We start from the raw sequence: 40,709 nt of genomic DNA, 5'->3' as shown, positions 1-40,709 counted from the left end.
GGCTGGCGGTGAGCCCCTGCATCATCACCGAGGCGGCCGTGCGATCGTCGATCGCGTCGGGGACCGGCACGAGCGAGGCCGCCGGGATCGCGATCCGCTGCGCATAGCTTCCCGGCGCATAGACCCACGCCACGCGCTGGCCGGGCGAGACGCCCTCGACGCCGTCGCCCACCGCCAGGACCCTGCCGGCGCCTTCGACGCCGAGGACCTTGGGGTTGGGCATATCGGTCCAGGCCATGCCCTGCCGGACGCCGATGTCCATGAAGTTGACGCCCGCGAAGGCGATCTCGACCAGCGCCTGGCCCGGACCCGCCACCGGGTCCGGGCGCTCGACATGCTCCAACATCTCGCGGCCGCCCGTGCCGTTCATCACAATGGCTTTCATCGACCTGCTCCTTATTTGAATGGCCGTTCCATAATTGGTCAAAAAAGAGGACGCCTAGCGCAGCGCCCTGAGCGCCATGTCGGCGAGGCCGGTCAAAGCGGCGCTGTCGGCGCCGCCACGCCCGGCGACGCGGATGCCGGCGATATTCGAGATCAGAAACTCGGCGGCCGCCTCAGGGTCGAGCTCGGACGCCACGTCACCGTCCCGCTGCGCGTCGCGGACTCGGGCGGCGATCGCATCGCCAAGGGCCTTTGCCAACGGCGCGTGGACCTCGGCGAGATCGGGGCGGGAAACGCCGAACTCACAGATCGAGCCGACGCCCAGGCAAGGCTGATCCGCCGTCTCGACGACCCGACGCAGCGTTGCGTCGATCCCGTCGATGGCCCGAACGCCGCTCCGGAGCGCCTCGAAATGGGCGGCGCATTCGCCCAACCCGTAGCGGCGCACCGCCGAGCGGTAGAGCCGCCACTTGTCGCCGAAGGTGTCGTAGAGACTCTGGCGTCCGATCCCCATGGCGCCCACGAGCATCTCCGCCGAGGCGCCCTCGAACCCGTGCTCGCGGAAGACGCCGATCGCGCCATCGAGCGCCGCGTCCGCATCGAACTCCCGTGGTCTTGCCATGGAAGCTAGGTAGGCATTCTGGAACAATCATTCAAGATCGTTGTGGGTGCAGGCTCCCGGGCTTGGCGGCGCGAGTGGGGCTGATGAGGCGGTTACAGGGCTTCGTGGATGGCCTGGCACAGGGCCGTCGCATGCGGGTTGCCCGCGATGCCCTCGGCCATCTGATTGATCACATAGCCGACCGAGACCTCCGTGACGGGGTCAGCGGATCCGAACGATCCGCCCCAGCCCGGATGGCCAAAGGCGCTCTTGGAGGGACCGTACATTCCGTTCGGATTGCCGGTGAAGCCGTTGGACCACAGCGGGGCGAAGCCTTGCAGCAGATCGACGCGGGTCGTCTGCGTGGTCGACATGGCGGTGATCGTCTCGGCCGAGACGAGACGGACGCCACCGATCTCGCCGCCGTAGGCGAGGGCGCCGTACAGTTTCGCCAGCGCGAGCGCTGTCGCGTGGCCGTTGCCGGCCGGTATCTGCGCGGCGCGCCACGCCCGGCTGTTGGGCAGGGTGGGGGACATCAAGGGATTGGTCATGGCCGCCACAGCCTCCTTCGGCGCGCCTTCCAGCGCGACATCCCCGCCGCTCGGCGGCGCGATGAGGGGCGCGACCCGATCTTCGAGCGCCTCCGGCAGACCAACGTAGAGGTCGATGGACAGGGGCTCCGCCAGCTCCTGCGCGATGAAGGCGCCGACCGGCCGCCCGCTCACGCGCCGGATGACCTCCCCGACCATGAACCCGACCGTCATGGCGTGATACGAATTCACCGTCCCCGGCGCCCATATTGGCGCCTGCGCAGCCAGTCGCCGGGTGACCAGGTCCCAGTCGTAGAAGTCTTCTAGGGCGGTGGGCTCGGCAAAGCCGGGAAGGCCCGCCTGGTGGGACATCAGCTGCGAGACCGTGATCTGCGCCTTTCCGTTCTGGGCGAACTCCGGCCAGTAGGCGGCGACGGGCGCGTCGTAGCGGACCAGGCCCCGGTCCACGAGCAGGCCCATGGCGATCCCGGTCACCCCCTTGGTCGCCGACCAGATGTTCACCAGCGTGTCCGGCGTCCACGGGACGCGCCGCGTCAGATCGCGATGGCCGCCAGACAGGCTGAGGATCAGTTCGCCATGCCGGTAGGCCGCCAGGGAGGCGCCCACGGCCGGCACAGCTTCATCCCGCCCGAACTGCGCGTGGAACAGGTCGCGGACCCGCTCGAAGCCGGGCGCGACGAAATCGGGAGGCTCGCGGGTCATGGGTGCTCCTGGTCAGGTTTCGTCGGCGTGGCCGCCAGGCCGAACGCCAGCAAGTTGCAGATCTCATCGGCAAACCGGCGCGGGGGCCGAGGGTCATCCGTCCGGACCCACTTCGGCAGCCAGCCAAACGTGCCGGCGAACACGTGCGTGGTGTTCCTCGGATCACAGGGCCGGCAGGAGCCGTCGGCCATGCCTTCCCGAAAGAAGCGCGCCGACAGCTTGTTCATCCCGACCGCCCGGTTCCGGAAGGCCTCCCGCCGGTCGTCCGGAAGGTCCTCCAACCCGGGTTGCGCCATCAGGGGCGACACCGGCCCGAGAATGGCCTGGGTGAAGAGGTGCGTGATCAGGAGGCCACGCTCCAAGCCGTTGCGGCCGTGTTCCCGTCCGGCGGCGCCGATCCGCTCGTAGATGTCGAACGCCCGCTCGTAGCAACGGACGACCAGGTCGGGCTTGTCCTTCACGTAGTGATAGACCGCGCCCTTGGTCGCGCCGAGCTCCCCGGCGATCTCGTCAATGGAGGTCGCCTCGATGCCGTCCCGGTTGAACCGGCGGGAGGCCTGGGCCAGCAACTGGTCCTGCTTCAGCTCCGCCGCTCGCTTGCGGTCGAAGGCGTTGAACCGTTGCGGCAGGAACGCGTCGGCATCAAGCGGACAATCGAATGCGACCGGGCCCGCGGCCACGCCCTGCTCGACCAGGGCGAGCACGGCGTCGCGCAGGTGGATCCGGTAGGTCCGGCTGGCGCCGCCGCCCCAGAGCGGGGACAGGCGGGCGAAATTGATCATGCCGATCAGAGACTGGGCCGCGATCTCATTATCGCAAACGCGGACCGAGCCGTCCGCGACGCCCTCGCGGACAAAGCCGATCAAGGCTGTGGTGTTGCGGTCATCCGCGGCCCGGACCATGGACGCGAGCGGCTCGCCGAGCGCGTTGATGTCGTTCAGGACGGCGACCTGGGGGCGCTCCGGCGCGAAGGCGCAGCGGACGAAGGCCAGGATCCGCGCCAGCCCGCTGGCCTCCTGGCTGGCGGTGGCGAGGTCATCGGCCGTCAGGTCGCAGGATTTCGAATAGCACTGGAAGACCAGTTCGGCGCGGTCGTTGACGTAGTAGTAGACCGCGGCCCGCGTCAGGCCGACCGCCTCCGCCACGTCCGCCAGCGAGGTGCCGGCGATGCCGCGGGCGTTGAACAGCGTCGCGGCGCCCGCGAGCAGGGCTTCACGCTTGCTCTGCCGTTTGTGGTGCGCCTTGTCAGCCCGCGCCGGCGACGTCGCTTTGGTCATCGCACCTCTTCCCATGCGCAGCGAATGCGACCTGTCGATATCAGATGTCAACATACTCTTGCGTCAAATTTTCATTGACGGTGACAAACCGACATGGTGTCTTCCTGACATACGGTAGCGTCAAATTATTGTTTGGGATCCGAGCGGGGCCGACGGCACGTCCCGCAAGGACTCCGGAGACGCTCCCAGACAACAGGCGGCGGTCAAAGCCGCCAAAAAGGGGGAAGCGACATGACGTCCGGCACGGGCTCGAAATCCATTTCCATTGAGACGCTCGGCCGGCGCACAGCCGCCTTGGCCACGGCGTCCGCGCTTGTGCTGGCGGCAACGCCCCATGCGGTCCGGGCCGCGGACGCAGCGCCCGCCGCCGGCGACACGGCCCAGGTCACCGAGATCGTGGTCACGGCGCAGAAACGCGAGGAGAAGGTCAACAGCGTGCCGATGTCGATCACCGCGGTGACGGGCGCGCAGCTCGCCGCCGCAGGGGTGACCCAGGTCCGCGACCTGGTGAAGCTGACGGCGGGCTTCAGCTTCGCCGACTCCTATGTGGGGTCTCCGATCTACACCCTTCGGGGGGTGGGCTTCAGCGACATCAGCCTCGGCGGCCGCCCGACCGTGAGCATCTATTCCGACGAAGCCCCGATCCCCTTCGCCATCGAGACTCGCGGCGCGAACTTCGACCTCGATCGAGTCGAGGTGCTGAAGGGACCGCAAGGCACCCTGTTCGGCCAGAACGCCACGGGCGGCGCCATCAACTTCATCGCGGCCAAGCCCACCGCCGACTTCAAGGCCCGCGCTGAAGCCACCTACGGCAACTTCAACACGCTGAATGGATCCGGCTTCGTGAGCGGCCCGATCAGTGACACGCTCGACGTCCGGTTGGCGGTCGAACACGACAGCGCCGACGGCTGGCAGAAGAGCTACACCACCGGGGCCAAGAACGGCGCGGTGGATTTCTCCGAGGCTCGGGCGATCCTCGCCTGGACGCCGACCAGCCGTCTCAAGGCGGAGCTCACGGTCAGCGGCTATCTCGACAAGTCCGATGTCCAGGCTGGACAGGCGATCGCCATCACCCCCTCGGTTCCGGCGGCAGCGGCATTCGTGCCCGGCTTGCTCACCTATCCGCTGGCCCCGAACAACGCCCGCGCGGCGGACTTCAATCCGGGCCCGAGCTACGCCCGCGACAACGCCTTCATCCAGGCGGTCGGCCGGATCGACTACACCCTGGCCAATGACGTGACCCTGACCTCGCTGACGGCCTACAGCCATTATCGCGAGGACCAGCTGCAGGACATCGACGGCACGACCCTGTCGAACCTGAACCAGCAGACGAACGGCAAGATCGAGTCGATCTCGGAAGAACTCCGGGCAAGCGGCGCCCTGTTCAGCCGGGGGCATTTCACGGTCGGCCTCAACTATGCCGACGACAATGTGCGGGAGCTGAACCACGACGTCCTGGCCCAGAGCACCCAGGCCTTCCTGTTCGTGCCCCTGGGCGGACCGCTGTTCACCGACTTCAACGATTCCAACAACCAACGGGTCAAGACCTCCGCGGTCTTCGGCAACCTCGACTACGATGTGACCGACACGGTGAACGTCTATGGCGGGGCGCGGTACACGCAGACCCGCAACCGGTTTAACGGCTGTTCCTCAGATTCCGGCGACGGCGTCGCGGCCGCTGACTTCACCATTTTCCAGAACTTCGTTCGCGGGCATCTCGGGTTGCCGGCCCATGCGCCGATTCGCGCCGGCGGCTGCGTCACAGGTGACGCAGCCCAGCTTCCCGGCCTGGTCGTCAGCTCCCTGGACGAGAACAATCTGTCCTGGCGGTTCGGGGCGCAGTGGAAGGCCGCGGACCGCACTCTGTTCTACGCCAACGTCAGCAAGGGCTTCAAAGCCGGCGGCTATCCCTCCCTCGGCGCCACTGCGGCGACGCAATATCTGCCCGCGCGGCAGGAATCCGTCGTCGCCTATGAAGGCGGATTCAAATCGACCCTGCTGGAGAACACGCTGCAGCTGAACGGCGCTGTCTTCTACTACGACTACCGCGACAAGCAGGTTCTTGGGCGAGTGCTCGATCCGGTGTTCGGCCCGCTCCTGAAGCTGGTCAACATTCCAAAGTCGGAGATTACCGGCGCAGAACTCCAGGCGACCTGGGTCCCGATCCGCGGCCTGAACATCACGGCCGGCGGCTCCTACATCGACTCCCAGGTCCGGGGCAGCTTCATCAACTACGACCCCAATGGCGCCTTGGTGGACTTCAAGGGCGAAGCCTTTCCGAACACGCCGAAATGGCAACTCGTCTCCGACGCCAACTACCGCTGGCCAGTATCAGGGAACCTCGACGCCTTCGTCGGCGGCGGCGTGACCTACCAGAGCGAAACCAACAGCCAGCTGGGCAATCTCCCCCTGCTCAACGTGAAGGGCTACACGCTCGTCGACCTGCGGGCCGGCGTGGAGTCGCAGGACCGCCGGTGGAAAGTCTCGGCCTGGGGTCGCAACGTGGGGAACACCTTCTACGCGACGACGATCAACCGGGATCTCGACACCACCGTGCGGTTCGCCGGCATGCCGGCGACCTATGGCCTGACGCTCAGCTATCGGGTTCCGTAGGCTGACGTTTCAGGGACGGGTTCGAGCTACATCGCCTCCTATTCGAGCCTGGACGTTGTAGACCCTCGACGATCAGCCCGCGTTGGGCTCGTAGTTGACCGCCCCTCCCCCATTGCGGTCGAAGCGCATCGCCCCGTCGCGGTACGCATTTGAGCTTGCGTACGCCGGCGTCGGTTGCCGACCGCGGGTCAGCGGGCGGCCAGCGACCCCCGCAGGAACGTCACCGCCTGGGACACCGGGCCTTGGGCGGCTGGCGTTTCCGCCAGGGCGTTGAGCATGACGAAGTCGTGGACCGTGCCGCCGTAGCGCGTCGCGGTGACCCGAACGCCCGCTTGGGTCAGCTTGCGCGCGTAGGCCTCGCCCTCGTCGCGCAGGACGTCGTTCTCATCCGTGATCACCAGCGCCGGCGGCAGGCCCTTGAGCTCGTCGAGCGTCGCGTTCAGGGGCGAGACGTGGCGATCTTTTCGCGCGGCGCGGTCGGGAAGATAGGCGTCCCAGAACCAGACCATGGCCTTGGTCGTGAGCCAGGGGCCATCCGCGAATTCCCGATAGGAGCGTTGGCTGAGGCTGGCGTCGGTGACCGGGTAGAACAGCACCTGGGCGGCAATCGCCGGACCGCGGCGCTCCTTGGCCATCAAGCTGACCACGGCCGCCATGTTGCCGCCGACGCTGTCGCCGGCGATCGCCAGCCGTGTCGGATCGACGCCGAATTCGCCGGCATGGGCGGCGACATAGGTGGTGACCGCATAGTCCTGCTCGATGGCGACCGGGTAGCGGGCCTCCGGCGAGCGGTCGTAGTCGACGAAGACCACCACGGCGTTCGCGCCCACGGCCAGTTCTCGCACCAAACGGTCGTGGGTCGCCGCGTCGCCCAGCACCCAGCCGCCGCCGTGGAAGTAGACGACCACCGGCAGCGCGCCCTCGACGCCCTCCGGCCGCAGCACACGGATCCGCGTCTGTCCGGTGGGGCCGATCGGCAGCACCTTGTCCTCGATCCGAGCGGCCCGCTTCGCGATCGGCGACGACTGGGCGCCGAGCAAGACGTTGCGGGCGTCGGCGGGGGTGTGGGTGTAGATCGGGGGGCTGCCCGCCAGGCTGTCGATGAAGGCCTGCGTGGTCGGCTCCAGGACCGGAGCTGCGAAGGCTGAGCCGGCGGTGGCGACAGAAAGGGCCGCAGCTGCGGCCGTGGCGCGGAGTTTGGTCATCGGAGTGATCTCTATCTGAAATTAGAACTTACACGATTTCCTCGTGCACGATCTATCTGGGTGCGGCTCCGCGGCAATCAAGGCGCTTGCGGTTAAATCGTGCACGATTATCTCTGTTTGCGAACCACCTGGAGCCACCGATGCCGAAGACCAAGAGCCTCGACGGGCTGAAGCTGGACGACTTTCTCTGCTTCGCCGTCTATGCGGCCGGCCACGCCTTCAATCGCGTCTACAAGCCGTTGCTCGACGACCTCGGCCTGACCTATCCGCAGTATCTCGTGATGACCGCGCTGTGGGAAAAGGACGACCAGACCGTCGGCGACCTCGGCGACCAGCTGTCGCTAGAGTACAGCACGCTGACGCCACTGCTGAAGCGCCTGGAGGGTCTCGGCCTGGTGAGCCGTCGCCGCGATCTCGCGGATGAGCGCCAGGTTCGGGTGCGGCTGACCGCCCAGGGCGCGGCGCTGCAGCAGAGGGCGTCCCGCCTTCCGTCCTGCATCCAGGAGGCCTCGGGGCTGAGCGACGCGGAACTCGAGAGCCTGAAGGACGATATTGTCCGGCTGCGCGAGTCCCTCGAACGCTATGCGGCGTCCCAAACCGGCGGCTAACCGGCGCGCTCTCAGGCGGCGTTTCGTGCGCTACGACGGATCGCCTGCGGGGGCTGGCCGAGGGTCCTCAGGAAGGCCCGCCGCATGCGCTCCCGGTCGCCAAAGCCGGTCTCGTCGGCGATGACGTCCATGGAGTGGCGCCCCTGCTCCATCATCAGGCGCGCGGCCTCCACGCGGATGTTCTCGACGGCCTTCGCCGGGGACTGGCCGGTCTCGTCCTTGAACGCCCGGCTGAATTGGCGCGGGCTGAGCCGGGCGGCGGCCGCGAGCTCGTCCACCGACAACTCGCTTCGCAGGTTCGCCGCCGCGTGCTCGAGCGCCTTCTGGATCCGGTCGGACCTCGGCGCCAATTCCAGCAGCGCCGAGAACTGCGACTGGCCGCCCGCCCGCCGGTGATAGACGACGAGCTTGCGCGCGACCGAACGGGCCACCTCTGGCCCATGATCCCCTTCGACCATGGCTAGCGCCAGATCGATGCCCGCAGTCATGCCGGCCGAGGTCCACACCGGTCCGTCGACGATGTAGATGCGATCCTCCTCCACCTGCAAGCCGGGAAAGCGGGCCTGGAGTTCCCTGGCGAACAGCCAATGGGTTGTCACCTTGCGCCCTTCGAGCACGCCGGCTTCGGCTAGGACGAAGGCGCCGGTGCAGGGCGCCGCGACGCGGCGAGACCTCTCCATCGATCGCCGCACGAACTCGAGCAGCCCCGTCGACACGGGCTCCACCACGTTGCTGGCGCCAATGATCAGGGTGTCGAAGCGCGTTCGCGCGAACGTTTGCGTTTCCACCGAGAAGCCCGCGGACGAGTGCACCAATCCGCCTGTCTCCGACAGGAGGGTGACGGCGTAGGCGGGGCTATCGAGGACCACGTTGGCCATCTCGAAGACGGAGATCGCGGCGAAGCTCATCACCTGGAAGTTCGGGAAGACAACGAAGCCGATCTGCTGCACAGGCGTGTCCTCTATGGCCTAAATCGCTGCATATATGACATTTGAGACACGCGCCAGACCCTTCATGTTCAGGGCCTGCACGCAGATCGCGGGCGCACTTTTTGAGGAGAAGAAAATGAGCGGCGCATCCAAAGGGACGGCCCTCGTCACCGGCGCATCCTCGGGGATCGGCGCCATCTACGCCGACCGCCTGGCGGCGCGCGGCTACGACCTGATCCTGGTGGCTCGCAACCACGAACGGCTCGCCGTGCTGGCCGAACATCTTTGCGTCCAATACGGCCGCTAGGTCGAGGTGATCGTGGCGGATCTCGCGGGCGACGGCCTGGCGAAGGTCGAGGCGGTCCTCAAGCAGAACGCCGGCATCAACCTCTTCGTCAACAACGCGGGCATCGGCGCTGCGGCCCCCCTGCTGGCCTCCGACGTCGACAAGATGGACGAGCTGATCGCCATCAACGTCCGCGCGCCCATGCGGCTGGCCTATGCGGCGGTCCCCGCCTTCGTCGAGCGCGGCGGCGGCGCGATCATCAATATCGGGTCGATCGTCGGCATCGCCCCGGAAATCCTCAATGGCGTCTACGGGGGCACCAAGGCGTTCGTGCTGGCGCTCTCGCTGTCGCTGCACAAGGAACTCGCGGACAAGAAGGTGCGGGTCCAGGCGGTCCTCCCGGGCGCGACGGCGACGGAACTCTGGGAGCGCGCCGGCCTGCCGATCTCGAACCTGCCGGCCGAGATCGTGATGAACGCCGAGGACGTGGTCGATGCGGCGCTAGCGGGCTTCGACCAGGGCGAACTCGTCACCATCCCGTCGCTGCCGGACGCTGCCGATTGGGACGACTACGAGGCGGCGCGCCAGAAGCTGATGCCCAACCTGTCGCGGAACACGCCGGCCGCGAGGTATCGGCAGACGGCGGCAGCCTAGCGACGTTCGCGGCAGGCGCGCACCCCCGCGCGCCCGCCGCGGTTCGGCTCACCAGAGGGCTCGGATGTCCGGGCCCGCAGCTCCGGAGTTGGCCATGCGCAAAACGCTCTACCTCGCCGCCCTCGCCGTGGCGGCCTTGTCCGCCGGGTCCGTCTCGGCGGCGCCCGCCCACCCTGCGGAACCGCTGTCGCCGGCCACCCTGAGCACCATCCGATCGAACTTCGGCAGGCTCATCGCGCTGGCTAACCGTCACGACATCAAGGCCCTGCACCAGATGTTCTGGCAATCGCCGTCCGCCCTGCTGGTCGCGAAGAGCGCGATCCCATCGGAGGGCCAATGGGCCGGCTTCTGGGGCAACGCGGCGATCGACCAGAAGCTGCACGATATCGCGGCCTCCGGGCCGGTCGTGCTTCAGCCGGACTTCTCGAAGCTCAAGGTCGTAGGCCTGACGCCGGAGACCGCGGAATCCTATGCGCCGGCGACCATCACCGTTTCCTATGCCGGACAGGACGGGACCCCGAAGCCGTTCCTGCTGATCCTCAATTGGATCAAGGTCGGTCCGGACTGGAAGGTGGCCACCGAGATCATCCTTCCCGTTCCGCCGGCGCCGCCGGCGCCCGCCGCCAACCGGTGATCGGGCTCAGGGCGTCGAGCCAAGGAGAGGCCTCATGCTGATCAACCGACGTGTCCTGTCGGCGACCTTGCTCGCCGGCGCTGCCGCTTCGCTCGCCGCCCCGGTCGGCGCCGTCGCGGCGTCCCCGCCGCCGAAGGCCCGCAACGTCGTGCTTGTGCATGGGCTGTTCGCCGACGGCTCATGCTGGTCCGAGGTGATCGCGCGGTTGCAGGCGGCGGGGCTCAACGCGACTTCCGTCCAGAACCCGCTGACGACGCTTCCCGACGCGGTGGCCGCGGCCGAGCGGGTGCTGGCGCGGCAGGACGGACCGACGGTTCTGGTGGGGCATTCCTTCTCCGGGATGATCGTCACCGAGGCCGGCCTGCACCCCAACGTCTCGGCCTTGGTCTATGTGGCGGCGCGGGCGCCGGACGCGGCCGAGGACTACGCGGCCTTGGCCAAGACCTTTCCCACGCCGCCGGCCACCGCCGGGATCGTATTCGATGGCGATGAAGGTCGCCTCACCGAGGTCGCGTTCCTGCGCGATTTCGCAGGTGACGTGCCGGCCGCCAAGGCGAGGGTGCTCTACGCCGTACAGCAGCCCTTCAACAGGGCACTCCTGACCGGCAGGACCACGCGCGCGGCCTGGCGCTCGAAGCCGAGCTTCTACGCTGTCTCGACGGAGGATCGGACCATCAATCCGGATCTCGAACGGTTCATGGCCAGTCGGATGGGGGCCAGGACGATCGAGGTGAAGGCCAGCCATCTGTCGATGATCTCGCATCCCGCGGACATCACGACCCTGATCCTGGAGGCGGCGCGCGCCCAGGGCGCGCGCTCGGACGGCCCTGGGTCGAACCCGCAACCTCGGAAGGATGACCTGCTATGACACATCAAGGCTACAGCCAGCAGACGGTCTCCATCGAGCACGTCACGATCCGCTCCAGCCACGCGTTCGACCGCGTCAGGACCAGCCTGGAGGGGCTGCTGCCGCGGATCGACGATGGGATCTTCACGCTCCTGCGCTATGGCGAAGCCGAGCGCGCCTTGCGAGAGCTTGAGGCCGCGGCGCCCCTGTTGATCTTCGGCTTCCGGGATCACGGCGCCCTGGTCGCCGTGGCCGGCCTTCGGCGCCGCGCGTTGCTATATGACATCGGCAATCCGCTCACCGCGTCGCGGATGACCCGACACCAGATCTCGGCCGGCCTCTACGCGCCCATCCGCGTGCTCCTGCGCGAGGACAGCGAAGCGGGCGTCGCCTTCGAGTATGACCGGCCGGCTTCTGTCTTTGGCCAATTCCGCGACGAGGCGGTCGATCTTGTAGCACAGCAGCTCGATCGCGACTTGCAGGCGGCGCTGGAGAAAGCCGCGTCCTAGATGGCGATCGAGCCTCGGTCCATGGGGCCATCGCGGACGGACCGTCGAAGGCCGTCTGTCGTTGCAAGGCGAAGGGATAAAGCGATGACATCGGCGGACCAGGACGGCGTGTTTCATATTGGCGGGGACCTCCCCGTCCACCGCATGGGCTTCGGCGCCATGCAACTGACCGGGCCGGGTGTCTGGGGACCGCCCCTCGATCCGGACAATGCGCGCGCGGTGCTGCGCCGCGCAGTGGAGCGGGGCGTCGACTTCATCGACACCGCCGACGTCTACGGCCCCGGCGACAATGAGCGCCTGATCCGCGAGGCGCTCAGCCCCTATTCGCCGGGCCTGGTGATCGCCACCAAGGGCGGCCTGTTGCGCAGCGGTCCGGCGACCCGCGAGAACCCCGGCATGTCGATGAACGGAACGGAGGCCCACATCCGTGCGGCGGTGGAGGGCAGCCTGCGCGACCTGGGCGTCGAACGGATCGACCTCTACCAGCTGCACCGCGTGGATCCCGCGACGCCGATCGAGGAGACGATGAGCGTTTTCCGCACGCTGCGGGATGAGGGGAAAATCCGCCACGTCGGCCTGTCCCAGGTCAGCGTCGAGGAAATCGAGCGCGCCCGTGCCGTCGTCGAGATCGCCACGGTGCAGAACATCTACAACCTTGCCGTCCGGAACTACGCGGACGTCCTGGTCCATTGCGAGGCGAACGGCATCGCCTTCATTCCCTTCTGGCCGCTGCATATCGAGAGCGTGGCGGGGTCGGAAGTCCTGGCGAGGATCGCACGAGAGGCAGACGCGTCGCCCCGGCAGGTGGCGCTTGCGTGGCTTCTCCAGACATCCCCCGCGACGATCCTGATCCCCGGTACCGCCTCGGTGGCGCACCTGGAGGAGAATCTCGCAGCCTGCGAGGTGGTTCTGACCGACCGACATATGCGGGACCTCTGGGCGCTCGGCGGCCGGCGGGAGACCTAGCTGATGCGGAACGGCGAATGTCTGCAAGACGAGTCAGAAGCGGGCGTTCGTTGGCGGCGGGCCAACTTCCGCTAACCCCCCGATTTCGCCCGTTGGCTCAGCGCCGGAAGCTCGCCGTTGGCAGACTCATCGCGACTGCGCCGAATCCGGACGTTCCCAACGGGAGAGATGAGTCAGGAGCCGGCATTACAGGCCGACGGACCCGGACTCGAACCCTTCGCGCCCAACTGCGGTTACATGCGTCGATTTCGACCCGGTCCACGCCCGCCACCAATTGGCCAACGTAGCCCTGGCGGAACTCTTCCATGTCCACCCGTCTCGGCATGGCGGCCTGGGCTAGGTGCCATTTATCGCTTCGGCCTCCGCCGTCAGCCGGTCGCAGGTGGCGAAGTCGCGGCGCCGGAAGGCCGCCGCGGCCGCCTTGCGCAGAAGGCTGTGCGCCGCGGCCGGCTGTCGCGCCTGCAGGCGCCGCGCCCAAAGCTCGGCCGTCTCGGCCCCAACCTTGATCTCGTCGCCGCGGGCGGCGATCAGCCGGGCTGCCTCCGGCAGCGCCGGCCAGCCGACCAGAAACGCCAAGGCCTTTTCGACATCCGCATGGGCCGCCGCGTAGGCAAAGGCCCGGCTCTCGGCTTCGACATCCTCGAAGTCGGGGAGCCGCTGGGTGAACGCCCGCGCGCGTTCCGCCGACAGCGTCCGTTCGAACGAGCTCCAGCGCGCGTCCTGGGCGGCCTCGCCCTGGCCGGACTGCTCGAGGTAGTCAATCCAGGCGCTCTCCCAGCCGAAGTCCGGCGCGATCGGCTGGCCGCGGGCGGCCAGCCCGGCGGCCTGGGCGGCGCTCAGCAGGCGGCCGGCCTCCTCCACGTCACCCGCGGCGAGCAGCCGCTGCGCCACCTCGGCGGCCGCCGAAGGGTCGCGGAGGGCGTTGGGCGAGAAAGTGGCGCGGTAGGCCGCGGCGTCCCCCACCGCGTCGGCCAGCGCGCGGGTGAGCTCACCCCACCCCGGCACGGCGCCTACGCGCACCGGCAACAGGGCCAGCGCAGCCTTGAGCACCGGGCGCGGCGCGGTCGCGGTCAGCCGCGGCAGCCAGTCGATCCAGCTGTTCGGATCGCGGGCGAGCGCTTCCACGAGGGTCGAGGCGACCTGCATTGGGTCGAACCCGACCGCCAGCTCGCCGATATCCCCAGCGCCGCGCGCGAAGATCTCCGCCAGCGCCCCGTCCCGATCGCGGACGCGCAGGCCCAGCCGGCGGGCTAGCTCCATGAAGGCCCACATCCGATCCAGCGCCAAGGTCGGATCAAGTGCGGCCAGCCGCTCGGCGATCAGGCTTCGCAGGATATCCAGGTCGCCGACAAAGCTGGCGCGCTTGCGCCAGGAGACCTTCGAGCGGCTGGCCTCAAGCGAGGCAACTCGCCGGTCGATCTCCAGAACGAGGTGGTCCGCCCCCTGTTCGGCGGCAAGTTCCATGCGCAGCCGACGCTTCAGATCCGGGCGGCTGGCCGCGGCCTGCACCAGGATTTCGGCCAGCCGCTCGGCGCCGAGGTTTGTGAGGTTCTCGACGTTGACGCGCTTGAGGCTCGCGACCGTGGGAGTCTTCATGGCTTCCGGATCGACCAGGCTGCCCCCCACGTCAAATCGCGTATCTGGCTCTCCGCTCGAGAGTGCGCCCGCGACCGTGGACGTCCGGGGCTCGACTTAGTCGACGCGATGATGGTCGAGCTTGGCGGAGATCATCGCAAACAGCTGCACAGGGTCCCGGTCAAGGGCCCGCGCCAGGCGATGGAATTCGACTAAGTCGAGGCGCCGCTGAGAGCCCTCGATCAGCGAGACGTGGCTTTGGTCCCTCGAAATCCTGAGCGCCAGATCCTGCTGGGTTAGGCCGGCGTCGAGGCGGGCCTGCCGCAACACGTCGACGACGGCCCGATTTGCGCCCGTGAAAATCGTCTTCGGCATTCGCGGCCCGCCGGTGCGCAAGGGGCCGAAGAACTAAATGCGCCTTTTCCATATGACGATTTTCCATAATGATCGCCGAGGGCGAGGGCCGCGTCAGATGAACTTCAAACAGGTGCTGTTTGGCCTGGCCGGCTGGCGGGTTGTCCGGCGGTGGTCAGATGAGGAGCTCAAGGTCCGCAAGGCCGAGCTAGAAGCCCGTCTCAAGGACAGGCCGACTGACGTGGCCTCTTTGATGGAGATCAGCGAGTACTGGGTCCAACGCTACCTCCCGCGAGACACCCCTCTTACGCAGGCTCGCTGGAGGCGCATGCAGGCCCAGTGGCAGAGGCACATCGCAGAGAGTGAGGCCAAGGGCTGGCTCACCCCAGAAGCTCTCGAAGCCGAGCGACGGGAGCTCGCTGCTCGGCAAGGCGCGCGGCGCGCGGTGCTGCTCAGTTCCTACGTCATGCCCGCTGAAGCCTTCGACCAGATTGTGGGACGTCTGTTGGCCCAGATCATCGGTCCGCTCGATCGCGCGCTTCTGAATCGCCTCTACATCGCCACCGGCCCGGACAAATGGCCAGCATCCGACGCGAGAGATGGTCTCATCGGCACGATCGACGAGCGCTTTGTCGACCTCGTCGCGGAATGGCGCAGGACCCATGAGCACCTTCGCCGCGCCCAGAACGCCGGATATCCCTGGGTCAGCGTCAGCAGCGATCGGCGCTGCGTGTGCCAGCCGGTCCACCGGCGGACAGTGATGGCCACCTCGGACCTCGTGGCCGCCTTTGCCTGTCGCGCCGAGGACCCGCGAGCCATCGAACCATCGAACCTGCGTCCTTCACCACTGACGGAACCTCAGGCGCAGCACCCAAGGAACATCGCCGAGCGGACTCAGTTGGTTGCACTCCACACGGACCGGAGGGAACCCCGATGGCTAGGACGCCCACCGACGCGAAGCCTGCGAACACTGACCGCAAGCTCAAGGGCGCGGGCGCAAAGCCGTCCAAGCCTGCCGCGGGTCCGGAGATCTCAATGTCGTATGCCGAGCCCCAGGGCCCCGGCGGCGAGACCCACCAGACGGCGACCGGCGCGCGCCCTGTGCTCACCACCCAGCAAGGCGCGCCCGTCGCCGACGACCAGAACTCCCTGCGCGCCGGTCCGCGCGGCCCAGGCCTGCTCGAGGACTTCCACCTCCGCGAGAAGATCTTCCACTTCGACCACGAGCGCATTCCGGAGCGGGTCGTGCACGCCCGGGGGTACGGCGCCCACGGCTTCTTCGAGCTTACCGAGTCCCTAGCCGACATCACCCGGGCGGACATCTTCCAGCGGGTCGGGGAGCGCACCGAAGCTTTCGTGCGCTTCTCAACAGTGGCGGGCAGCAAGGGCTCTGCGGACCTCGCACGCGACGTACGGGGCTTTGCCGTGAAGCTCTACACCCGCGAGGGCAACTGGGACCTGGTCGGCAACAACATTCCGGTTTTCTTCATCCAGGACGCCATCAAATTCCCAGACGTTATCCACGCGGCCAAGCCTGAGCCGGACCGGGACTTCCCGCAGGCGCAGACGGCGCACGACACCTTCTGGGACTTCATCTCGCTGACGCCCGAGAGCATGCACATGGTCATGTGGATCATGTCCGACCGGGCGATCCCGCGTTCCTTCCGCTTCATGGAAGGTTTCGGGGTGCACACCTTCCGCCTGCTCGACGCCGAAGACCGCTCGACCTTCGTCAAGTTCCACTGGAAGCCCAGGCTGGGACTGCAGTCGGTCGCATGGAACGAGGCGGTGAAGCTGAATGGGGCAGACCCGGACTTCCACCGCCGCGACCTGTGGGACGCCATCAACACGGGCGCCTTTCCCGAGTGGGAGCTGGGCCTGCAGCTGTTCGACGAGGCCTTCGCCGACAAATTCGACTTCGACGTTCTCGACCCGACCAAGCTGATCCCCGAGGAAATCCTGCCGGTGCGGGTGGTCGGGCGGCTGGTGCTTGACCGCACGGCCGACAACTTCTTCGCCGAGACCGAGCAGGTGGCCTTCTGCACCCAGAACGTGCCGCCGGGCATCGACTTCAGCAACGACCCGCTGCTGCAGGGTCGCAATTTTTCCTACCTCGACACCCAGGTCAAACGTCTGGGCGGCCCGAACTTCACCCACATCCCGGTCAATGCGCCCCGCTGCCCCTTCGCCCATTTCCAACAGGACGGCCACATGGCCATGCACAACCCCAAAGGGCGAGTGAACTACGAACCCAACAGCTGGGGCGCCGAGGGCGGTCCGCGCGAGGATCCCAAGCGCGGCTTCCGTAGCTTCGCAGCCGAAGACGCCGGACCCAAGGCGCGCCTGCGGCCGGAGAGCTTCGCCGACCACTACAGCCAGGCGCGGCAGTTCTTCATCAGCCAGACGCCCATCGAGCAGAAGCACATCGGCGACGCCCTGGTGTTCGAGCTGAGCAAGGTCGAGCGGCCGGATATCCGCGCGCGCATGGTTTCTCACCTCAGGAACATCCACCCTGACCTGGCGTCGACGGTGGCGGGCGGCCTGGGCCTCGCCGAATTGCCGCAAGCCGCCCAGGCGGCGCAGCCAACCCGCGAGGACCTGCCGCCGTCGGAGGCGCTGAGCATCGTCAAGCGGGGTCCGAACAGCTTCCGGGGCCGCAAGCTCGGCGTTCTGCTGACTGACGGCGCGGACGCCGGCCTGTTTGAGGCGCTGGTCAAGGCGGCGGCGAAGGGCGGCGCGGTGGTCGAGGCGGTAACGCCAAGGATCTCCGGCGCCGTGCTGTCGGACGGAACGACGGTTCCGGGCAAGCAGAGCGTCGAAGGCGGCCCCTCGGTGCTGTTCGACGCCGTGGCCTTGCTGGTCTCGGACAATGGCGCGGCGCTGCTGGCCAACGACGGAGCCGCGCGGGACTTCGTCGCCGACGCCTTCGGCCACTGCAAGTTCATCGCCTTCACCGCCGCGGCGCAGCCCCTGCTGGAAAAGGCCGGCGTGCGGGCCGAACTGGACGAAGGATGCGTCGCCCTGGACAAGGCCAAGGACGCCGCCGGCTTCATCGAGACCTGCGGCCAGCTGCGCTACTGGCGCAGGGAACTCAAGGCGGACCTCGCCGCCCTTGCGTGACCGGCGCGGCCAGCAGGCGACCAACTTGGGCATGCTGGACCTGGAACTCCCATCGATCGCGGGCGCCTCACCGAGCCAGTCAGCGACGTGACCTGGCGTTGGTGCGCAGCTTGAGCGTGATGCCGTCCGCAGGCCTGCAAAGCGCCTGGAGACGACATCCACGTTCCAAAGGGCTGGACTGACGTTACGGCCATGGCGGAAGGTCGCAGGCCAACAACGACAGGCCTTGTCAGGAAACGCCATGCCCGAAGCCCTCATCATTGACGCCGCCCGCACGCCTCGTGGGATCGGCAAGGTCGGCAAGGGCGCCCTCGCCGACCACCATCCCCAGCACCTCGGCGCCACCGTCCTCAAGGCGCTGGCCGAGCGGAACAACCTGAACACCGCCGAGGTCGACGACATCATCTGGGGCACCTCCTCCCAGCGCGGCAAGCAGGGCGGCGACCTCGGCCGGATGGCGGCCCTCGACGCCGGCTACGACGTGCGCGCCTCAGGCGTCACCCTCGACCGCTACTGCGGCTCCGGCATCACCGCGGTGAACCTGGCCGCGGCGCAGATCATGTCGGGCATGGAAGACCTGGTGATCGGCGGCGGCACCGAGATGATGTCCTACACCGCCTCCAGCGCCCCGCCCCGCGACCCCAACGCCGGCCCGATGCTGATGGATAGCGGCAACCTTTCCCTGCGCGCCAAGCACCCGCAGTCGCACCAGGGCGTCTGCGCCGACGCCATCGCCACGATGGAAGGGATTTCACGCGAGGCGCTGGACGAGCTTGCCCTGCTCAGCCAGCAGCGCGCCGACCACGCCATCCGCAACGGTCACTTCGACAAGTCGCTGGTGGCGGTGTACCGCGAGGACGGCTCCATCGCCCTCGACCGCGAGGAATTCCCCCGCCCGCAAACCACGCTGGAGGGCCTGTCGGCGCTGAAGCCCTCGTTCGAAGCCATGGCCAATGTGCCGCTGGACGACAAGGGAACCACCTTCGCCGGCCTGATCAACCAGGTCTATCCGGACCTGAAGATCCAGCACTTCCACCATGCCGGCAATTCCTCGGGCGTGGTGGACGGCGCCGGCGCGGTGCTGCTGGCCTCGCCCGGCTACGCGGCCAGGCACGGCCTCAAGGCCCGCGCCCGAGTGGTCGCCATGGCCAACGTCGGCGACAGCCCGACCCTGATGCTCAACGCCCCGGTCCCCGCGGCGCGCAAGGTGCTGGCCAAGGCCGGCCTGACCGTCGAGGACATCGACCTTTGGGAGATCAACGAGGCCTTCGCGGTAGTCGCCGAAAAGTTCATCCGCGACCTCGGGCTCGACCGCGAAAAGGTCAACGTCAACGGCGGCGCCATGGCGCTGGGCCATCCCATCGGCGCCACCGGTTCGATGCTCATCGGCACGGTCCTCGACGAGCTCGAACGCCGGGACCTCAAGCGCGGCCTCGTCACCATGTGCGCGCCGGCGGCATGGCGCCTGCGATCATCATCGAGCGGATCTAAGTCCGAGCGTTGGCCCCCCCAGCCGCCCCGGTGGGGCGCGCTGCACAGCGCTCCCGTTGCCCGGCTTGGCGGACGCGCCAAGCCGGAGATGACGGTTTTCAATTGAACCTCTTCGCGGCGCGGCGGCACTAACGGGCAAGAGGAGAGGAGCCGACATCACGCCGATGAGAATTCACGAACAACGAAGGTAGCGTTTCCGAACGGAGCGCGGCGCAGATGCCAGGTCATACTCGCAGGCGCGCACGAATGACTGTCTCGCATAGAGCAACGCGGTCGCGTGCGCGCGCGCGATAGTGACTGATCCAGCGCCTCCGCTCCAATAGACCGCCTTCGTCGCGCCGTCGGTCCGGTCCACGGACATGACGGACGACAGTCGCACCCACGAGCGAGGTCACGATGAGGATGGCCAACCTCCGCCTGGCCCTTGGCCCCGCGGCCTGCGCGGCGTTGTGCCTGACGGTGCTTGTATTTGCAGGCACGCCGGCGCGAGCCGTCCCGGCGTTCGCAGTTCAGACGGGGCAGCCCTGCCAGATGTGCCATGTGGGCGGTTTCGGGCCGCAGCTGACGCCCTATGGCCGCGACTTCAAGCTCACGGGCTACACGCAACGGGCGACGAACTTCAACGTGCCGCTGGCGGCCATGGCGATCGCCTCCTACGTGCGGACCGCGAAGGCCCAGGCCGAGCCGCCGGCCGACGGATTCAGGACCAACGACAACTTCGCCCTCGATCAGCTGAGCCTGTTCTTCGCCGGGGGTTTCGGCCAGCACGTGGGGGCCTTCGTGCAGGCGACCTACGACGGGGTCGCCAAGGCCTTCGCCTGGGACAATCTCGACCTGCGCCTCACCACCGCCACCCAGGTGAAGAACACCGACGTGGTCCTCGGGCTCAGTCTTAACAACTCGCCGGGCGTCCAGGACCCGTGGAACACGCTTCCAGCCTGGGGCTTCCCTTACACGGACTCGGCGCTAGCCCCCTCGCCGTCCACCTCGCCCTTGCTGTCCGGGGCGCTGGCCCAGAACACGTTGGGGGTCACCGGCTACGCCTGGATCAATTCCGAATTCTATCTCGAAGGGGGCGCATACGGCTCAGTCGGCGCGAGCGCTCTCAGGCGATTAGGTGTCGATCCGGCGGACCCCGGCGACCTCAATGGTCTCGCGCCCTATGGGCGCGTCGCGTTTCAAAAGAAGCTCGGGGGCGGCACCGTGGAGGTCGGCGCCTTCGGCCTGCGCGCGGACATCCACCCGGGTCGGGACCGAACCAGCGCCCTCGTCGACCGCTATACCGATCTGGGGCTGGACGCCTCGTATTATCGGGCCTTGTCCAACCACGACGTGGTGACGCTCAACGGGCGCTACATCCACGAGCGTCAAAGGCTGGACGCGACGTGCAGCCTGGCGGGCTCTTCGGAGTCGGACTGCGCGCGCAACGACCTCGACGATCTGCGCCTCGACGCCTCCTACTACTGGCGAAACCAGATTGGGGTCACGGCGGGCGCGTTCGATACCTTCGGCTCGGCCAATCCGGTCCTCCATGCGGACAATCGCACCCTTCGGCCCAACAGCTCGGGGCTGGTGTTCCAGGTCGATGGGACCCCCTTTGGCGGCGGCTCGCAACCGGCCCGCCGGATCAATCTGCGGGTTGGCGTTCAGTATACGCACTACCTGCAGTTCGACGGGGCCGCCCGCAACTTCGACGGATCGGGGCGCAACGCTTCTGACAACGACACCCTGAGGTTATTCACATGGCTCGCCTTCTAGCCATCCTCGCGGCGGGCGTCGCGGGCGTGCTCGGCGACGTCGGAGCCTTCACGGGCTCGGCTACGGCCGCGGACGCCGCGCGCGGACAGGCCGTTTTCGGGAGCCAATGCAGTATTTGCCATTCCAACACCCGCAACGGGGGGGTCGTGGTGGGTCCGCCGCTGTACGGCGTCGTCGGCCGCAAGGCGGGGTCGATACCCGACTTCTCCTATTCGTCCACGATGAAGGCCGCCGGCTTCGTTTGGACCGCGGATCAATTGCGGGCCTACCTGCCCGCGCCGCGGCGGTATCTGCCGAACGTGAAGATGACCTATCCTGGCCTGAAGAATCCGACCCAGTTGAACGACCTCATCGCCTATCTCGAAACGCTGAAGTGATCGGTTCGGCCCATCCCGGCGCGGTAAGCTGCGCACAGGGAAGTTGGTCGCGACTGCAATGAACCTTTTCGGCGGCTGAAGGCACTAACACCGCGACCCCCACAGGGAGGCGATAGTGCGTGGGCAAGGCGTCGCAAGCGAGCGGGACCGAGCGCCTGCGCGGTCTGGTCGGGACGAGGAAGCTCAACTGATCGCCCGTGTCCGCGCGCGCGACCTGCGCGCGTTCGAGAGGCTATATCGGGACTACCACCCTCGCCTGACCCGCTTTCTGATCAACCTGATCCACCGGCCGAACCTGGTGGAGGAAGTCCTCAATGACACCATGCTGGTCGTGTGGAACCGGCCCGACAGGTATAACGGCGCGAGCAAGCTCTCGACCTGGATCTTCGCCATCGCCTACCGCAAGGCGCTCAAGGCGCTGCAGCGCCAGGACGAGCCCCTGGAAGACAAGCACCCCGAAATCCGAGCCAGCGCCGATGCTGGTCCCGAGCAGGAGGTCGGCGGTCGGCAAGTGCAGGAGGTGCTGTTGAAGGCGATGCGGCAGCTTTCGCCAGATCACCGCGCGGTCGTGGACCTCACCTATTTTCATGAGATCGGCTATCGCGAGATCGCCGAGATCATGGAGTGCCCCGTCGATACGGTGAAGACCCGCATGTTTCACGCGAGGCGCCACCTCAAGCGCATGCTGACCGGCGGCCTGTCGGACTGGTTGTGAGGTCGCGACGATGGCCAGCATCATTCGCCTGAACCTCGACCGCCACCGGGAAGTCCAGACGCTGCTGCCCTGGTACGTGACCGATCAGCTGGACGCGGCCGATCTCGCGCGGGTGGAAGCCCACCTCGCCGATTGCGCCGAGTGCCAGGCCGAGCTGTCGCTCGAGCGACATCTCGACGCCGATGTCGCCGGCCTGCCCCTGGGTGTTGAGCAGGACTGGGCGCAGTTTCGCCGGCGTCTGCGGGGGGCCTCGACCGGCCGCTCCCGCGCCGCTGCGGCCGTCGCGCGGCTCTGGCGCAGGCTTGGCCGGCGCGCGAGTCTCGGCTGGGTGTTGGCGGCTCAGATCGCCGCGGTGCTGGTCGTGGGCGCGCTTTTGTTGCCCTTCGCCAGGCCGGCGCCCTACCGCGCACTTGGGACCGTTGCGCCTGCGCCGGCCGGCAATGTGATGGTCATCTTCCGCCCGGACGCCAGCGAACGGGATTTGCGCCAAATCCTGCGAGCCTCCGGCGCGCGCCTGGTTGGCGGCCCCACCGCCGCTGACGCCTATGTGCTCAGCGTCCCCGCCGCGGAACGGCCCGCGGCCTTGACCAGGCTGCGCGGTGACGCCGACGTCGTGCTGGCCGAGCCGATCGACCCTGGGGAGGTCCAATGAGGCGTCGCTCCGGCCGAAGGCTTGGCTTCTTGCTCTGCCTATGGCTGGGCCTCGCCTGGGCCTGCACAGCCGGCGCGCAGCCACCTCCAGATTCCCGTGAAGAGGTGCTGGTTCTCCTGAGGCAATCGCCGGCGCACTATCGTCCGAACTCTGACTATGGCGGCGGTTACGGCGACGTCCTGTCGCGCAGTAGCCGAAAGCGGCTGGCCGGTCAGATCGCGCGCGACCATAGCCTCACCATCGTCGACGACTGGCCCATGCCCCTCCTGGGACTGGACTGCTTCATCATGTCCGTGCCTGCCGGTCAGTCGGCGGAAGAGGTCGCCGCGCTCGTCTCGCAGGATCGCAACGTCGCCTGGTCCCAGCCGATGCATGTCTATCGCGCGCGAGGACCTGCGCCTGCGCACAGCGACCCGCTGTTCCGCGCCCAGCCTGCCGCCCATGCCTGGCGCCTGGCGGACCTGCACCAGCTTGCGACCGGCCGCGGCGTCGTGGTCGCGGTGATCGACAGCATGGTCGAAAGCGACCATCCCGACCTCATAGGCCAGGTGATTAGTCGCGAGGACTTCGTCGCCGGGCGCCCCACCGCCGCGGAGCAACACGGGACCGGCGTGGCCGGCATCATCGCCGCGAGGGCCGACAACGGCCTAGGCATAGTCGGTGTCGCGCCCCACGCCCGGCTAATGGCTCTGCGTGCCTGCTGGCAGGTGACCGAGGCTGGAGCGGTCGCCACCGTCTGCAACAGCCTGAGCCTGGCCATGGCGCTGCATTTCGCCATCGATCAGAAGGCGCAGGTGGTCAATCTGAGCCTCAGTGGCCCGCCCGACCCCTTGCTGAGCAAGCTTCTCACGATCGCCCTCGACCGCGGAAGCACCGTGGTGGCGGCGTTCGATCGCGACCTCCCCCATGGCGGATTTCCGGCCTCCCAGCCGGGCGTGATCGCGGTGTCCGACGAGTCGCTGGCAGCGCTGCCGCCCGGCGTCTACATTGCGCCGGGGCGCGACGTGCCCACCACGCAGCCGGGTGGACGGTGGTCTCTCGTCAATGGCAGCTCCTATTCGGCGGCGCACGTCAGCGGACTTCTCGCCCTGTTGCGCGAGCACCGCAGGGCCGCCGAAGGCTCGCTGTCGCTGGTGTCGGCGCGCCCCGGCGGTGGAGTGATCGACGCGTGCGGCACCCTCCTGCGATCGTCCAAGCCCTGTGACTGTACGTGCGCCTTCGCCCGCGGAGAACTGTCGATCGCACGCCCATAGTCTGGTCGGCGGGCGCCGCCTCGCAGCGGAAGCGGTCTTCGCCGCGCTGGCCCTGGGCCTCGCGGCGCCGGCCTATGCAGAGGTTGGCGCGAGCCTGTCGCTCCTATCCGACTACAGATTCCGCGGCATTTCCTTGAGCGGGGACCGGCCAGTGTTGGACGTCGCCGCGTCATACGATCATGCAAGCGGGGCATATCTTGGCGCATCCGTCGTCGGCGTCGCCACGGCCCACTCGGGGTTGCGCATTCTCGGTTTTCAGGAATACGCCGGCTACGCTCGCCGCTTGAACACGGGATTGACGGCAGACGTTGGGCTGACACACTCGAATTATTCAGAATATTACGTCGGACATTCTGAAACGGATTATGGCCAAATCTATGCTGGATTGATCACTCGCCATTTTTCGACGCATCTATATTATTCTCCTAGATATTTCGGATACCCCTTGCAAACCCTCTACGGGGAAGTCGAGGGCGTCATTCAGCCTGCGCGGGACTGGCGACTGACCGGGCGCCTCGGCATGCTCACTGCCCTGAACGGCTCCCGACGGCCGGGGCTTCAGCGAACGCTTTACGATTGGCGAATTGGCCTTGCCACCCAGTTCAAAGGACTGAACCTGCAGCTGGCCGTGACTGGGGTCGGGCCCGACACGGACCGGGATGGCGCCGACCGGCACAGCAGGGAGGCCCTGGTGTTCGGCGTCACCAAGGCCTTCTGAAGCCAGGCCTTCAACTAATTCTTGCGCGCGCTTTGAACGCCCGGCGCGCGAGCGGCAATTTACCCTTATTCGCCGGGCGCCCGGCTCGGCCATGCGAAGGAGGGAACGATGTTGCGTCTCCTGGGAAGCGCCGCCGCGATCGCTGTCGCCGCGGGCATGCTCACATCCCCGGCCTCGAGCGCGCCCATCCCACTGACGGATGCCCAACTGGACGCCGTCGCGGCGGGCCTGCGGTTCACGGTCACCAATCAGGTGGCGGATTTGAGCGGCGTGGCCCCGGTCACCGATCCCCTGCTGGTCAACGCCTGGGGTCTGTCACAGGCGCCCGGCTCGCCGTTGTGGGTGGCCAACAACGGCACCGACACCTCGACGCTCTACGACAAGGACACCTTCGCCAAGGTGGGGCTCACTGTGACCGTGCCCGGCGGGCCGACCGGCACCACCTTTATCGGGATCACCGGCGCCTTCAACATCACCGAGGGCGCCAACACCGGCCGCACCCTGTTCGCCTTCGCCACGGAAGGCGGGCAGATCCTCGGTTGGAATCCAACAGTGGACGCCACCCATGCTGTCGTGGGGGTGGACGAGTCGGCCAGCGGCGCTGTGTTCAAGGGCCTGACGCTTGGCATGAGCGGGACCTCGCCCCGCCTCTACGCCACCGATTTCGCCCACGGCGTGGTCAGCATCTACGACGCCGGCTTCAACAAGGTCGGCAGCTTCACCGACCCCAACCTGCCGCCCAACTATGCGCCCTTCAACGTGCAGAACCTGAACGGTCAGCTCTACGTGACCTTCGCCAAGCGGGAGCCGGGGGCCACCGACGAAACCGCCGGACAAGGGCTCGGCTTCGTCGACGTGTTCAACACGGACGGCCATCTGGTGCGCCGCCTGGCGCAGCACGGCCAACTGAACGCGCCTTGGGGGCTGGCGATCGCGCCGGCGACCTTCGGCAAGTTCGCCGGCGCCCTGCTGGTCGGCAACTTCGGCGACGGCCGCATCAACGCCTACGACCCGACCACCGGCAACTACATCGGCGTCCTGAGGGACGACCAGAACCGCGTCGAGATCGACGGGCTGTGGGCGCTGCGGACCGGGCCGGCCGGCACGATCACCTTCTCGGCCGGCCCCGCCGATGAGAGCCATGGTCTGGTGGGCTCGATCGGGGCGGCTCCGACCACCTGGGCGGCCGACGAGATGGTGCGCATGACCGAGATGCGGCCGCACTGAGGCCCTGCTGTGAGCCTCAAGGACCCGGGCGCGTGTCGCTTGGCCTGGGCCGGCGCGGCGCTGTTTGTGCTCACACTCGCACCTCAGATCCGCGCCGCGCCCGACCATGCCGCACCGGACGCCAAGCCGGTCCGCAGCCTGCTTGAGCTGCGTGACGACAAGCTGGTGCGTCAGCACTGGGACCTCACGTGCGGGGCCGCCGCCGTCGCGACCCTGCTGACCTTCCAGCTCGGCGATCCGGTGAGCGAGCGACAGGCGGCGCGCGGCATGTTGCGGACAAGCGATATCCGCCTGGTGCGCGCCCGCCTGGGCTTTTCGCTGCTTGATCTGAAGCGGTTCGCGGCGAGCCGCGGGTTCGCCGCCGCCGGCTACGCCAATCTCACTCTGGACGAGCTGGTCGCGATGGCGCCCGCCGTGGCCCCGATCCGGGTGTACGGCTTCGGGCATTTCGTGGTCGTCCGTGGCCGGCGTGGAGACAGGTTGCTGTTGGGCGACCCGGCCTTCGGCAATCGCACGATGACCATGGAGGCGTTCATGCAGGCCTGGACCAGCCGAATTGGCTTCGTGCTCTACCGTTCCGACGATCCGCACCCGCCGAACCGCATGGGAGCACCCGCAGAACTGTTTCTGACGCCTCCAGGACCGGCTCTGCGCGCTGCGGACTCTGCGCTTCGGACTGCGGGAGGCGCGTCATGAAGCTCATGCTGCTGGCGACCTCGGCGGCGCTCGCGGCGGGATCCGCCCAGGCCCAGCCGCTCACCCGGGAGGAATTGATCGAAGCGTTGAAGTCCCGCGATCAGGTGATCGCCGCCTTGGAGCGACGCGTCGAAACCCTGGAGCACGAACGCGCCGCGATTCCGTCCTCGGTCCCGTCCTTGGTCCCGGCCCCCGCAACGACATCGCCGCCCGCACCCGGGGCCTCGTCCTCGCCGGCCGGCGAGGACGAGGCGGAGCTCCAGGCGCTTTCACGGACCTTGGTCCAGCGCGGCGGCCTGGTCTTGCCGCCGTGGCGCATGGAGCTGGTGCCGAGCTTCGCCTACAGCAACCGCGAGGTGCAGGGCCTGGCTCTGGCCCAGACGCCTGAGGGCATCCCGACCGTCGCCGACCAGCGCCTGCGGCAGGACCAGGTGCGGGCCACGGCGGCGCTGCGCGTGGGCTTGCCTTGGTCGAGCCAGATCGAGGTGCGGGCGCCCTACGCCTGGCTGCGCCAATCTCGAACCCTCGGAGACGGCACCCATGCCGTCAACGAGGACTCCGGCGCGGGCGACGTCGAGGTGGCGTTCAGCCACCAGTTCCTGCGCGAGTCCGGGTGGTGGCCCGATCTGGTGGGCGGCGTCTCCTGGCGCTTCACCACCGGACACGACCCCTTCCGCAGTCAGCTGGCCGCGGTGGCCACCGGCTCGGGTGTTCCGGAATTCCGCGCCCGCGTGACGGCCGTGAAGAGCAGCGATCCGCTGGTGTTCTTCGGGACGCTTTCCTACGCGCGTGACCAGGCCGTTCACCAGGCGTTCGGCGCTTTTCAGCCCGGCGACGCCATCGGCCTCGAGTTGGGGACGGTGCTGGCGGTGAGCCCTGAGACCTCGTTCACCTTCGGCGTGGCCCAGGAGTTCCGGGGCCGCGCCAGCATCGATCGCGTGGGGGCGCCTGGCACCGACACCCTTGCCGCGACCCTGGAGCTGGGCGTGGCCCGCGTGCTGACGCGAAACGTGCTGCTGGACGTGTCGCTCGGGGTAGGCCTGACGCGCGATGCGCCGGACTATGCGCTGCAGGTCTCAGTGCCGATCCGGTTCCATTGAAGCCCGGTCCATCGCTGATCATCGGTCGCCCGCCTTGCGCTGCAAAACCGCTTGGCCCAGGTTCAAGCGATGCGCGAAGGTGATGTGACGCCGACGAACGGGGAGATCTGGCTCCTTTGCACCAGCGCCTCCCTGACCATTGCAGCGGAGATCGCAGTCATCTGGGCGGCATATCTCGTTACCCGCGCCACGCCCCCCTGGTACGCCGTGCCGGTCACCCTGGCGGCTCTCGCGCCGCTTGGCCTGGTCATTGTCGCGCATGCCACGCGGGCGGTCCTTCGGTCTCGTACCGGGTGACGGGATGGCCGTGCGCCAGGACCTGATCTTCGATGTCGGCTTCCACAAAGGAGAGGACGCCGAATTTTATCTGAAGAAGGGCTTTCGGGTCATCGGCGTCGAGGCCAATCGCGAGCTTTGCAGCGAGGCTCGCGAACGGCTTCGAGGTCCGATCGAGGACGGGCGGCTAACGCTGGTCAACAAGGCCGTCGCCACTCAGCCGGGCGAGGTCACCTTCTATCGCAGCGAGAGAAGCGCGTGGGGCACGATCGACCCGCTGTGGGCCGAGCGCAATGCGCGGATGGGCGTCCCCAACCAACCCATGACCGTCGAGGCGACCACCATCGAGGCGCTGACTGCGGAATTCGGCGTGCCCTACTACGCCAAGTTTGACATCGAAGGGTTCGACATGGTCGGCGTCGAGGGGCTCCGCGCCGCGCGGGATCGCCCTTTGTATGTCTCCATCGAGTCCGAGAAGGACTCCTTCAAGGGCCTGCGCCGAGAGTTCGATGTCCTCACGTCGCTCGGCTATGACCGCTTCAAGGTGGTGTCCCAGGAAAAGGTCCCGAAGCAGAGCTGCAAGGGGCTCGACCACACCTTCCCGCGGGGCTCCAGCGGCCAGTTCGGCGAGGATGCACCCGGCAAGTGGCTCTCAGCCGGGCAGGCGATCGAGGCCTACAAGCCCATCTTCGTGACCTACGCCCTGGTGGGCGACGATCCCATCTTCAGCGGACCGGTCCGAAGCCTCGCGTGGGGCCTGGGGATGCGGCCCGATTGGTATGACACGCACGCTCGGCTTGCGGGCGCCTAGGCGCTAGGCGCGACGGCTCTCCGCGGCTAGGAGAGCGCCATGACTGACTCGGCCCACATCCTCGTCACCGGCTCCACGCGCGGCATCGGCGCGGCGATCGCCGAGGCGCTGAGCGGGCGCGCCGCGCGAGTGGTGGGGCATGGACGGGCCGATGGGGCGGACGCCGTCGGCGTGGACCTGGCGGAGGCCGGCGCTGCGGATCGGCTCTGGGAGCGCGCGCTGGAGCGGCTGGATGGGCGCATCGACGTGCTGGTGAACAACGCCGGCGTGTTCGAGCCGATCGCCGTCGAAGCGCCCGCCGACGAATGGCAGGCGGCGTGGGGGCGGACGTTGCAGATCAACCTGCAGGCCTCGGCGGACCTGTGCCGGCGCGCGGTGCTGCACTGGCGCGAGCGCTGCGTTGCAAGTGCTGAAAGGGGGGGCCGCATCGTCAATGTGGCGAGCCGGGCGGCCTATCGCGGCGACTCGCCGGCCCACTGGCACTATGCCGCGTCGAAGGCCGGCATGGTGGCGATGACCAAGTCGATCGCCCGCGGTTATGCGGCGGAAGGGATCCTGGCCTTCGCGGTCTGCCCGGGCTTCACCATGACGGGCATGGCCGAGGGCTACCTGTCGAGCCGCGGCGGCGACAAGCTACTGGCCGACATCCCGCTGGGCCGGGTCGCGTCGCCGGCGGAAGTGGCCAACACGGTCGTCTACCTGGCCCTCGAAGCGCCCGCCTCGATGACCGGCGCGGTGCTCGACATCAACGGCGCGAGCTACGTGCGCTAGGGTCAGCCCGCGGACGCCGGCCCATGGCCGGCGGGATTGAGATCTGCAAGGCCAATTGAGCCAGGATCCTGGCGCGGCCCGCCGCCCAGCGCTGTTGCATCTTGGACGCGGTCGCCGCGGAACGGCGTAATATTTCAGTTTCGACGCGAACCTACCCGAGGTTCGCCACAATGCGGCGATGCCGTGGCGGTCTGGCGGGGGCCGGATCCTACCCTTCTCGGTCGCGAGGGGTTCCCCGGCCGGATCGCCGTCATGCCGTCGGAGCCCGCCGGTCAGAGCGGTCGCGGACGGACATAGGGAGAGGATCCTCATGCTGCGTTCCCGACTGTTCTTCGGAGGCGCTTCGGCGCTGACCCTGGCGTTCGCCGCCGGCTCGGCCTGGGGCCAGGCCCCCGCCCCGAGCCCGAGCCCGCCGCCAACCTCGGTCACCGAACTGGTGGTCACCGCCCAGAAGCGCGAGCAGCGGCTGCAGGACGTGCCTGTGGTGGTGACGGTGCTGACAGAGAAGAAGCTCACCGACAACAACGTCCACTCGGTGGCCGACCTGGTCACCCTGACGCCGGGCCTGACCTCCACCACCAACGCCACCGAGGGCACGACCATCGCCCGCATCCGCGGGGTCGGCAACGTGGCCGACAACCCTGGCCTTGAGGACGCGGTGGGCCTCTACATCGATGGCGTCTACCGCCCGAGGAACGGGGTCTCGTTCCAAGACCTGGGCGAACTCAACGACATCGAGATCCTCAAGGGGCCGCAGGGCACCCTGTTCGGCAAGAACACCATCGCCGGCGTCATCCAGATCACCACCAAGCGCCCCTCCTTCACCTTCGGGGCCCAGGGCGAGGTGACCGTGCAGAACTATGGCGGCTATGGCGGATCGGTGTCGGTGACCGGACCGGTCCTCGGCGACAAGATCGCCATCCGCCTCTATGTGGCCGACCGCCAGCGGGACGGGTTCATCCCCGTGCGGACGACGCCGGGCAGCGACGTGCACCCGCAGAACGACGAGAACGTCTTCACGACCCGCGACCAGCTGCTCCTGCAGCCCAACGATGTGTTCGACGTGAATTTCATCGTCGACTACACGCGCCGCAACGACCACTGCTGCGTGGCGATCGACTTCCACAACGGCACGCCGGCGACCATCCAGAACCTGGTGTTCCCCGGCACCATCCCCAACCCGGTGGACCCTGAGAACCGCACGGCCTACCTCAACCACTCCTCGGTCAACCGGATCGAAGACCAGGGGATTTCGGCCACGGCGCACTGGAAGACGCCCTACTTCAACAACGCGACGCTGACCTCGATCACCGCCTATCGCGACAACCGCGAGTCATTCGGCGGCGACACGGATTCGACGCTTGCGGACATCGCCTTCACGACGACGAACGGCAATTTCACCCACTTCCGCCAGTTCTCGGAGGAACTGCAGTACGCCGGCTCGACGTCGATGGTGAACTGGCTGGTTGGCTTCTTCTACTCCCACGAGTTGCTGGACACCGGCAACTTCGTGGAAAACGGCCCGGCGATCGGCCCCTACCTCAACGTGCTCAGCGCAGGCGTGTTGCCGGCCGCCGGCTATCCGCCCAACCAGGGACCGATCGACGTCTACCACCAGAAAGAGCACAGTTACGCGATCTACACTCAGGAAGAATTCAAGCTCACGGATCAGTTCTCGATCATCGGGGGCCTGCGCTACACCTGGGAACACAAGGACCTGAACTCTCTGTTCACGAACAACGACACGGCGAACCTATGTGCAAACGTGCTACAGGCCGCGACGCACAGCCCGACGCCCATACCGTTCTCGGCTTACATCAACTTCCCCAAGTCGATCTTCGGCACCGCCTGCCTGGTGAACCCGGCGTTCAAGAACCTCAGCAACTTCCAGAAACTGGACGAAGAGGCGTTCACCGGGACGCTGAAGCTCCAGTACAAGTTCAACGACGAGAAGATGGTCTACGCCTCCTATTCTAAGGGCAACCTCGTAGGCGGCTTCAACCTGGCGGAGGTGACCCTGCCGTTCCAGGGCGGAGCGCCGAACACCTCGCTCGCGCCGCAGACGGACACCAGCTTCCCGTCCGAATGGGTGAACGCCTGGGAGGCGGGCGCCAAGACCCAGTGGCTCGACCGGCGGCTCTCCTTGAACGCCGCGATCTTCCACCAGGCCTACCGCAATCACCAGCTGAACGCCTTCACCGGCACCCAGTTCGTGGAGTTCACTATTCCCGAGGCGGTGACCTCAGGCGTCGAGCTCGAAGGCATGTTCGCCGTGACCCCCGAATTGACGCTCAACGGCGGCGTCACCTACGCCTACAGCCGCTATCCCGACGACTCGCGCAACCGGCTGGTGCTGCAGGCGCCGGGGTCGAACCTGTTCAACCTGCCCGGCAGCCGGCTGAGCTACGGGCCGCTGTGGTCGCTGGTGGGCGGCGGGTCCTATCGCCATCCAATCACCGAGGGCTGGGACGCCTTCTTCAACGTCGATGCGAAGTACACCTCCAGCTACCAGATCGGCTCCGACGAGGACCCGGTGAAGATGCAGAAGGGCTATTCGCTGGTGAACGCCAGCGTGGGTGTGACCAGCCATGACCAGCGCTACTCGCTCAGCATCTGGGCCACCAACCTGTTCAACCAGTTCTACAAGCAGACCGCCTTCGACGGGGTGATCCAGACCTTCTCGACCCCGCCGGCCCTCAACTCGACCGAGAACAACTACTACTACTTCCCCGCCCCGCCGCGGTTCTACGGCGCAACCCTGCGCGTCAAATACTGATCCCGGCGGGTGGTCCGGGTCGCGCCGGGCCGCCCTACCCGCCGGACCGCTTCAAAAGCTCCGCCAGGTCGCTCTGCCAGAACTTCGCCCAGGTGTGGGTGCCGTGGCCGTGGGTGTCGGGGCCGGCGGGGACCAGGACGAAGCGGCCCTGCCTGATGCGCTTCACCTCGCGCTGGGCGACGCCGAGCTCCGGCGGGTTGATGAAGTCGTCGCCGGAGTTCACCCAGGTCACCGGCGCGGCGATCTTCTCCAGGTCCCTGGAGGGGTCGTAGGTGCGCGAGGCGTCGAGCTGGTAGATCAGGTCGTTGGCCTCGGCGGCGTCGACCCTGGCCGGGACCTCCTTGGCGACATAGGCGTCGACGGCCTCGCGGGTGGGCATGGAAAGCTGCATTGGCCAGGGCGCGGCCCCAGCCAGGATCAGCAGGCTCTCGGCGGTCCGCAGCCCCTGGACGGGCTCGGCCGTGTAGTCGCCGCCCTTCCAGGCCGGGTCCGACTTGATGGCGGCGATCGACATCTCGCGCCACAATCGGTTGCGCCCGGCGATCTGGATCGGCAGGCAGGCGAGCGGCATCAGCGCCTTGGCGCCGTCCGGATAGGTCTCGGCCCAGACGAAGGCGTGCATGCAGCCCATGGAGGTCCCCATGATCAGCCGCAACTGCTGGACGCCGAGCGCCTTAGTGACCAGGGCGTGCTGGGCCTCGACCATGTCGGCGTAGTCGTAGTGCGGGAAGCGGGCGTGCAGGCCGTCAGAGGGCTTGGACGAGCCGCCGTGGCCGATGCCGTCGGGCAGGATGATGAAGTACTTGGCGGGGTCCAGCAGGCCGCCGGGCGCGAACAGCACGTCGGCGAACTGCGGGGCCAGGAACTGGCGGCCCGTGCCGCCGGTGCCGTGCAGGATGAGCACCGCGTTGACCACCCGGCCGGCCGCGTCCCGCTTCGGCTGGCCCAGCGTATAGTAGTGCAGCTTCAGCTCCGGCAGGCTCTCGCCGGACCGGAAGCGGAAATCCCTGATCGTGAAGTCATGCGGCTCGGGCTGCGGTGCGGCGATAGCCCCCGTCACGGCCAGCAGGCCCGCGGCCAGGCCCCCAAACACGCCCGCAAAACGTCCCCGAATCCCACGCATCCGCTGCTCCTCCATGGCTGCCGCAACCTAGTCGGCTCCGGTTACGTGCGGAACCTCGGTGCTCCAGCTTACGTTGTGAAGGCCAAAGGGAGGGACGGATGTCCCCGACCCAGGAGCACCCCATGCGTAAGAATCTTCTCCTCGCCGGCTTTGCCGTCGCGGCCCTCATCCCGTCCCTGGCCATGGCCCAGGAGACCTGCGAACAGCGCAGCGCCAACCGCGCCGCCGGCACGGCCGTGGGCGCGGTCGCCGGCGCCCTCTTGGGCAGCGCGGTGGCCGGCCGCCATGACAGGGGCACTGGCGCGGTCGTCGGCGGGGTCGGCGGCGCGGTCGTCGGCAACCAGCTGTCCCGCGGCTCGCGCGACTGCGCCCACGCCTACGGCTACTACGACGACAACGGCCGCTGGCACGCCAATTCCGTCGATCGCAGCGCGGCGGTCGGCTACTACGACCGCACCGGGGCCTGGGTCGACGGCCAGCCGAACGGCTATTACGACAGCCGCGGCGCCTGGGTCGCCAACGGCGGCGTCTATGGCCGCAACGCCTCCTATGACAGCCGCGCCAACACCTGGGATATCGACACCCAGATCAACCGCATCGCCGACCGCATCCAGCGCGGCCGCGCCGACGGGAGCCTTTCGCCCGGCGAAAGCCGCCGGGCCGAGCGCACGCTCTCCGACATCCGTCGCGAGGAGCAATACCGCGGCCGCGACGGGCGCTTGGACCCGCGTGAGCGGGCCACCCTGCAGGCGCGCCTCGACGACCTCTCGGCCCAGGTCCGCATGGACCGGCACGACGGGGACCGCCAGGACGGGGGCCGCCGCTACTAAGTCCTGACCCTATCGAACCATCAGGCCCTCGGCTCGCGCCGGGGGCCTTTCGGCGTTCCGTCGACGCCGCCTTTGACGGCGGACCGCGGATGGAGTTGGCTGGCGCCTTCGCGGAGGCCTGAGCCATGCCGTTCCAGATCCAGCCCCTGACGCCCGCCATCGGCGCGGTGATCGAAGGCGTCGACCTTGCCCAGCCGATGTCGGACGACCTGCTGCAGACCATCCGGCAGGCCTTGCTGCGCCATAAGGTGATCTTCTTCCAGGACCAGCAGCTGACGCCCGTCCAGCACCGTGACTTCGCCGCCCGCTTCGGGCCGCTGCACACCCATCCGCTCTATCCGGGGGTGCCCGAGGCGCCGGAACTGTTCATCCTCGACAACCACGCCGGCAATCCCACCGACAACGACGCCTGGCATACCGACATCACCTTCATCGAGACCCCGCCGATGGGCTCGATCCTCTATGCCAGGCGCCTGCCGCCGCTGGGGGGCGACACGGTATTCTCGGACATGAAGGCGGCCTACGAGGCCTTGTCGGCCCCTTTGCGGAACTTCCTGGCCGGGCTGGACGCGGTGCACGACTTCGCCCGCGGCTTCCCGGCGCGCGGCCGGGTGGCGGGCGCGGCCGGGGCTGAGAAGCACAGCCGGGCCCTGGACGAGCATCCGCCGGTGCTGCACCCGGTGGTCCGCACCCATCCGGAAACCGGCGAGGACGGCCTGTTCGTCAACTACGGCTTCACCGAGCGGATCAAGGGCCTGAGGCGCAAGGAGAGCGACGCGATCCTGACCATGCTGTTCGCCCACATCCAGCAGCCGGAGTTCCTGGTCCGCTGGCGCTGGACCCCCAACGCGGTGGCCTTCTGGGACAACCGGGTGACCCAGCACTACGCCGTCAACGACTACCTGCCGCAGCAGCGGATCATGAACCGCGCGACCGTGCTGGGCGACCGGCCCTACCACCGCTCGCGAATGCCGGCCCAAGCGCAGGCGCGGGTGGCGGCGGAGTAGGCGTGCCTCAGGCCGCCGACGCCAGCATCGCCTGGAAGGCCTCGAACAGCCGGCGCATGGCGGGCTTCTTGTAGGGGAACACCTCCACCGGATCGAGGTCGTGGACGATCATCGCCACGTCGACCTCGAAGACCAGCAGCCGGCCGTCGGGGGCCTCGGCGCAGTCGATCCCGAAGTAGTCGAGGCCGATACGGCGGTTGAGCGCCTCGAAGGCCGCGGCATGGCGCCGGGCGAAGTCCGTGTCGAAGTCCGCCATCCAGGCGGCCTCCTCGGCCCGGCGCTCCGGGCGATCGGTCATCTCGGCGCTCAGGTAGTGAACCATCCAGTGCGGCTGGACGGCATAGTGGCTGGGGAAGGCGCGGCCGCCGATGAAGGCGATGCGCTGCTTGCGGAACAGGCCATCGGGGCTGCTGTAGTCCACGAACGGCGAGACGTAGAAGCGCGGCTCGGGCCGCCCCTCGAGGTAGGCGGCGACCGCCTCGCGGCTGTCGAGCTTCCCCATGCCCTGGCCGGCGTGGGTGCCGATCGGGCGGGCGATCAGCGGCCACGCCAATTCGGCCTGCAGTTCCGACGGCTGCAGGATGCCGAGGGCCAGCCGGCTCAGGTCCTGGCGGTCGATCCGGTAGGCCGCCGGCGCATAGAGCGCGGGTTCGCCCGCCAGGAGGGTGCTGACCCCGTCGCGGGTGAGGCCGGCGATCCGGGCGGTATCGCCGTTCAGCACCCGGCGACCGGCCAGCAGGCGGGCGCAGTTCTCCAGGACGAGCCGGTTCTCGGCGGACTCGCCCACAGCCAGGAAGGCCACGTCGTGCTCGGGCACGAAGCTCAGGTCCGGCGTCTCGGCGTCGACGTAGCAGAGGCGAAGGTCGATGTCCGACCCGGCCAGCAGGAAGTCGATGGGCGTGTTGGCCATGAAGTCGCCGAGGGTCACGAAGGCTGCGACCTTCAGGCCGTCGCCGCGGCCGTGCGGGCGGCGGTAGACGCGGTTGAACTGCAGAGCGGCGGCCTGGAGCGCCAGGCTCTGGTCGCGGTTGTTGGCGGCCTGGGCGACGACCGACATATCCATCAGCGCCGCGGTGTCCAGCGGATCGGCGGAGACGCGGGCGTGGAGCTCCGCCCACAGGCCCTGCAGGTCCTTGCCCTCGTAGGCGAGGCGCAGGATCGCGGCCAGGCCGATGGTGACGTCGGACCGCGCCGGCGGGATCGGCGCTTCCGGGGCGTAGACGGCGCTCATCGGGCGGCTTCCATGGCTAGGGTCTGCAAGGCGCGGCGCCCGTGCGCGAGCACGGAATCCACAAGCGCTTCAATGTCTTCGACGCGGGTTCTGTGATTGACGATCGCCGCCCGGATGGCTTTTCGGCCGCCCACCGTAGTCAGCGACGGCGCGACCCGGCCGGCCTCCTGCAGGTCGGCGACGATCTCGGCGTTCATGGCGTCCGAGGCGCCGCGCCGGTAGCGGAAGCAGACGATGTTCAGGGCCACCGGCGCCAGCCGCTCCAGCTCCGGCTCGGCGTCCACGCGGGCCGCCAGGGCCTGGGCCAGGGCGCAGTTGGCGGCCATGGCCTCGCCCAGCGCCGCGACGCCGTAGGTCCGCAGGGTGAACCAGGTCTTCAGCGCCCTGAAGCCGCGCGACAGGTCGGGGCCGTAGTCGCAGGGCCACCAGTCGCCGGCCGCCAGGCCGCGGTCGGCGCGCGCCAGGTAGGCGGCGGGATTGTCGAAGGTCGCCTGGTGAAGCGCTCCGTCGCGGACCAGGATGTAGCCGGCGTCGTAGGGGACGTGGCCCCACTTGTGGAAGTCGAAGGCCAGGGAGTCGCAGCGCTCGATGCCGGCCACTTTCGGCGCCAGCTCCGGCGAGAGCACGGCCAGCGCGCCCAGCGCCCCGTCCACGTGGAAGGTGAGCCCTTCGGCGGCCGCGATGTCGGCCAGGCCGTTGAGGTCGTCGATGGCGCCCACGTCGACCGTGCCGGCGGCGCCGACGATCAGGAAGGGCGTCAGGCCGAGCGCGCGGTCTCGGGCGATGGCGGCCTTGAGGGCCGCCAGGTCGATGCGGTGGTCGGCGTCGACCTCGACCAGCCGCAGGCCGTCGGCGCCGATCCCGGCCATGTCGAGCGCCCGCGGTACGCAGCTGTGGACCGCCTTCGAGGCATAGGCGACGAGGCGCGCGCCCTCGACGCCAAGGCCCGCCCGCCGGGCGTCGGCGCCCAGGGCCCGGGTGCGGGCGACCAGTACGGCCAGGAAATTGGCCTGCGAGGTTCCGGTCACGAAGAGGCCGCTGGCGCTTTGCGGAAAGCCGAACATCCCCCGGACCCAGGCGAGGATCTGGCGCTCGACCTCGATCGGCATGTGGTCGCGGCCGCCGAGGTTGGCGTTGAGGCCCGCCGCCAGCATCTCGGCCAGCATGCCGACCGCCGTGCCGGCGCCCTGCACCCAGCCCATGAAGCCGGGGTGCGCGTTGCCGCCGCCGAACGGCAGGACGTCACGCTGGAAGGCTTCGTAGGTCTGCGCCAGGTCGCTGGGCGCCACAGGCAGGGGGCTGCGGAAACGGGCGCGGGCCTCGGCGGGCGGCGTACGCCAGACCGGGCCGTCGCGCAGGCCCTGCATGTGGTCGAACATGTCGTCCAGCATCCGGTGGCCCTGAGCGCGGATTTCGCCCCAGTCCTGCGGGTCGAGTCCGGTGTCCCCGAGGTCAGGTCGATGGGCGGGAAGCGCGGCCGGCACGGAAGCTCCAAACCCGGCGCGGACCGCCGGCGTTCGCCAGATGAACGGGTTTGGCGCGGAGCTTCTTCACGGGCCGTGTCCGCCCGCGATCGCTGCGAGCGTCCAGGCGAGAGCAAGGCGTGAAAGGCGGTAACGGACGGTTAATCGCGGCCGGTTTTTGCCGCCGTCGGCTTAGTAGCGCTGTTCGACCGGCGCCAGGCCCCACTTCGGCGGCGGCGGGACGTAGGCGCGGAAGGCCTCGATCGCGGCGGCGGTGGTGTCGGCGTAGACCAGCATGTCGACATACTGCTGGGCCAGGAAGCCGTTGTCGGCCATGTGCTGCACGGTCTTGCGCAGGGGGTCGTAGTAGCCCCTCACGTTGACGAAGCCGCAGGGCTTGGCGTGGAAGCCCAGGAGCGCCCAGGTCCACTGCTCGAAGATCTCCTCGAAGGTGCCAGGCCCGCCCGGCAGGCACAGGAAACCGTCGGCGAGTTCGGCCATGGCCCACTTCCGCTCGTGCATCGAATTGACCACCTTGAGCTCGGTGAGCCCCGTGTGGCCGATCTCCTGGTTGACCAGGTCGGCGGGCATGACGCCCACCACCTTGCCGCCGGCGGCTAGCGCCGCGTCGGCCACCGCCCCCATCAGCCCCACCCGGCCGCCGCCGTAGACCAGCGTCAGGCCTTGCCTGGCGATCAGCGTGCCGGCCCGGACCGCCTCGTCGAGGAAGGCGGGGTCGGCGCCGGGAGCCGATCCGCAGTACACACAAATGCTGTTCAAGGGGCGTCTTCCCGCCTTCTCGCGAAGAAATGAAGGGGCGCTCCAATAAGCCGATTGCGCGCTTATGTCACGGTGCGGCTGGCCTCACGGCTTTTCGCCCGCTACATAGACTTCACGGACCGCCAAAATCGGGGTCCGGGCGCCTGCGTTTTTGCCGGCGCAAGACTCTATCTCGGTTAGGTCAGGCGAATGGCGAGCGGCACAGTCAAGTGGTTCAATACCGCTAAGGGCTTTGGTTTCATCCAACCGGACGACGGCGGAAGCGACGTCTTCGTCCACATCTCAGCGGTCGAACAAGCAGGCCTTCGTGGCCTGAACGAAGGCGATCTGGTCAATTTCGAACTCGAGCAGGACCGCAGGTCCGGCAAGCTTTCGGCGGGCCAGCTCGTGGTCACCGGCCAGGGCGCGGCTCCGCCGCGCAGCGGCGGTGGCGGGGGCGGCGGCTTCGACCGTCCGCGTGGCGGCGGCGGCGGGGGCGGCTTTGACCGTCCGCGGGGCGGCGGCTTCGGTGGTGGCGGCGGCGGTGGCGGTGGCCGACCCTCCGGCGATCCGGCCGGCGCGGGCGCGGGCACGGTGAAGTGGTTCAACCCGACGAAGGGTTTCGGCTTCATCCAGCCTGACGACGGCGGCCAGGACGTGTTCGTGCACATCTCGGCGGTCGAGCAGGCTGGCCTGCGCGGCCTGAACGAAGGCCAACAGGTCGCCTACGACCTGGAAGCCGACCGCCGCAGCGGCAAGACCTCGGCCACCAACTTGCGGGTCAACGACTAGGATCCGACCTTACCTTCCCCGTTCACGGGGAAGGGGGACCATCGGCTGAAGGGGCGAGGCCGGGCTTGGCGCTTGAACTCGCCCCCTCCGCCACTCGCTCTTCGGCGAGCGGTCCCCGTCCCCCGCTCCGCGTGGGAGGTGAGTTAAAACAACCCCGCCGTCAGGTTGATGGTGAGGGCGACTATGATCGTGTTGAACGCGAAGGCCACCAGGCTGTGCACCGTGCCGATCCGGCGCAGGCCCTTCGACGTGAAGTCCGCGTCGGCCGTCGCGCAGGCCACGCCGATGACGACGGCGAAGTAGATGAAATCCCAATAGTCGGGCGGCTCCGTGCCCGGGAAGTCGATCCCCTCGGCGTCGCGGATCCCGTCGTCCTCGTCGACGCCGTAGTATTCGTGGGCGTAGTGGATGGCGAAGATCATCTGCATCATCATCCACGAGACGACGACGGTGCCGAAGGCGAGTACGATGCGCGCGACCTTCATGACGCCGTGCGCGTCCTTCGCCAGCGACAGCTCGGCCCCCACCGCCCAGACGCTGGCGGCCGAGGCGATCAGCACCAGGCCGAGGATCGCGCCGCGGCCCTCGTCGTCGATAGCCGCCTGGGCGCGGATCTCCGTCGGGCTGTGCTCGACCATGCTGGTCAGCATGGCGCCCAGGAAGGTTACGGACAGCGCGTCCCAGGCCAGGATCAGCCGGGTCGAGAGCACCATATGCGGCGCGAGCCAGGTGAGCGCCACGCCGACCACCAGGCCGACGCCGATGGCGGCGGTAAGCCGCGGCCTGGGGCCCAGGGGCCCCAGAAACCGCCGCCATCCCAGGGCCTTGCCGTCCGCCATCCGCCGCTCCCTTCAGGAGGGCGCAGCATCGCGCGAGTCCGGTAGACCGCGCTAGGGCGGCGCAAGCGGGACCAGAACCTCCCGCTGTGCGAGGGCGTTGAGTTGCCTCGACCGAGTCGGGCCGAGGAGAGAAGGATGCGTAAGTTGATGCTGGCCGGCCTGGCGGCAGGCCTGATCGCGCCCGCCGGCGCCTGGGCCCAGGAGGTCCCGCCGGGGCCCGAAGGGCCGC

General features: G+C 68.2%; 35 protein-coding genes and 3 pseudogenes. 25 read left to right on the top strand and 13 right to left on the bottom strand.

Annotated features, from left to right (window positions below; genetic code table 11):
• The 4 genes from JWP28_RS00220 to JWP28_RS00205 all read right to left on the bottom strand — a co-directional run.
• Positions 1 to 385, bottom strand: a 385-nt coding sequence (locus JWP28_RS00220; RefSeq protein WP_299538597.1) for an alcohol dehydrogenase catalytic domain-containing protein, incomplete at its 3' end; no start/stop codon positions are given.
• Positions 386 to 439: 54 nt separating this feature from the next.
• Entirely contained in the window at positions 440 to 1,006 is a 567-nt protein-coding gene (locus tag JWP28_RS00215) for a TetR/AcrR family transcriptional regulator (protein ID WP_299538595.1), read from the bottom strand.
• A 92-nt stretch (positions 1,007 to 1,098) separates the two neighbouring features.
• Complete coding sequence (locus JWP28_RS00210) at positions 1,099 to 2,238, bottom strand: serine hydrolase domain-containing protein (RefSeq protein ID WP_299538592.1); 1,140 nt, start codon at positions 2,236 to 2,238, stop codon at positions 1,099 to 1,101.
• A complete protein-coding gene (locus JWP28_RS00205) occupies positions 2,235 to 3,515 on the bottom strand; it encodes a TetR family transcriptional regulator (protein ID WP_299538589.1) in 1,281 nt (426 codons plus the stop codon). The genes JWP28_RS00210 and JWP28_RS00205 overlap by 4 nt, the downstream gene beginning before the upstream one ends.
• 231 nt (positions 3,516 to 3,746) lie before the next feature.
• Between JWP28_RS00205 and JWP28_RS00200 the strand changes: the two genes are divergently transcribed.
• Positions 3,747 to 6,128 carry a TonB-dependent receptor gene (locus JWP28_RS00200; protein WP_299538586.1) on the top strand — a complete coding sequence of 794 codons (2,382 nt, stop codon included), beginning with the start codon at positions 3,747 to 3,749 and terminating at the stop codon, positions 6,126 to 6,128.
• 188 nt (positions 6,129 to 6,316) lie between these two features.
• Here JWP28_RS00200 and JWP28_RS00195 read toward each other — a convergent pair whose 3' ends face one another.
• Positions 6,317 to 7,333 (bottom strand): alpha/beta hydrolase, encoded by a 1,017-nt coding sequence (locus tag JWP28_RS00195; RefSeq protein WP_299538583.1) that lies wholly within the window; start codon positions 7,331 to 7,333, stop codon positions 6,317 to 6,319.
• Positions 7,334 to 7,473: 140 nt separating this feature from the next.
• Between JWP28_RS00195 and JWP28_RS00190 the strand changes: the two genes are divergently transcribed.
• Positions 7,474 to 7,941 carry a MarR family transcriptional regulator gene (locus tag JWP28_RS00190; protein WP_299538581.1) on the top strand — a complete coding sequence of 156 codons (468 nt, stop codon included), beginning with the start codon at positions 7,474 to 7,476 and terminating at the stop codon, positions 7,939 to 7,941.
• An 11-nt stretch (positions 7,942 to 7,952) separates the two neighbouring features.
• Here JWP28_RS00190 and JWP28_RS00185 read toward each other — a convergent pair whose 3' ends face one another.
• Positions 7,953 to 8,891: a GlxA family transcriptional regulator gene (locus JWP28_RS00185; protein ID WP_299538579.1), complete on the bottom strand. Its 939-nt coding sequence runs from the start codon at positions 8,889 to 8,891 to the stop codon at positions 7,953 to 7,955.
• A 34-nt stretch (positions 8,892 to 8,925) separates the two neighbouring features.
• On the opposite strand from JWP28_RS00185, the pseudogene JWP28_RS00180 reads away from it, so the two are divergent.
• From JWP28_RS00180 to JWP28_RS00160, 5 genes and pseudogenes are all read left to right on the top strand, one after another.
• A pseudogene (locus JWP28_RS00180) lies at positions 8,926 to 9,810 on the top strand (SDR family oxidoreductase).
• Positions 9,811 to 9,904: 94 nt separating this feature from the next.
• Positions 9,905 to 10,444 (top strand): hypothetical protein, encoded by a 540-nt coding sequence (locus JWP28_RS00175; protein WP_299538577.1) that lies wholly within the window; start codon positions 9,905 to 9,907, stop codon positions 10,442 to 10,444.
• 34 nt (positions 10,445 to 10,478) lie between these two features.
• The gene (locus tag JWP28_RS00170; RefSeq protein WP_299538575.1) at positions 10,479 to 11,312 is read left to right on the top strand and encodes an alpha/beta hydrolase; all 834 of its coding nucleotides are present in this window, start codon (positions 10,479 to 10,481) and stop codon (positions 11,310 to 11,312) included.
• Positions 11,309 to 11,800 carry a DUF302 domain-containing protein gene (locus JWP28_RS00165; RefSeq protein ID WP_299538573.1) on the top strand — a complete coding sequence of 164 codons (492 nt, stop codon included), beginning with the start codon at positions 11,309 to 11,311 and terminating at the stop codon, positions 11,798 to 11,800. The genes JWP28_RS00170 and JWP28_RS00165 overlap by 4 nt, the downstream gene beginning before the upstream one ends.
• A gap of 84 nt (positions 11,801 to 11,884) precedes the next feature.
• Positions 11,885 to 12,766, top strand: coding sequence for an aldo/keto reductase (locus JWP28_RS00160; RefSeq protein WP_299538571.1), 882 nt, complete (start codon positions 11,885 to 11,887; stop codon positions 12,764 to 12,766).
• 336 nt (positions 12,767 to 13,102) lie between these two features.
• Here the strand turns inward: JWP28_RS00160 and JWP28_RS00155 are convergent, their stop codons facing one another.
• A complete protein-coding gene (locus JWP28_RS00155; protein ID WP_299538569.1) occupies positions 13,103 to 14,362 on the bottom strand; it encodes a DUF6880 family protein in 1,260 nt (419 codons plus the stop codon).
• Positions 14,363 to 14,458: 96 nt separating this feature from the next.
• On the bottom strand, positions 14,459 to 14,716 hold the full coding sequence (locus JWP28_RS00150; protein ID WP_299538567.1) for a helix-turn-helix transcriptional regulator: 258 nt from the start codon (positions 14,714 to 14,716) through the stop codon (positions 14,459 to 14,461).
• Positions 14,717 to 15,730: 1,014 nt separating this feature from the next.
• Between JWP28_RS00150 and JWP28_RS00145 the strand changes: the two genes are divergently transcribed.
• The 14 genes and pseudogenes from JWP28_RS00145 (at position 15,731) to JWP28_RS00080 (ending at position 32,436) form a co-directional block, all read left to right on the top strand.
• Complete coding sequence (locus tag JWP28_RS00145) at positions 15,731 to 17,815, top strand: catalase (protein ID WP_299538602.1); 2,085 nt, start codon at positions 15,731 to 15,733, stop codon at positions 17,813 to 17,815.
• A gap of 241 nt (positions 17,816 to 18,056) precedes the next feature.
• Positions 18,057 to 19,306, top strand: a pseudogene (locus JWP28_RS00140) (acetyl-CoA C-acetyltransferase).
• 402 nt (positions 19,307 to 19,708) lie between these two features.
• Positions 19,709 to 21,064, top strand: coding sequence for a hypothetical protein (locus JWP28_RS00135; RefSeq protein WP_299538565.1), 1,356 nt, complete (start codon positions 19,709 to 19,711; stop codon positions 21,062 to 21,064).
• Positions 21,049 to 21,441: a c-type cytochrome gene (locus JWP28_RS00130; RefSeq protein WP_299538563.1), complete on the top strand. Its 393-nt coding sequence runs from the start codon at positions 21,049 to 21,051 to the stop codon at positions 21,439 to 21,441. The genes JWP28_RS00135 and JWP28_RS00130 overlap by 16 nt, the downstream gene beginning before the upstream one ends.
• 115 nt (positions 21,442 to 21,556) lie before the next feature.
• Positions 21,557 to 22,156: a sigma-70 family RNA polymerase sigma factor gene (locus JWP28_RS00125; RefSeq protein WP_299538561.1), complete on the top strand. Its 600-nt coding sequence runs from the start codon at positions 21,557 to 21,559 to the stop codon at positions 22,154 to 22,156.
• Between the two features lie 10 nt (positions 22,157 to 22,166).
• Positions 22,167 to 22,808, top strand: coding sequence for a zf-HC2 domain-containing protein (locus JWP28_RS00120; protein ID WP_299538558.1), 642 nt, complete (start codon positions 22,167 to 22,169; stop codon positions 22,806 to 22,808).
• A 104-nt stretch (positions 22,809 to 22,912) separates the two neighbouring features.
• Positions 22,913 to 24,061, top strand: a complete 1,149-nt coding sequence (locus tag JWP28_RS00115; protein WP_299538556.1) for a S8 family serine peptidase — start codon at positions 22,913 to 22,915, stop codon at positions 24,059 to 24,061.
• The gene (locus tag JWP28_RS00110; protein WP_299538554.1) at positions 24,009 to 24,779 is read left to right on the top strand and encodes a TorF family putative porin; all 771 of its coding nucleotides are present in this window, start codon (positions 24,009 to 24,011) and stop codon (positions 24,777 to 24,779) included. Before JWP28_RS00115 ends, JWP28_RS00110 begins: the two co-directional genes overlap by 53 nt.
• A gap of 108 nt (positions 24,780 to 24,887) precedes the next feature.
• Positions 24,888 to 26,006 carry a TIGR03118 family protein gene (locus JWP28_RS00105; RefSeq protein WP_299538552.1) on the top strand — a complete coding sequence of 373 codons (1,119 nt, stop codon included), beginning with the start codon at positions 24,888 to 24,890 and terminating at the stop codon, positions 26,004 to 26,006.
• Between the two features lie 9 nt (positions 26,007 to 26,015).
• Complete coding sequence (locus tag JWP28_RS00100) at positions 26,016 to 26,702, top strand: C39 family peptidase (RefSeq protein WP_299538550.1); 687 nt, start codon at positions 26,016 to 26,018, stop codon at positions 26,700 to 26,702.
• Positions 26,699 to 27,802, top strand: a complete 1,104-nt coding sequence (locus JWP28_RS00095; RefSeq protein WP_299538549.1) for a hypothetical protein — start codon at positions 26,699 to 26,701, stop codon at positions 27,800 to 27,802. The genes JWP28_RS00100 and JWP28_RS00095 overlap by 4 nt, the downstream gene beginning before the upstream one ends.
• Positions 27,803 to 28,103: 301 nt before the next feature.
• Positions 28,104 to 28,889, top strand: a complete 786-nt coding sequence (locus JWP28_RS00090; RefSeq protein ID WP_299538547.1) for an FkbM family methyltransferase — start codon at positions 28,104 to 28,106, stop codon at positions 28,887 to 28,889.
• Positions 28,890 to 28,928: 39 nt separating this feature from the next.
• Positions 28,929 to 29,660, top strand: a complete 732-nt coding sequence (locus tag JWP28_RS00085; protein ID WP_299538544.1) for an SDR family oxidoreductase — start codon at positions 28,929 to 28,931, stop codon at positions 29,658 to 29,660.
• A 310-nt stretch (positions 29,661 to 29,970) separates the two neighbouring features.
• The gene (locus tag JWP28_RS00080) at positions 29,971 to 32,436 is read left to right on the top strand and encodes a TonB-dependent receptor (protein WP_299538541.1); all 2,466 of its coding nucleotides are present in this window, start codon (positions 29,971 to 29,973) and stop codon (positions 32,434 to 32,436) included.
• Between the two features lie 34 nt (positions 32,437 to 32,470).
• Here the strand turns inward: JWP28_RS00080 and JWP28_RS00075 are convergent, their stop codons facing one another.
• Positions 32,471 to 33,559: an alpha/beta fold hydrolase gene (locus JWP28_RS00075; protein WP_299538538.1), complete on the bottom strand. Its 1,089-nt coding sequence runs from the start codon at positions 33,557 to 33,559 to the stop codon at positions 32,471 to 32,473.
• 122 nt (positions 33,560 to 33,681) lie between these two features.
• Between JWP28_RS00075 and JWP28_RS00070 the strand changes: the two genes are divergently transcribed.
• Together JWP28_RS00070 and tauD are read left to right on the top strand one after the other, a co-directional pair.
• Positions 33,682 to 34,389 carry a glycine zipper 2TM domain-containing protein gene (locus JWP28_RS00070; protein ID WP_299538536.1) on the top strand — a complete coding sequence of 236 codons (708 nt, stop codon included), beginning with the start codon at positions 33,682 to 33,684 and terminating at the stop codon, positions 34,387 to 34,389.
• A gap of 125 nt (positions 34,390 to 34,514) precedes the next feature.
• Positions 34,515 to 35,396: a taurine dioxygenase gene (gene tauD / locus JWP28_RS00065; RefSeq protein WP_299538534.1), complete on the top strand. Its 882-nt coding sequence runs from the start codon at positions 34,515 to 34,517 to the stop codon at positions 35,394 to 35,396.
• Positions 35,397 to 35,403: 7 nt separating this feature from the next.
• On the opposite strand, the gene JWP28_RS00060 is transcribed toward tauD, so the two are convergent.
• The 3 genes from JWP28_RS00060 to JWP28_RS00050 form a co-directional block, all read right to left on the bottom strand.
• Positions 35,404 to 36,627: a hypothetical protein gene (locus JWP28_RS00060; protein WP_299538532.1), complete on the bottom strand. Its 1,224-nt coding sequence runs from the start codon at positions 36,625 to 36,627 to the stop codon at positions 35,404 to 35,406.
• Positions 36,624 to 38,111 carry a pyridoxal-dependent decarboxylase gene (locus JWP28_RS00055; protein ID WP_299538529.1) on the bottom strand — a complete coding sequence of 496 codons (1,488 nt, stop codon included), beginning with the start codon at positions 38,109 to 38,111 and terminating at the stop codon, positions 36,624 to 36,626. Before JWP28_RS00055 ends, JWP28_RS00060 begins: the two co-directional genes overlap by 4 nt.
• A gap of 171 nt (positions 38,112 to 38,282) precedes the next feature.
• Positions 38,283 to 38,870 (bottom strand): TIGR00730 family Rossman fold protein, encoded by a 588-nt coding sequence (locus JWP28_RS00050; protein WP_299538527.1) that lies wholly within the window; start codon positions 38,868 to 38,870, stop codon positions 38,283 to 38,285.
• A gap of 189 nt (positions 38,871 to 39,059) precedes the next feature.
• Here JWP28_RS00050 and JWP28_RS00045 point away from each other — a divergent pair.
• Together JWP28_RS00045 and JWP28_RS00040 are read left to right on the top strand one after the other, a co-directional pair.
• Positions 39,060 to 39,251: pseudogene (locus tag JWP28_RS00045) on the top strand (cold-shock protein); the annotation flags it as partial.
• 192 nt (positions 39,252 to 39,443) lie between these two features.
• Positions 39,444 to 39,641 (top strand): cold-shock protein, encoded by a 198-nt coding sequence (locus JWP28_RS00040; protein WP_299538599.1) that lies wholly within the window; start codon positions 39,444 to 39,446, stop codon positions 39,639 to 39,641.
• A gap of 143 nt (positions 39,642 to 39,784) precedes the next feature.
• Here JWP28_RS00040 and JWP28_RS00035 read toward each other — a convergent pair whose 3' ends face one another.
• The gene (locus tag JWP28_RS00035) at positions 39,785 to 40,480 is read right to left on the bottom strand and encodes a DUF1345 domain-containing protein (RefSeq protein ID WP_299538525.1); all 696 of its coding nucleotides are present in this window, start codon (positions 40,478 to 40,480) and stop codon (positions 39,785 to 39,787) included.
• Between the last annotated feature and the right edge of the window lie 229 nt (positions 40,481 to 40,709).

It is taken from the genome of Phenylobacterium sp., assembly GCF_028290885.1.
Taxonomy (GTDB): Bacteria; Pseudomonadota; Alphaproteobacteria; order Caulobacterales; family Caulobacteraceae; genus Phenylobacterium.
This window is presented reverse-complemented; position numbering and strand designations above follow the sequence as displayed.

What these genes read in the sequence shown, in the direction of transcription:
- JWP28_RS00035 (WP_299538525.1), bottom strand. Translation starts at nt 40,480, where the DNA reads ATGGCGGACGGCAAGGCCCTGGGATGGCGGCGGTTTCTGGGGCCCCTG.
- JWP28_RS00080 (WP_299538541.1), top strand. Translation starts at nt 29,971, where the DNA reads ATGCTGCGTTCCCGACTGTTCTTCGGAGGCGCTTCGGCGCTGACCCTG.
- JWP28_RS00210 (WP_299538592.1), bottom strand. Translation starts at nt 2,238, where the DNA reads ATGACCCGCGAGCCTCCCGATTTCGTCGCGCCCGGCTTCGAGCGGGTC.
- JWP28_RS00145 (WP_299538602.1), top strand. Translation starts at nt 15,731, where the DNA reads ATGTCGTATGCCGAGCCCCAGGGCCCCGGCGGCGAGACCCACCAGACG.
- JWP28_RS00165 (WP_299538573.1), top strand. Translation starts at nt 11,309, where the DNA reads ATGACACATCAAGGCTACAGCCAGCAGACGGTCTCCATCGAGCACGTC.
- JWP28_RS00120 (WP_299538558.1), top strand. Translation starts at nt 22,167, where the DNA reads ATGGCCAGCATCATTCGCCTGAACCTCGACCGCCACCGGGAAGTCCAG.
- JWP28_RS00105 (WP_299538552.1), top strand. Translation starts at nt 24,888, where the DNA reads ATGTTGCGTCTCCTGGGAAGCGCCGCCGCGATCGCTGTCGCCGCGGGC.
- JWP28_RS00160 (WP_299538571.1), top strand. Translation starts at nt 11,885, where the DNA reads ATGACATCGGCGGACCAGGACGGCGTGTTTCATATTGGCGGGGACCTC.
- JWP28_RS00175 (WP_299538577.1), top strand. Translation starts at nt 9,905, where the DNA reads ATGCGCAAAACGCTCTACCTCGCCGCCCTCGCCGTGGCGGCCTTGTCC.
- tauD (WP_299538534.1), top strand. Translation starts at nt 34,515, where the DNA reads ATGCCGTTCCAGATCCAGCCCCTGACGCCCGCCATCGGCGCGGTGATC.
- JWP28_RS00090 (WP_299538547.1), top strand. Translation starts at nt 28,104, where the DNA reads ATGGCCGTGCGCCAGGACCTGATCTTCGATGTCGGCTTCCACAAAGGA.
- JWP28_RS00195 (WP_299538583.1), bottom strand. Translation starts at nt 7,333, where the DNA reads ATGACCAAACTCCGCGCCACGGCCGCAGCTGCGGCCCTTTCTGTCGCC.
- JWP28_RS00130 (WP_299538563.1), top strand. Translation starts at nt 21,049, where the DNA reads ATGGCTCGCCTTCTAGCCATCCTCGCGGCGGGCGTCGCGGGCGTGCTC.
- JWP28_RS00205 (WP_299538589.1), bottom strand. Translation starts at nt 3,515, where the DNA reads ATGACCAAAGCGACGTCGCCGGCGCGGGCTGACAAGGCGCACCACAAA.
- JWP28_RS00215 (WP_299538595.1), bottom strand. Translation starts at nt 1,006, where the DNA reads ATGGCAAGACCACGGGAGTTCGATGCGGACGCGGCGCTCGATGGCGCG.
- JWP28_RS00095 (WP_299538549.1), top strand. Translation starts at nt 26,699, where the DNA reads ATGAAGCTCATGCTGCTGGCGACCTCGGCGGCGCTCGCGGCGGGATCC.
- JWP28_RS00135 (WP_299538565.1), top strand. Translation starts at nt 19,709, where the DNA reads ATGGCCAACCTCCGCCTGGCCCTTGGCCCCGCGGCCTGCGCGGCGTTG.
- JWP28_RS00200 (WP_299538586.1), top strand. Translation starts at nt 3,747, where the DNA reads ATGACGTCCGGCACGGGCTCGAAATCCATTTCCATTGAGACGCTCGGC.
- JWP28_RS00150 (WP_299538567.1), bottom strand. Translation starts at nt 14,716, where the DNA reads ATGCCGAAGACGATTTTCACGGGCGCAAATCGGGCCGTCGTCGACGTG.
- JWP28_RS00085 (WP_299538544.1), top strand. Translation starts at nt 28,929, where the DNA reads ATGACTGACTCGGCCCACATCCTCGTCACCGGCTCCACGCGCGGCATC.
- JWP28_RS00190 (WP_299538581.1), top strand. Translation starts at nt 7,474, where the DNA reads ATGCCGAAGACCAAGAGCCTCGACGGGCTGAAGCTGGACGACTTTCTC.
- JWP28_RS00155 (WP_299538569.1), bottom strand. Translation starts at nt 14,362, where the DNA reads ATGAAGACTCCCACGGTCGCGAGCCTCAAGCGCGTCAACGTCGAGAAC.
- JWP28_RS00060 (WP_299538532.1), bottom strand. Translation starts at nt 36,627, where the DNA reads ATGAGCGCCGTCTACGCCCCGGAAGCGCCGATCCCGCCGGCGCGGTCC.
- JWP28_RS00075 (WP_299538538.1), bottom strand. Translation starts at nt 33,559, where the DNA reads ATGCGTGGGATTCGGGGACGTTTTGCGGGCGTGTTTGGGGGCCTGGCC.
- JWP28_RS00170 (WP_299538575.1), top strand. Translation starts at nt 10,479, where the DNA reads ATGCTGATCAACCGACGTGTCCTGTCGGCGACCTTGCTCGCCGGCGCT.
- JWP28_RS00070 (WP_299538536.1), top strand. Translation starts at nt 33,682, where the DNA reads ATGCGTAAGAATCTTCTCCTCGCCGGCTTTGCCGTCGCGGCCCTCATC.